Below are 57,486 nucleotides of genomic sequence, written 5' to 3' on the forward strand. Positions count from 1 at the left end.
AGAAAATTAAAAGGACTAAGTCCGGTACAATACCGAATTCAATCCTCCATAGCTGCTTAACTTAATATAATGTCTAACTTTTTGGGGTCAATTCAATTATTGAAATGCGCCCTATAATTGAATAACAATTTGAACAGCTCAAAGAATTACTTACTTTTATTATGCAGTTCAAATGACTCTTCGAAGTCATCCCATTTTACATTTACTTTTATAACTTCATCTTCATCTACTTTTGCGCCACCTTTTGACCTACCTGAAGACGAAAATGTTACTGTTGATGGGGATTCCGTGAACTCTTCAATGCTTTTCCCACCACTACTAATAGTTTTATAAGAGTATTCAATTTTTTGTAATGAAGACAACTCTTCTAAAGAACCTTTGTATTTTAAAACGAACTCATAGCCATCTTCGTTCGAATAAGTTTTTTTCCCGTCTTTTTCTCCCCATATTTCTGTTCCTTTATAGGAGTATTCAGCTTCCCAATGTTCACTTTCTCCACTAAATTTATAATCATTGGTCGTAGTTTCTGAACATGCTGTTAAAAGCATAATTGAAAATAATAAAGTAATTATTTTCTTCAAATTAACTCTCCCCCAAAATAATGTTGAATTAAATCATCCCCTATATTCCTATTTCAACACGCTTCTAATAATACCTCTTCTTCAACAATCTGGCCCTAAAATAGAAATAAGCGCAATCCTTATTCAAGGATTGCGCCCGATTGTTTAAGATCGTTATTCAACTAAAGCACCCGTTTGTTAATAGACACTTAATTTTCAACTACTTCAATCAATTCAGTATAAACATTAACAAAATAAGTTTCTAATAAATCTCCTAATTTTCCATTGAGTTTTTCATATTCATTATCTGCTTTTTCAACAACACTATAAAACTCTTCTTCTTCAATTTCATCATTTTCTATTGCCTTGAATAATCTCCACAATTCGTTACCAAATTCATTTTCGATTTTGGAATAATCATAAGCATCAATTTTTTCAAGAATAGCTGTAAGTTCTTTCAGGTAATTGGTTATTCCTACTTCCTCAATATGCCATGAAAACCAATTGAACAAACTCTCATGACCTCCACTTTCGAGTTCTGAATAGTAATTAAAAACAATAAATACCTCATTAATAATTTCATTTTCTGTCGGAAAGTCATATTCGCCTATTACTTCAATAACTTTGTTCCAAATATCATTGTTAGTCAAAAGTTCTGTTTTTTTTATTTTATGTTTCACAACACATTCCCTCCAACAAAGTATGCTTACATTTCAATATTTCCATCATATCATACTGTTTCTTGAAGTATTCTGCTTCGTTAGTTTAAGTACATTACTAAACAATCTAACCTTAATTTTTATCATATTTTCCCGAATTTCTTTAAAGACGTTCTTCCATTAAATGGCCCTTTAGCTAAAGAAGGCACAATTCTTTTTCAAGAATAGCGCCCGTTTGTGGAATATCGTTATTCAAATCCCCCCTCGTTAGAACTTAATAAGTTTTCCAAACTACATATGACTTCATTATTTTCTTTCTAAAATAATCTCCTCTTCATTATCATTCCAACTAATTGTGAAAACTGGTTTATCCTTTTCGGTTAAAACTCCCTTTATTATTGCAGGATTAGAGCTGGTATAAAGTCCGTTTTCGTCCAACTCAATTATACTTTGACCCCATTTATTAAGTTTCGTTTGTACTGCAAATTGAAATTCTCCAACACTGCTTACATCTGATCCCTGATATTTCAAGTCAATAGAACTTTGTACGTCTTCCTTACCTGCATTATTGAACGTATATTCTACTTTCCAATTATCACTTTCCCCTTTATAAGTGAGATTTTCATCACTCCCACTTTGTCCAAATAGGAAATAAACCCCAATACCTAAAATTCCAACTATAATTATTCCAACTATAATTTTTTTCATTTATTTAACCCCCTCACCCTCATTTAATTAGATTCTACCAAAATAACCCAAATCATAACCAACTTTTCTTAAAACGTTATTCAAGATAATGGCCCTATAGCTAAAGAAGGCACAATTCTTTTTCAAGAATCGCGCCCTTATATCAATACTCCTCTGCACTGTTAAAGTAGGCTCGTTGTACATTAAAAACTATAAACTTGCAATAAAAAACGCCTACTCATAGTATTAAATGGTATGAGTTAGACGTTTGGTATTTTTATTGAACTTTTTGCAAATGACGAACGAGCTGTTCAAAATGCCCTGCAACATGCTGAACAATTAAATGGTCCACTATGAAGGATAATGGTTTGCCATCAAAATTAGGGTTATAGCTTGGTGCCGTTTTGGCTAAATCTTCTTCTTGGACTTTCCCTAAAACTTCTTCTACTCTTGGAACTAGATCCTGTAATACTTTAATTGTATCTTCTTTTTTAAGCCCCGATACAACTTTTTCATCTACTGCCGCTAAGCGACGAACATGTTCATGATTTCGTCCCCACTTTGCACCTGGAACAATTAGTAATGCTTCCAAGTCCACTAACCAATAGTCTATAGCCTCAAGAACGTGGGAGACAATTTGCATACCTGACCACTCTTTCTCAGAAGGCTTAATATATAGTACTGAATCCTCGGTATCCTCAAGCACCTTGATCATATCCAAAATACTTTTCTTAAACACTTCTAATTTTTCGTTTGAAATTGCCATTGTCATAAAAAACCCTCCTTCAATTCTTAATATAGTGAATCTGCTTCACTTTTCCGATAAACTGTAATAGTATATCTTAGTATATAATTAATAATTCTAATAATACAACTCTAAAATACCTCTACAATTATTAAAACTAGAAAGGATACATAAAATGGAAATGAATAAAGCTTCTACCATTGGTTCCCTCGTTCATGGTGTCAATATTATAGATGTGGTCGCACAAAGTGATAACCCATTAAAATTTACCGAAATTCAAGAACTAACTGGAATTTCAAAAAGTAATCTTTATAAATATTTAAATACCTTAACAAATCTAGATCTTCTTTATAGAGATTCAAAGCAGGGACACTACTCGCTAGCCTATAAGTTTCTTGAGTATGGAAATGCGGCAATGAAGAATAATGACATCACTAGTAAACTTTCTTCAAACTTTAAAGAAATTAGTAATCTTACAAATATGACAACTTCCCTATCTGTTTGGTTGAATGATACGCCGGTCATTACAGGAATTTGGAATACTAATTACGGTTTAAATATCGGTGCACAAATTGGCACTAAGCTTCCGCTTCTCTCAGCTGCTGGAAAAATTCATGCTGCATATGCAAACCGTGAAGAGGTTTATAACTGGATTGAACAAGAACAAACGAAACATCTTAAGTTCCCTGTAAATGAATTCCAAAATGAGTTATCAGAAATTCAAAAAACTCACATTGCCTTTGCCAAAGAACCGCTAACAAAGCATGTATCATCGCTAAGCTTGCCAATTCTGGATTATAAAAATGAACTAGTTGCCGCATGCACAATTATAGGTTTCTCAGAGGAAGTTCCAAAGGATACATCCTCTGAAATTGTTCAGCAAGTCATTGAGATTAATACAGAAATGTCCCGTGCTTTCGGTTATAAGGGATAAGATTAAAAAACGTTAGAATTTTCTGCTCTAACGTTTTTTCATTTCCGTACTAACGGCGATCATAAGGCTTAAAAATGCTATATAAACATCTAAAATTAATCTTGGATAAATTTTCCATCTTTATATTTGTTGAAGATACCATATAAGAAATCTATTGGTTGATGTTTTATCAAAATTGCATCACGAAGCATAATCAAACCTTTACCTTACGCATGAATTATTTCTTCCATGTTACATGCACTTGTTTGAACGATTGCAGAACGTGGAATACAGATTTCTTGGTATTTTTTAAATGCTACTTCATAAGATTTATTTGTCTTTAATTGCTCACCTTGGAATATAAGAATCATTCAATGCTTGAACTGCTTCCTGTGCAAGGGATTGTAATTGTAGCATAGGTGTGCTGCATCACCTCCTAAAGTTAACGTTCCCCACTTTCTAGTTATCGATTGTCAGACGGTCAAAAATCGGCCAGCGGAATTGGCGATTAATGTATGAAAGTGCATTTTGAACTTTTGGATGTCCTCCTTCGAAACACTTCGACATTTCATCTGGATTACCCCTCCTTCCTTCGTTTCATAGGATTTAAATACAACTACTTGATTAATTAAAAAAGAGAATGCTAGGAAGTTATTTGTTTCCTCTAAAATCGAGCCATTAGTCAAACATGTCTCGATCTCCAGTGTACCTAATTTAAATTTTAATAAAGAGCTAATAGGTACAATTACTGTTGTTGGTTATAGGAATATCGGCCCAAAAAAGGAAGATTGACCCTTCGGATAATTCGCTTTCTAATTTTACTTAGCTATATTAATAATAAATATAGTTTTATAGATATATGGGGCTGACCACGACTCTATTTATCTGAAAATAAATAACATTGACATTTTTCCGGAAATATACTACCATTTCTATAAATAGTGAACTTTGTTCATTAAAAAAGGATGTAATTATTAGGGGGATTATTATGAAACTTATTAACTTCACATCAGCAGGACATACAAGAGCAGGCGCAATTGTTGGAGATAAAGTAGTCGACTTAAATTATGCTTACCAGGCACAACTAAAGGCAGAAGGTAAGTATCGCTATGAAGAAATTGCTCATGCATTCGTGCCAGCTACAGCAGATGAATTATATCAAGGTGGTAAAGAATCTCTTCAAATAGCTCAAAATGCAATCGATTTTATTCTAACAAACCCAGATAGCTTTGATAAAAAAAGTATCTATACGAAAGATGAAGTTACGATTGAAGCACCCGTTCAAAATCCAGGCAAAATTATTTGTGTCGGTCATAACTATCGTGAACACATTTTAGAAATGGGTCGTGAACTTCCATCTAATCCTGTTATTTTTGCTAAATTTGCAAACACAATTATCGGACCGGAAGATGATATTCCCTTCTATCCAATCTCAGACCAACTTGACTATGAAGCTGAATTTACATTTGTTATCGGAAAAAAAGCACGTAACGTTTCAGAGGAAGATGCGCTTGATTATGTTGCGGGATACACAATTACAAACGACGTAACATACCGAGATATTCAACGCCGCACAATTCAATGGCTGCAAGGTAAAACAATTGATGGAACTGCACCGATGGGACCTTACTTAGTGACATCCGATGAATTGCAGGATCCATCTGGATTAGATGTTGTATTAAAAGTAAATGGTGAAGTGCGTCAAAAAACAAACACTTCAAATCTAGTATTTGATGTTAAAAAACTAGTTTCCTTCTTATCAAATCTGATGACTTTAGAGCCAGGTGATGTTGTATTAACAGGAACTCCTGGTGGTGTCGGGTTTGCGATGGACCCTCAACAATTCTTAAAGGATGGCGACGTCGTGTCGATTGAAATCGATAAAGTCGGCGTACTTGAAAATAAAGTAAAAGCTGCTGAAGTGGCTGCTATAGTTTAAAGCTTAGGCGACGGAGGGATCGAGTAGTGGATTCACTACTCTCCCTCTTACTATAAAATTTTAATTGTAGAGGGGAATGCGAGATGGCAGAAGTAAATCAAGAAGTTAAAGAGTTTATGAAAAGTTCGATTGTAACCGATTATACGAAAGACATTCAACAATATAGCTTAGGGCCTCTTTGGGAAGCGATTCCCGAAATTATGAACAAGACTCCACAGCCACATGCAGAAGCCTATCTTTGGAGTAATGAGCTAATTAAAAAGAAAATGGGGGAAGCGGCACAAATCTTCACACCAGAACGAGGCGGTGAACGCCGTGCCATTTACTTCCAAAATCCTGGTTTGACCTATCGTAAGCCTTGGGGATGGGCTTCTACAACACAAACTATTTATGCAGCTGTTCAAATGTTGCAGCCTGGCGAAAAAGCGCCATCACACCGCCATTCCCAAAGTGCCCTGCGATTTATCTCGGAAGGAACAGGTGCTTATACAATCGTACAAGGTGAACGCATCTTCATGGAAGAAGGCGATTTTTTAATCACTCCTAAAAACCTATGGCATGGTCATGAACATGTAGGTACAGAGCCAATGATTTGGATGGATGCTTTAGATATTCCAACTATCTATTCAATTGGTGGTACATTCTTTGAACCTTACGCAGACGGTCTACAACAACCAAATATTCCAGACAACTTTACTGAAAAACGTTACCGTGGCGGTATGGTACGTCCTGTTGGGGATGATAAATACATCGTTGCCCCACTTGCAAACTATAAGTGGAATCGTACAGTGGATGGAATTAAGGGCTTGATGGAATTTGAACCAGATCCACATCATGGATTTGCAGTAGAATATATCAACCCATCCACAGGTAAATCTGCCAACCCTACTTTAGGAACTAGAATGCAGCATTTACCTAAGGATTTCCATACTAAAGCGTTACGTCATACACACTCTACTGTTTACCATGTTCATAAGGGATCTGGTTACTCAGTGATTAACGGTGTTCGTTTCGATTGGAAAAAAGGCGATTATTTCGTTGTGCCAAACTGGGCTTGGTATGAACACGTCGCTTCTGAGGACTCTTATCTTTTCTCAGTAAACGATATTCCAATCATGGATCGTTTCGAATTAGAACAAGAACAAGCTTATGAATCAAATAATGGTTACCAAACGATCACTGGAGAATTTAAAGCTGCTTTCCGGTAATAATTAAAATTGTTATCTTATATTCCAGCGCTTTTTTATGAATCCCAAGCCTTAAATTACATAAAAATCCCAAAGGTTATTCACTTTTGGGATTTTTATAATAATGGATATAAAAAAAGTCGTCTCAAAAATTCATGAGACCACCCCTTTTTACGCTATATTTGCAAATTTCGGTTGCTCTTACATTTTCTCAATTTACCTCAACAGTTGATACATTTATCTCTTTCATTTCTGTCAATGACTATTTATTAATAACAATCGATAAATTTATAGTTGGCACATGTATTTAGTACTTTCAAAAATTAATTTATTAACTCAGTGGATGGAAATTCACATTTCAGTATACACTAATTCTTGTTACTGATTTTATAACTATTTATATATTCCTCTAGTGTTTTAATGAATGATAGATTAGGTTGATAAAAAATGCTTTCTGTAATTACGGTCATAAAAGTATGGATAAAACGACCTAACTTTACCCATTTAATCTAATCGTCTCCTATTCAACAACTCTTTTATACCATTTTTTCACAATCCTTGTCGAGGTGGCTGGGCAAGTCAAATGGAATTTCTCCCCTTATTCATTGTAATGCGGGACTGTTCTTCGATAATTCATCTAAGATTTGCATGTCCGTAATCTAACATTTATTTACCGTCTTTTTATAATAAAGTCAAACAGACAAATGACTTTATTTAGTCAATGTATCCTTCAATAGCTCATAGTATAAACAAGATATTTTTATATAAATGTTGAATTTGAAAGCTTTTACTCCTCTATTATAGGGTATTGGAAAAGAAACCCCTATTTGAAAGGATGAGATTGTTGACCCACTCTCAGGAAGCTATTCAGGTAGCTGAAGTTATGAAAACAACAAATGATCGAAGAATGTTTGAAAGGTATCAAGTTATTCATCTGCATTTAATGGGCTATTCTCAAAAAGAGATCTGCGATATCGTTTCCTGTTCAAACAAAACGGTTTCCTCCTATATCCAAGCCTAGCGGAAAAACGGGCTTGAGGGACTTAATATGGGCAAATCAACTGGTGCGCCCCGAAAAATGACTGAAATTCAAGAACACTTACTTGTGCAGGTTGTAGCCTTCAAACCGCCTCATGATGTGGATTTGAAAACAACTATAACTGGACGCTTGCTATCATTGCTGTATTCATCGAACGTGAATGGGGTCAACCTTATACTTTGCGTGGCGTTCCAAGGTTACTTGAGGACCTTGGTCTCAGCTACACAAGACCAACCTATGTACTAAAAAAAGCGGACAAGGGTAAGTAAGAAGAATTCAAAGATATAACATTTCCAACTCTAAAAAAAGCTTTTAAACGGAGAAATAGACCATCTCCTCTTCGAAGATGAATCAACGATCAGGGACTATCAGGCTTCCAGCGTTCTTGGTTCCTAAGAGGAAAGCAAAGGTTCATTCCGACCTACGGTCAACACCGTGGAGCCAAGCTCCTCGGAACGCTTAATTATGAAACAGGCGAAATCTTTGTAGCCAAAGCTGAACGCTATTATGCAGAAGTATTCCTTGAATTCCTAAAAATTGGCCTTAAAAACTATCCAACCGGAAAAATCGTTATGTTTCTCGACAATGCAAGAATTCACCCTGCCAAGTTGATTCAGTCATTTCTCGAAGAGAATGAGGATAGGCTTCAATTAGTATTTCTTCCACCGTACAGCCCGGAATTAAACCTCATCGAGGGGCGGTGGAAATGGATGAAGGAAACAATTATTAATAATGTCTTTTATTCCAGAGTTCAGGACATACGCCCGAATGTAAGAAATTTTGTAAAGCAACTCAGTGAGAGAGCAACAGAAATTATAGATAGGCTCTGTGTGAAAATGTAATTCTTTGATTCAACCTATATAGTACGGAGTTTATATATCTTAAATCCGCCAACTTTTACCTCATCTATCTGCTACATTTATTGCTCCGGAGGTGTTTAGGATTTAGATTTGTTTAGTAATCTTGTCCAGACAGACTAACCTCAAATGTCATTTGCATACCCCGAACCAATGTTTTGCCTTCCGCTTCCTTCAGATTCTACGTTGCCATGGATACCCTTGCGCTTGAGTAGTGGTTCACATTTCCCATCGTCCATAGTGAACTTTTATCACCAAGTTGCCGGACATGGCCGAGACGTACTATGAAAAAGGGAACCCACTAGCTTTGGGTTCCCTCTCTTATTAATAAGGTAAGATATTAATTATAAATAGTTGAATGATCAACATCATCATCTTCAACTTCTTGTTGTGCTACGATGTGACCGTATTTCTCTTGAACTAATAATATGGATAATCCGGCAATTAAACATGGAATGGCAAACGCCAAGAAATTGAAATGTACAGGTAAATTTGAAGCTAATAGGAAGCCGCCGATTGCTGGTCCAAGCATCCCGCCGATACGTCCAATTCCTAGTTCCCAACCAACACCTGTTGAGCGGATACCAGACGGATAATATTGTGATACATAAGCATTTGTATTAATTTGAGTACCGGTTGTCGTAGCCCCCGCAATAAAGACCATGATATACAGTAACACTTGATTTGGGCTAAAGCTTAATGCTGTTAGTGATAGGAACCCTAATGTAAAAAATATAAGTAAGATTCGACGAGATCCAAATTTATCGCAAAGCTTCCCTGCAATAATCGCCCCCGTGACGCCACCCAAGTTTAAAACAATTAAGAATATTAAACTAGAACCTATTGGGTAACCTGCATTTTGCATGATTTTTGGCAGCCATGTACTCAAACCGTACATTACCAATAGACACATAAAAGCGGCAATCCAAAACATTACAGTACTGAAACCACGTTTATCTGTAAACAATTTTCTTAAAGAAGAATTTGTATCATCTGACCCATGCATCACCAATTCGTCTGTTTGTTTAAACTGATGCTTCGGATTGATGCGATTTAACGTACGAACTAATTTTTCTTTTTTGTTTACCTTTATGTAATAGCTGTAAGACTCGGGCATCGCTTTATATAAAAACGGCAGTATTACAAGCGGGATACATGAGATAAAGACAACTCCACGCCATCCAAAGTTTGGCATAATAACTAAAGCACTAAGGGAAGCAATTATCCCTCCAAAAGCATGTCCACTAAACATAATCGCTACTAAAGTACTTCGCAATTTTGCTGGTGCATACTCAGTTACAATCGCAATAAGGTTTGGCATTACTCCCCCAAGACCAACCCCAGCAATAAAACGTTGTACCCCAAACGCACCCGGCCCATTAGCAAATCCGGAAGTAAAAGTGAAAAGCGAAAAGATAAGCGTACAAATTAAAATAACATTTTTCCGTCCAAATCGGTCAGCCAGTGGACCAAAAACAAGAGCCCCGATCATCATGCCGAACAAAGCATAACTTCCGAGCTGGCCTCCTGTAACAGCATTCATTCCCCACTCTTCCATCAACGTCGGCAAAATGGCTCCTAGCATAAACATATCGTACCCATCAACAACTATGATAAAGATACATGAAAGAAGCAATGTTAAATGAAAGCGGTTAAATTTTTGACCATCAACAAACTCACTCACATTTATTTTCCCCATGTTTTTCCCCTCCCTTTAAAATGAAACAAATATGTGGTGACTAAAAAATAAATATCACTAATAGTGAACAAAATACACTATTAAGATATAAAATCATTTTATTATATTTTTTATCTCATGACAACAAATTTTTAGAAAATTTTTAACAAATAATCAATTCCCTATTCAAGTATTAAATTCGGCTAATTTGATATTTATTTCAAAAAGATTGATGCAACATAAAAAGCATCTAATAAAATGATAAATACTAAAAATCATTAGATGCTTATTAATTTCCTTAAATTTCCATATATATATATCATTATTTTATTATCTCGATAGTTTGTCAAATTAAGTGCAACAGTTCTTCCTCATATGCAGTTTTCCATCCAAGGCACTTCCTTGGCCGGCTATTAATGAGTTGGAGTGCTTGGTTTACCTGATTGGTTTAACTTCATCAAAATTAGTCTTCTTCGGGAAGAACTCACGAAATAAGCATTCCCCGTTCTCGTTACTACCACGTTGCCAGGAAGAGTAGGCGTCCACGAAGTACACTTGGAGCCACAGACCTTTTTCTAACACCGCGTAACAGCTAAATACTTTTCCATGATCAGTTGTAGCTGTCTTCATTGCTCCATTTGGTAATAGGGCGTAGAGAAGCCTTATAGCTGCCTCCATTGATTTGGCAGAACGATCGGGAATTAAAATAGCTATATACCAAGGTGTTTTACGTTCAATGAACGTGGCTACGCAGCCCTTTGCCTGCCCACGGCCCGATACAACGGTATCGAGTTCCCAATGGCCAAATGTTTCTCGATGTCGAATTTCTTTTGGACGTTTGGCAATGGGTGTGCCAATATTCGATTTCTGCCGCTTTCCCTTCTGACGGAGAACCGTAAGGGGCTTCTTTAATAAGCCGTTATAAAGCCAGCGGTAGATACTTTTAAAACTTAGTTTTCCCTGATATAGGCGTCTGATAATTTGTTCAGGCGACCAGGTCTCCTCTAACTTTTCTTGAACCGCCTCTTTTACTTCTGGTGTTAATTTCAGCTTCGCACCACAATGCATCTTATTTTCTCGATAGCGTGCTTGTGCTTGATCAGCCGAACAGTCAGCATGTCGTGTCAATTCACGAGAAATAGTCGAAGGCTGGCGTTTTAGCTTATGGGTAATCGCTTGTATAGATAAGCCTTCGTAAGATTTCTATTTTTGCGCGTTCATTTATAACGATTTCCTCCGTTCAAATGTTGGTGTGGTCACAACATTTTACACGAGGTCGTTATGGGCTTCTTTTATTTACTCTGGGGGGGTGCACTTAATATTACAATCCGTCTAAACTAAAGCTGCTTCAATAAGCTTTGTATGAACTTGACCGTTTTTAAATTCGCTCCTATTTAGAATTTCTTTTAAAAACGGAATCGTTGTGCTTATACCTTCAACTTGAAATTCATCTAATGCAACTAACATTCGACGAATCGCATGTTCTCTGGTTGTACCATGGACGATTAATTTAGCAATCATTGAATCATAGTAGATTGGAATCTTGTACCCCTGATAGACATGTGAATCTACACGTATTCCTGGTCCTTGTGGAATGTTCCAACTTTGAATTAAACCTGGTGTTGGTTTAAAGTTATCTTTCACACTCTCCGCATTAATCCGACACTCTATCGAATGACCGTTAAATGCTATGTCATGCTGAGAAAATGCTAACGGTTCTTTATTGGCAACTTTGATTTGTTGTTCTACTAAATCAATTCCCGTGACCATTTCTGTTACAGGATGTTCTACCTGTATACGGGTATTCATTTCTAAGAAATAATAAGTTTGATTATCTTGATCTACAATGAATTCAACAGTCCCAGCACTTGCATATTTAATAAATTCAGCTAATTTCACAGCTGATTGTCTGATATTTTCTCTTAATTTCTCTGTTATATTTGGTGCGATAGCTTCCTCAATTAATTTTTGATGACGTCGTTGTGTTGAACAATCGCGTTCACCTAAATGCACAACATTCCCTAATTGATCTCCTAGAACTTGTACCTCAATATGACGAGCGTTCGAAATATACCGTTCAATATACATAGAACCATCACCAAACGCGGCTTTTGCTTCCGCTGTAGCTGATTCAAATGTGGACTCAAGATTATCTAATGAATGAATAATTTTCATTCCTCGACCACCACCGCCAGCTGCCGCTTTAAGCATAACCGGTACACCAATTTCTTCAACGATTTCCCTTGCTTCTTGTACTGAATGTACTTTACTAGACCCTCTTAATATGGGTACACCGCATTGCTCGGCAATTGAACGCGCAATCAGTTTATTTCCCATTTTTTCAATATGCTCTGCACTTGGACCTACGAATGTAATGCCATTTTCCTCACAAGCTTTAGCAAGTTCAGAAACCTCAGATAAAAAGCCATACCCGGGATGGATTGCATCTACTTTTGCTGCTAGTGCTGTTGTGATGATGATAGGAATATTTAAATAACTTTGTGTTGCACTAGCAGGCCCGATACAAATTACTTCATCCGCTATTCTAGCTGGTAAACTTGTTTTGTCTTCTTCTGAAACTGCAAGGACTGTTTGAACCCCCAATACTTTACAAGTGCGAATAATGCGTAATGCAATTTCTCCTCTATTAATAATATAAATTCGTGATATCGTCATTTCTATCCCCCCTTGAAATTAAACACTCAATTAGTTAGTCTTCACAGAGAATAAGAGTTGACCATATTCAATTAGCTGTCCGCTTTCAACATGGATACCAACAACCTCTCCTTTTACCCCCGCAACAATAGCACTATAAACTTTCATAATTTCAACTAATCCAAGCGTTGAATCTTCATTCACCTGGTCTCCTAATTTAATATATGGAGGTGCCCCTGGTTCAGATTGTGCGTAGAAGATACCAGCTGTTAATGCCTTTACTTGGACGATTCCATCTGTTTCAGTCATCTCATCAACAGATGTTTTTTCTATAGTTTCCCCTTGTGTTGAAGCTGCAACTTCCTTTACAATTTGTTTTTGTTCTATACTAGTACTCGTTTTAGGAGGCGCAGCTACAAGTTGTGGTGTTGGTGCTGCAGTAGATACCGAATTCATTACATCGATACCTTCTTTCGCAATTACAATTTGTAAATTTTCATTTTCCACTTTAAAGTAATCAAATGAAGAGTTTTCTAGATTCTTAATCAGTTCTGAGAAATTTTTAACTTCCTCTTCACTTAAAATCTCTTTTAATTTGTTAGTCATCTTAACATCCCCTTTATTTTTTACTCGCTAATGTTAAAGCAAAATCTGTCCCATTAATCTGAACATTTTTTAAGTTTGGTTGCTTACTTATGTTTTGAATAAGTTTTGCAAGAGGCGTTGATGCCGAAATATATTTACGTGGAGAACTATTTCGGCGTAATTCTTCGATTTCTTGAGTTCCCTTCATGATATAACGCAATAAAAACTCTTCATCAGATAAAGTTGGACCTCCGAACTGCTCACGTATTTTTTCAATTGAGATTGTTGTATCAGGTGCAGATGGAATTTGTTTAACCCTTGGTAAAGATAAAATTTTATCTTTTAGGTTTTGATCCATCCATGTATAACCGGAATCCTCACTAAAAGTCCCCATTGCAAATTGAATAATTTCATCAATCACCATTTTATATCGCTTACCTGTAGCTACATTGATAGCTGCTTGGCTCACTACAAATTGTGAATATGGAGTAATCATTACTGGATAACCTAATTCCTCTCGAACTCGCACCGTTTCTTCCAAAACTTCATCTATACGATCTTGTAAATTCAATGCTACTAATTGATGTTTTAGATTGGAAATTACTCCACCTGGAATTTGATAAATATATTGAGAGTGATCATAAGACGTCGCAGAACCTAATGGCATGTCATCTTGTCTTGCCATCTCATATAATCGTTGTGAAGCCCATTCAATTCGTTCAATATCTAGGTCGTGTTCAAAGCCTAAGAATTTAGCATTCCTCACTACATTCAAGACAGATGGTTGTCCACTTCCTTCGGCTAAAGGAGGTACAGAAGTATGCAGTGCCCGTGCTCCTAATTTTAAAGCCTCCAAATAAACAACTTCTGCTAAACCTGTAGTACAATGTGAATGTACTTCAACAGGGATTCCATTTGAATTTTCTAACATAAGCGGCAATAATGTACGGATACGATCAACTGTTAATAATCCTCCCGCATCTTTTAGATAAATTGTATCTGGTTTCATTGCGGCGATTTCTCTTGTCTTCTCGGCATAATATTCATCAGTGTGACGGGGAGAAACCGTATAGGCTATCGCTAAAGCAACTTCTAAGTTTTGACTTCTTAAAAAAGGGATATACCACGGGTATTTTTCATCAATATTTCCAATAATGTTTGCCATGATTTGAACTCGATTTAATACACCTATATCCACTAACTTTTTATAAAATAGTTTTACGACTGACTCTGGTGCCCCAATAATTTCAAAAGGGAAAATAGCGGGTTCACCCATAAATGATTTCGTTGTGTTTGGCATTTTTCTTGCCAGCATTTTCGCCATTTCCCATGGATCTTCTTTTAAATCTCGAACAATCTTTTTAAAGTTTAATGGCATAACAGGAACTTCAATTACTTTAAACCCTGCATTATCTAAATTGTCGGCCATTTCTTCCATCATACCTGGAGGCATACCTGCTGCCCATAAACTTTGTGACCCATCACGAAAAGTTGTATCAATATATTCTACCTTCATGAACTTTCACTCCCATCCCTTTGCTTTTAAGTGATTGTGTCAATTTCATCATTCAATATTTCTTAAAGCAGTCTAGCAATATTTATAGAAAGAGGTTTACAACCATCCGATTGTCGATACAGATGGACGAATTTTTGTGGTGGCTAGGGCCTCTACATTGCATTAATACATTTATTTTACTAACTAGATACAACCAACTAAATTTATACGCTTACTGATTTCAAACGTTGATCGATTATTCGCTTCGCCTTCAACATAAATCGTTCCAAAGAATTAATAGGTACCATTTCCACTGTAACTCTTAACCCAATCTGTTTACGAAGTGATTTCGTCAAATGATCAGCTGTCTCTTTGGAAGCTTCAATTTGGACCTTAATCTGATCCATCTCCTCATGTGTGTAATAAATAATCCTGAATTCTGTGATATCTTCAAATTCTCGAATAATAGATTCGATGGAGGAAGGATAGATGTTCATTCCACGAATCACCACCATATCATCGGAACGGCCAATTATACCCTCAGGTAAAAACTTATAAGGATTCCCACAAGCACAAGTTTCTACAATATTGTTGACGATGTCACCTGTACGATATCGAATTATTGGGTATCCAAAACGCCCCAAGTTTGTTAAGACAAGCTCTCCCTTTTCATTTGGTTTAACTAGTTTACCTGTTTCTGGATTAATGATTTCTGCAATAAATTCCGCTTCGTTTATATGAAGCCCTTTTTGTTCTGTGCAACTATAACCGTAAGCACCCATTTCTGTCATACCAACATGGTCATAAAGTTTTGCACCCCATAACGATTCAATTTTTGAACGAGTTGTTGTTATCGATCCACCTGGTTCCCCTGCTGTAATGATTGTATGGATTGAGGAATTTTTAATATCTGTTCCAATATTATTAGCAACCTCCGCAAGATGTAATGCATAGCTTGGCGTGCAAAGTAGCACAGTTGCATTGTTTTCAATTAGACTATTTAATCGTTCTTCGGAAGTCATAGAGCCACCTGGAATTGCCAGAGCTCCTAGTTTTTGCACTCCTTCATGTGCTGCCCAGAAACCAATAAATGGACCATATGAAAAGGCTAAGTAAGCACGATCCAGAGATGTAACCCCAGCATTTTGAAGAACTTCAACCCAACAATTCGACCACCATTCCCAGCTCTCAGTATTGTCTAATACTTTTAAAGGGCGACCTGTCGTACCCGATGTTTGGTGGTAACGGATATAGCTGCCCTGTGGATAAGTATGATTTTTTCCAAGTGGTGGGTGTAGCTGCTGATCTAATACAAGCTCTTTTTTTGTAGTCATAGGTATGTTTTGCAATTCTGATATGGAGATAATCGGTAAATGAATATTTTTTAATTTTTCTTTATAAAATTCATTGAACCTAGAAACATATACAAGTAATTCATTTAACCTTTGTAACTGGAAAGTCTGTAAATCTACTTCAATACCTCTTATTTTATAACCTTTCATAAACAACTCCCCACTTTCAATTCAAGATATCGTCTACTCTATTTAAAACTAGATTCTTTCCCAAACACTTGCTATACCTTGACCTCCGCCAATACAGACTGCTGACACCCCATATTTGCCTTGACGTCTTTGTAATTCGTAGATCAATGATAATGTGATACGAGTGCCACTCGCTGCCAATGGATGACCAATTGCAACTGCTCCACCATTTACATTACCTATTTCTAAATCAAATCCAAGCTCTTTTTGACAAGCTAAGTATTGTGCAGAAAATGCTTCATTAATTTCTAACAAATCCATATCATTTATCGTTAAACCTACTTTTTTTAATGCATTTTGTATAGCTGGGACAGGACCAATCCCCATATATTGGGGCTGGACACCTACCACATCCCAAGAGACTAATCGCGCTAGTGGTTTTAATCCTTTCTCCTCTGCATATTCACTTGTTGTAAGAATAACTGCTGCTGCTCCGTCAACCATCCCACTTGCACTTCCTGGTGTAACAACACCATCATTTATAAATTTTGCTTTTAATTTTGATAGTTTCTCAAGACTTGTTTCTCGAACATGCTCGTCCTCATCTACGATATGCTCACCTTTTTTTCCTTTCACTGCTATTGGAACAATTTCATTTTTGTAGTATCCTTTTGCTCTTGCTTCTAATGCTCGTTCATGACTAGATAATGCATGTTGATCAATTTCTTCACGAGTAATACCATATTTTTTGGCTATATTTTCTGCGGTAACGCCCATTGAACAGCCACTGTAAGTGTCATATAAACCATCCCATACCCAATCTTCAATTTGTGAACCACCTAGTGGGCTACCCCAACGCATGCCACGAATAACGTGAGGAACTTGGCTCATACTCTCTGTTCCGCCTGCTAATACCACTTTCGCCTCACCTGTTAAAATGTAGCGTGCGCCTGTTAAGATTGCTTCAATACCTGTTCCACATAAACGATTAATTGTTAGAGCTGGTACTGGAATTGGAACTCCAGATTTCAATGCAATATGCCGTGCTAAAAAATGCGCATCCTTGCTTGACTGTTGAACGTTTCCAAACACAACTTGATCAATATCCTCGGATGTTATATTTGCTTTTCGAATTGCTGCTTTAGAAGCCACAACGCCTAAATCTGTAGCAGAAATGTCCCGGAAATAACCAGAAATTTCAGAAAACGCAGTGCGTGCTCCTTCTACTAAAACAATATTTGTCATCTCAACTTCCTCCATATTTAAAACATCTTATTTAGGTATTCCTAATATAGAATCTACATATTCTAGCTGGATCCCTACTTTTTCACTTAGTTCTTTTAATGTCATATCTTCAAGTATTTCCAAAACTTTTACACCTTCATTATCGAATTGAAAGACTGCATAATCTGAGACAAAAAGATCTACATTCCGAACTCCACTTGTTTTATATGAAAGATTTTGGACTAATTTAGATTTTCCATTTTTATCAAATAACGTTGCAGCAATGATAACCTTTTTTGCACCTGCTACCAAATCCATTGCTCCACCAACACCTAAAATCGGTTGATCAGGTACTGCCCAGTTAGCGATTTCCCCTCTTACGTCAACCTCAAGAATTCCTAAGATTGCCACATCTACATGACCACCTCTGATCAATGCGAATGAATCCACACTATTAAAATAAGATGCTCCACTTATTGCAGTAACCGGTTCTTTCCCTGCATTAATCAAATCGATGTCCAATTCTTCTTCTGTTGGCGATGGTCCGATTCCTAACAAACCATTCTCAGATTGAAGAAATACTCGTTTATCTCCAAGAAATTGCGGCACTAATGTAGGAATTCCAATCCCTAAATTAACGATTTGACCTTCCTCTAATTCTTGCGCAACACGTTTGGCAATCTTAAATCGTGTATTTTGTGCCAACGTATTCGCCCCCCTTCTTTATGAAATTTGTTTTGACAATATAATCTACATAGGCATGTGGCGTAACGATATGTTCTGCATCTAATTCTCCTACTTCCACAATTTCATCCACTTCAGCAATGACAATCTTTCCTGCTGTCGCAACCATTGGGTTAAAATTACGAGCGGTTGTATGATAAACTAGATTTCCTAGTTTATCTGCTTTTGCTGCTCTAACAAATGAAACATCTCCTTTGATGGCTTGCTCAAAAATATACCGTTCCCCATCAATCAGTCGTTCCTCTTTTCCAAACGCTAGTTCTGTTCCAACTGCCGTTTTTGTATAAAACCCACCTATACCTGCACCACCAGCACGAATCGCTTCTGCTAAAGTGCCTTGTGGAACTAGCTTAATCTCAATTTCCCCTTGCTGCCATGCATGTACTACTGGTTTATTCGTTGTAAAAAATGACCCAATAATTTTTTTTAGTTTTCCTGCTTCAAACAATTTATGAAGTCCCTGACCATCTTCTCCTAAATTATTACTAACAACCGTCAAATCCTCTACATCACTATTTAATAAATCATAGATTAGCGTTAAAGGACTGCCTGACAAGCCAAAACCGCCAACTAATAATGTATCTCGGTTTTTCACTAAATTTCTTACTTCACTAGCCTCGATTAATTTATTCAAAGAATAACCCTCCCTTTTATCCGAGCTGACATTTGAGTTTAATATTTTGTAGATAATTGAGGATGACCTGTTTTCGGACCAAACGGACCCTCATCCAACCATTTACCAAGCGCTGGAATATGTGGCGCTAAGAAAGCACTCATTTCTCGTTTTAGATGAATTTCTTCGCTCGTTCCTTGAATATGTTCAAGTGCCAGATTTGAACATTCACGATTCCAGCGACCAGCAGCTAGACGTTCATTTGCTGCTACTTCAACTGCTTTTCGTGCGTCCTCTCGCGTCTCTGCCTGTAGAGCTTTTGCAATGCCATTTACTCCGATAATGGCATCCGGAACACCAGAATTTAAACCACGTGCGCCAAATGGAGCGAATAAATGTGCTGCCTCGCCTGCTAAAATGACACGCTTATGTTCGTCTGTATAGTTACTTGCAACTGCTTGATAGAATGTATAACTTGAAATCCAAGTAATATCTTCTGCATATTTTGGATCCATCACTTTCGGTAACCAGTCTTTTACACCTGCTTCTGAAGCATAATAATCCTTATCGTCTTCAGCAAATAGCTGTAAATCGATACGCCAACCTCCTGCAAACGGCACATACATGACGTTACGGCCCCCCACTAATGGGTGATGGTAATGGAAGATTCGCTCAATTGGAGGGGGATTTGCCTCATCCTCTTTCACATCTACAACGATAAATGTATCTGATGTTCGTGGTCCTTCAAATTCGATACCTAAAGCTTGACGAACGGAAGAACGAGAACCATCAGCTGCTAACAGATATTCGGTATGCCAAATTCGTTTTGATGTTACAACTTCCACTCCTTTATCTGAAGTTGTCAGATTCGTTACTGGCTCATCCCAAATAAATTCAACACCCGCTTTTTGACAAGCTTTAAATAACGCTTTTTCAATTTCATGTTGGTGTAAACTTGAAAATGCCGGTAATGTATTCGGTTTTGGAGGTTCATAAACACGTTTGTATACTTCATCTCCACGATAAAAGGTTTTCTTTACTGGCCATACAATGCCGATTTCTGCCAATTGAAAGCCTAATCCAGGTGAAATGCTCTCAAGTAATTTTAATGTTTCTCGATGAATGTAAATTGCTCGACTTCCTGCACGCTCGCGACCCTCTTTCTCCGCTTCAATAATTGTCGCTTTTACACCATGATGATGAAGTGCTAATGCTGCTGTCATTCCAACTGGCCCTGCCCCTATAATTAAAACATTCTTATAATTCATTATTTTCCGCCCCCTAATTTCTGTTCTAATAGTAAATCACGCACTTGATTTGGGATTGAAACTGCCCTCAAGTTCTCTCCTAATGTCGCCCATGCTCGAACACTATAACCTTCAGCTACAAGATTATTTTCAAGAAAAAAACTATAGATTACTTTAAAAATTTTATCTTTGACATAATCTACATGTAGCTGAACTGATAAATCTACATTATATTGAACAGGCTTTTTAAATACACAGTGTGTTTCTAATAATGGGATGATAATTTGCTCTTCTAAAAGTTGTTGTGTTGGATAACCGATTCTCGAAAACAATTCATGTGTCGCTTCATCCATCCATTTATAATAATTTGGATAGAATACAATTCCTGCTGCATCTGTATCGCCCCAGTGAACTTTTACTCTATACTCCATACAGTCCTCCCACTTTTTTATTTATATTTCTCTAAATATTTCAATAACTTATTTGTAAATCATAATAAAAAGGTTTTATGATGAAAAGGTTTGCATTCCGCTATGTGGGATTATAGATTAAAAATTTACGTAAATTGATTATTTTTTCTACTTTAATTAATATTTATCTATACTGTATAAAATGGAGGTTCATTATGACACGTACACCAAACAGTTCGATTACAAACGCGCTACATATCCTGAAATGTTTTTCAATCGATCACCCTGAATTGTCATTAAGTGATATCGCAAACTATACAAACATTTCAAAAAGTACCGCCTGTCGTTTATTACAAACACTTGAAAGTGAAGGATTTATTCACCAAAATGCAATCGATAATAAGTATCTTCTTGGCTCGTCTCTATTATCCTTAGCCCATACCGCTATTAATCAATTTACTTTTTTAAAAGAGACGACCCCTTTTTTAAAAAATTTGACTAATTATACAAAAGAAACCTCATATATTGCCTTATTGGAACACAAAGATGTTATCTATATAAAAAAAGAAGATAGTCCTTTTCGTGTACAAATGCTCTCACATATCGGAAGAAGAAACCCCGCATATTGTACTGGTTCGGGTTTGGCAATGTTAGCATTTATAGATGAACAAACGATTTCCGACATGTTCCCACAACAGTTACCAACCTATACAAAACATACAATTTCTACACTCGAAGAACTACAAGAGGAACTAAAGGTTATCAGGAAACAAGGATATGCCATTTCAAAAGGACAATACACTGAAAATATCATTTCAATTGGGGCCCCAATTTTTAACACTAAACAGAAAGTCATTGCTTCAATTACTGTGACTGGTCCAATCAATCGGATTATGATTAACCTTCATAAATTTATTGAAGCACTTATTCAGGAAAGCGATAAAATTACAAATTTTATCAAGCGGAAAGAAGAGGATGTTTTACTTGAAATATTCACTAAATGAAGCGCACTTTGTTATCTCTGTTAAAAGAGCTATTCAAATATTACGACTATATACACCAAATAGAATTGAACTCGGTATAAAAGAGATAGCAAATTTGCTCGACTTATCTACGAGTACTGTACATCGTTATGTTAAAGAGCTCGAACAAGAGGGATTTCTTATTCAAAATCCTTTTACAAAACAATATAGACTTGGGTTTTCCGTTATTTCCCTCGGAGGAATCATACAATCACATCAGGAGATCTATGAGGAAGCAAATCCTATTTTAGAAAACCTTGCAAATCGGTTTCATTTACCCGCACATATTTGTGTTATGGAATATAATCGAGTAATTTATCTACTAAGAGCAATGGGTGATGCTCCAACGAAGCTTATCACAAAAAGAGGACGCTTCAATGATGTACATTGTACTGCAGAAGGATTGGCGATTTTAGCGTTCAAAAGTAACCCAGTAATTGAAGACATTATTAATCAACCATTAAGAGAGTATACTCCATATACAATAACAGACCCGCAAGAATTAAAAACGCTCATTCATCAAGTTCGATATGATCGTTTCTCTATCACACAAGATATGTTTGCATTAGGTTATATAAGTCTAGCAGTCCCTATACAGAATTATTCAGGTGAGGTTGTCTCATCACTTGCTTTAATTGGAGACTCCAACCAGATTAAGGATATACAATATGAAGAGGTAATATCGGAATTAAAAAATGGGGCAAAGGAAATTTCTATGATGCTAGGATATTATGAAGATTAATTTATACGAGGATTGATAGTGTTCCAAAATCAAGATAAAGGTCGTAGCGGAAGAATCTGTTTTCTAGCAACCCGTTAGTTAAGTGTATACCTTCATATTCTTGCATTTTTTAAATAATCAATCTGTTCATTAAAATAGAAGGCAGTCCTTATAAGGACTGCCTTCTGGTTAATTTTTAGTTGATGACTTCCAAAATTACCATATCAAATTAAAAAGTTAATTTTCCTGAACGGATATCATCGGCCATACCTTCATAAGGAGCTTGGGATATAACTTTTTCATTATTGACACCCTCATTTTTGAAAAACGTGATATCAGCAAACTCAGGAACAACATACTTTGGATAAGTCTCATATTTTAAACGAGACTCTTCCATTAATGGGATGAAATCATTTTGATAACAAACTGTGATTTCCGGATGTTCGTGAACCCATTTCGGGAAGAAGATAACTCCATGCATTCTTTTGTCATTTGGCATAAAATTAAGGGAAACATCGGTACCTGTTGGTTCAGTCCATGAAACTTTACAGACTCCTTCAGTAATTTTAACAACATCAACTTTTTGGTCACGAACCCAGCGACCTCCTACCATCCCACTATGAATACGATAGTCAATAGTATCCTCATTTTTTAATATAAAGTTCATATTCCCAACCATTTTCATAAGTATAAATGTAATGGCTTCCTAAAAATTCGTTAAGTTCTTTCATAAATAGTTCACTCCTTTAATATTACGTAATATACAACATGTAAATAATTACACGTTTAATATTGCATGTTTTAATATACGCTTGTGATATAATGCATTACGGTTCACCGTAACGCATCTAAATGGTTGGAATGAGTCTGGCTCTATCCACTAAAAAGAATCAAACTTATTTTATTTTTTCCCCCATTCTCCAGCATTTCGTAAATATTCAATAGCAAAATCACGAAAGCTATTCACTATAAATGAGCTTTTCCTCTTCTTTAACCATGCAATACCGACAGTTTGAAAACTGGCAGAATCCGAGATTTTTAGCATTCTAGTTTTTTCTAAATATGAACCGAGAAATGAGTATTCTGGAAAAAAGGAAATTCCTGCGCCTTCATTGACAAGCTGCAAGATAATTGACAATTCGTCACCTTCGAAAGAAATTTTCGGTGTAAATCCCGCTCTTTGAAACAGCCTATCCGTTGTTATACGCATACTTTGTCCTTCTTCAAAAATAATAAATCGTTCATCCTTTGCTTCAATTAAAGAAATGCTTTTCCTATTAGCAAAAAGGTGGCCTTTGGGAACAAGCAAATAAACATCTTCGTTGAACAAAGGCATCCACGTAATTTTGTCATTTATGATTGGATTCGGAACAATCATTAAATCAAGTGTTCCATCTAATAATTTTTGAAGGGCAACAGCATCCGGCAACGTATATTGATGAATCTTTATATGTGGACGCTTATTATAAAAGGTGGAAAATAGCGATGGCAATAACTTTGAATTCATCACATTGATGGATAAACTGTCCTCTCGTATATTTGCCAACTCTTGAATTTCCTCTATAGCTTCTCCTAAGCCGAATAAAATCTTTTCTACCTTTTGGTAGAAAATAAGTCCATATTCATTTAAATGGATGGATTTACCCTTCCTATCAAAAAGAGGAACTCCAATTTCATCTTCTAACCGAGCAATCGTCTTACTTAAGAAAGATTGAGAAATCTGTAATTCCAATGCTGCCTTTGACATATGTTCAAGCCGTGCAACAGTTAAAAAATATTGAAGTTGAGTGATTTGCATGAATAACCTCTCCTTATTCCATTTAGGAATAACTTTAGTATTTTATAGATATTGTATCCGTTTGCAAAAGGAATTACAATTTCGATGTAAGATGTCGTCACAAAATAGACAAAAAATTTACGGAAGTATAAACAAATAGGGAGATGGAATTATGCATACAAATAAAGATTTTGAAAATCGTGTTGTATTAATTACAGGTGGTTCTACAGGTATTGGCCGAGCTGCTGCTCTTACATTTGCAAAACGCGGAGCAAATATAGTCATTGGCGATATTGATGACCGAGCAGAAAAAACAGTAGAACTAGTTAAAGCAGAAGGTGTGCAAGCCCTCTTTAAGAAAACCGATGTTGCAGATGCAGAAAGTGTACAAGCATTAGTAGATTTTACAATTGAAAAATTTGGTCGTTTAGACCATGCATTTAATAATGCAGGAGTCCTTCCAAGAACAAAGGAATTTACTGCTATGACGGATGAAGATTTTGATCTTACTATAGGCGTCGATTTAAAAGGCGTATTTTATACAATGCGTTCTGAATTAAAACACTTCGAAAAGGTAGGAAAAGGCACAATTGTTAATACGGCTTCTGTTGCAGGTTTAGTAGCCGACCCAGGTATGGCACCATATGTTGCAGCAAAACATGGTGTTGTTGGTTTAACGAAGGCAGCAGGAATTGAATATATCGGAAAAGGTATTCGTGTTAATGCGATTGCTCCGGGATTAGTAGAAACACCAATGACAAAAGGTTGGTTAGATGATCCTAAAATGCAAGAGATTGTACTTGCGCAAACACCAATTGGTCGCCCTGCAAAACCTGTGGAAATTGCTAATATGGTAGTTTTCTTATCATCAGATGAAGCATCATTCACAGCAGGCCAAGTATTTACAGTAGATGCTGGTCAAACAGCTCATTAATAATACTATACAATTGAAAGAAGGATTTTATCATGTCAAACAAATTGCAAACCAAAGTTTTTATAAGTAGTGATAAACACGGGGGGTTCGGAGTATCTTCCACTATTATTTATGGTCCTACTGAAGCGTTACTGTTTGATGCTCAATTCAGCCGCTCAAATGCACTCCGTTTAGTTGCAGACATTCTTGAAACAGGACGAGAACTTAAACAAATCTTTATCAGTCATTTTCATCCCGACCATTATTTAGGCTTGGGTATTATTAAAGAAGCATTTCCAGAAGCACGTGTAATGGCATACAAAGAAGTTGCCGACGAGGCTAACGAAGCATTCAGCTTCAAAATTGATTATTGGGGTACTGAAGTCTTAGGTAATAATGGATCGAAAATAGTCGTAGATATAGAAAGCATAGACAAACCATATCTTATGGTAGATGGAGAGAAACTTGAAATCCTTGACCTTATGCGAGGCGATGCTGAGCATGTAGCTCCTTTATGGATTCCATCAATAAAAACTCTTGTTGCAAGTGATTTAGTATTTTCTGACGCACATGTTTGGGTAGCAGATGCTCGATTCCCGGAAGATCGACAAGCTTGGCTTGATAATCTTGATAAATTAGAAGCCTTGAATCCAGAGGTGATCATACCTGGACACGCTCCAAACGATAGACCCTACAATCCAAATGGGATTGAATTTACACGCCGTTACTTAAAAGATTTCATGTTTAATCTTAAAGAATCAAATGATTCTGCTGAGTTAATCGAAAGAATGGAAAAACTCTATCCTGAAGCTTCCGTTCATATTTGCTTAGATTTAAGTGCTAAAATTTTGAGAGACAGATACCGCTGGGAAGGAGATTGGCCTCATTCACTCCGTGACACTGACTCCGTATTCTAACTTTAAAAATCTGGTTAAAGGAAAAAGGGATCCGTTTGGATGCCTTTTTTCTTTAGTAATCTTACGCTATTATCTTCAATATATTCTGTATTACTTTTATTAAATTTTGGAACTTAAAATAATCTCTCATAGACACTAAAGCTTATCACGAAAAGCTGCTTTTAGGTCTACTTTTTGCGAAGTCTGTTTTGAACGTCTTTTAAAAACCTCATTTACCAGATTTACCACTATTAATGCTGAACTACATCCTTCACAATCTGGCCCTTTAGTTAAAGAAGGCACAATTCTTTTTCAAGAATAGCGCCCGATTGCTGAATATCGTTTAAAGTCCTTATTAAAATAAAGCCCACTGTTAGCCATCCATTACTTTCTTTAATGATATTTAAATAATAGCCCCTATTAGAAAAGCCATTTAAACAACATAGCTAGAAGGAACAGTGGTACTCCGACAATAATCATCCCAGCAAAAACGTAACTCAAACTTGTTAATATAAACTTAAAGAAATCATAGATTGCCCCAGCTAAATCTTCAACAAATCTTATCAAAATAATCCCCTCCGATTCTTGCTAAGGTTAAGCGCTCTATAATGGAATAAATAAAATATGATCTCAATCATAAAATCACATAATTCTTCACTAAAGCCCCCTTTAGTAAAAAAAGACTTAGCTTTTTCTGTCTAATACCTTTATTGATCTAACTAGCCAATACAGAGCTACCCAAGGTAAAACAAATTTGGTAGCCCATTCGATTAATCTAAAAATTATAGATATTTGATATCCTAAAAAATTTAGAACAGTAAGAAAAACTAATATAATTGCAAAATATTAATAAAATATTTAACTGTTGAATTCAAAGATTTTCTTCTAATAAGTACTGTGATTAAAACTATTAGCCATATGACAATAAGATGAACTAATATGTCATCCCAATAAATTCCACCTAACATTAGTACGCCCCCTCTTTAACGGTTTCGGGTGTATCTATTAACAGGTAGCGCACGGTCGTGATTTTACCATTAATTTTGAACTTACTCGTATCACCATCAACGTGTTTGACGAAAGTAAATTCCGATTTTGCAGCAGCACTATCACTAGTTAATTCATCAAAAATATATGTAATTTGTGATAGTTGTTAATGTTTAATACCTAATGTTGTTCCGATAATCACTATTAGCGCTAAAATAACTTTTTTAGTATTATTACTCATTTATTATCTTTCTCTTAATATTCAATTTGAGATATTTTTTATTAAATAATGGTACTAAGTTAAAAGTAACTTTTAGAGAAGCAGGTGTGCTTTTATCTGATTAAAAGTGAAATGAAGTTCTTATTGTTCCTTCTTAAGAATGAATAACCTCATCGTTATGATCGAAACTTCAAGAAACTCACATTTAACTATAGTAGTAGTAAAAAATATCTACTTCACCATTAAGTTATTAACTAATATCCACTCTAAAAAGCATTTCTACGATGTTATCGTTGTCTACCCCTTTGTTAAAATCTAATTCAACACGAACTACTGGAGAAAGATTAGATTCTGATTCATACATATCCAGATACATAGCCTCTAATTCATTCTCAGTTTGTTCTATTAACTCATTAACACTAAGAGAACTTCTTTCTTTTCTCACCAGAACCATTCTAGATGTTTTAGAATTAGTACCTTTATTCTCATCTAATAAAGCTAGTGCAGAAATAACAGTTTCCCTATCCAATGTCCCATCAGGAAATGACGGACTTAAACGCCCTGCTACCCGAAGTAGCGTTAATCGCACTTTCCTTTCCAATATAATACAATAAAAAACGTTTAAACCTTTTCGTATCAAAGAATTTAACCTATATTTATAATATGATTTACCATGGTTAATTACTCTTTTGCAACAAAATTAGGGCGATATGAAAGGGTTATATCGACTTTTTCCATATCATGTATAATAAGTGTATGGAATTTTAGGTTATCGCATGTTTCATAAACGTGCAGTATGGAGGAAAAATGAAGATAATAGAGCTACCAATTGAATTTGAATTTAACGGGCAAAAAAATTACATTTATCCTAGCTTAATTATATTGAATAATGAACTAACTTTGGTCGATACAGGGTATACAAATTTCTTACCTTTAATTGAAAATGAAATTTTAAAAAATGGATATGAAGTGAAGAATTTAAAGAATATAATCATAACTCACTATGATGATGATCATATAGGTTCCCTATATGATTTCAAAGAAAAGTATCCTTGGATTAACATTATTGCTAGTGAATGTGAATCAAAATACATTAGTGGTGAAATGAAGTCAGAGAGATTGGCTCAAGCCGAGGAAATGCTAGAAAACATGACAAATAAAGATATCGAATTTGGTAAATGGTTTATACAACAATTAAAGAATTTGAAGCATGTTTCAATTGATAAAAAGGTAAATGATGGTGATTTGATTCTAGATGACAAATGTAGAGTAGTAGCAACACCAGGTCATACTTCAGGTCATATTTCATTGTATTTTCCAAGTTTAAAAAGTGTAATTACAGGTGATGCAGCTGTTAATGAGGATCATGAATTGATCATTGCTAATCCGCACTTTTGTTTAAATACTAAGAAAGCACAACAGTCTTTGATAAAGATTAAAAATCTTAAAGCTGAAACTTACTATTGTTATCATGGGGGAAAAGTTAATTTATAATTTTTGGGCTAAACGTAGGTATTCAGCTTTCAAATTAAACAACTTTATTTTTCTGTTTTAGAATAATAATCGTGAATATAATTAACTTTTATACCCTTCCAAATCATTTCATCGTTAGAAAGGGATTGGCTTTATAATGATAAAATTAAATGCCGTTATTATCTCTACACAAAAATTCTAATTGAACCTTGCTCAACTAAAGCCACCGTTACTTTAAGTACATTCTTTCACAAATAAGCGAAAATAGATTATACTGTAGTTAATATCAGACTCAAAAGGAGGAATTTCCTATGACAGAGAATAATCAATCTCAAGCACCAAAAAAGAAAATCAGCCTGCGAGAAGCAGTGAAGCAACAGCTTGAAAACAAAAAGAACCAGTCCTCCGCTAATAAAGGGAAACCGAATGCAGACCTTTCAACAAAAAAAATGAAAAGCCAGCAAGCGAAAAAAGCAACCAGTACCCGCAGAAAAATAGGTGGCTAATCAATGAACGGTCAAAATCGGAAAGACGTATTACCAAATATAACAGTTGATATTGTTTTAAAAAAAGATCAAAAAACGGGAAAGCTTACAAGAGGTATCGTGAAAGATATTCTTACCAAATCAGGCACCCATCCACACGGTATTAAAGTCAGACTAACAGATGGACAAATTGGACGTGTACAGGTAATTCACTCTAATTAAAAGTAGCGAAAAAGCATTCAAGGGTCAGTTCTCTGAATGTTTTTTTTATTATTTTCTTCTTTTCACTTTATTACTTATTCTCTCAGATAGGTAATGGTTTTGTTAAAAGTTGTCTTTAATGTAAATTATCTAGACCTAAATCGTAAAAAAAATAAGGGATGACACATATTATACATGACTAATATGTATCACCCTCTTTACTTGTTTCACAATCGTTGCTTTTTTCTGGAACAACAACATTTTCATTTAATGATTTTTCGTCCACTCTGATTTATTCAATATATAGTGATTATATATTTCGTTTTCTATCGTCTGTTGACTTAGATAAGTAAATCCGCATTTTTTAATAACTTTATTTGATGAAACGTTGTTAATTAAAGCTACTGCGTTAATGACATCTAAATTTATATTTGTAAACAAATAGTCTATCAATCCTTTAGAAGCTTTAGTTGCGTAGCCTTTCTTTTGAAACTCACTTGAAATGGCATACATAATTTCTCTATTCGGTATAGGAAGCTCGTCTTTAATACCTGTACAGCACCAACCAATAAATTCATCCGTTTCCTTGATAAATACCCCTAGTCTTAAAAAATGATCATCTATATTTGATGTATTTACAACGGCATCAAGAAATGCTTTATTTGCTGGTATATCCTCATAGGTAAGCCAATTAACCCGTTGTTCTTTTGTTGATTTCCAGTCTGGTAAAAAATTAAATATTTCTGGTTGATTTGAAATTCTGTATATACTATCAGCATCTTCAATTGAAAACTCTTGAAGATAAATATCTCCACAATCTATCCTAAATAATTTTTCTGATATTTTATGCTTCATAACGCTTCCCCTTGTAAGTCATATTTTCATTACTTCTTTTAGTGAGCAATCGTATTGCATTTAAACTCTTTTTTCTTAATAATAATTATCTCAAAATTCAATTATTTACTCAATCGGTTATATTTACTTCCATTCCAATTTAAAACAACAAAAAAACGCCTCATCCCTTTTAATTCAAAGGTTTTGGCGTTCAGTCAATGAAAATAATCATTGTTAAATTTTATTTTGCATTTACATCTGGTTGATGTATTCCAATTATATTTCCTTCTGTATCAATATAGTAACCTTGCCACGCCATTCCTGGTAATGCGTATTTTGGCAATGCGACTTTGCCTCCGTGGCTCAGAATTTTCTGTTCTGTTAAATCATAATCTTCCACGCCCATTGTACAAACAAATCCATTTACACTTTGATTTGCTTCTGGTGAAGCACCTTGTCGTTGCATTAAAGCACCATTGATTCCCATTTCACCCTCATCACCAGTGACTGCGCCAAAGTAAGGCATACCTGCATAAGCAGTCCAATCTTCAAACTTCCAATCGAAAACCTCTCCATAAAACTTCTTTGCACGATCCATATCATCTACATGAATTTCAAAATGGACTAATCTTCCCATTGTTACCTCCGATTTAATCAACAGATTTATTATTTTCATAAATTATCTAGCAACAAACAACGCATATTTCTATGCAAAATTGCTCGCTTGTTCTTCATTATTATAGCAGTTTGATGGTAAAATATTCAATTATTTGCAATGAGCATATTTTTTATCAATACAGTTTATCTTTACCAACCAAGGTGAAATTACCGCAAGACAAGATACAACAAATACTACTTTTCCTTTCTATAAAAACGCTCCCCTGTTTTTGGATTATAATATACTCTTGTTTTCTCACCCGTAACAGGATCCAGATTCACCTCATTTGTTAACTCAAAACCTGCAGGGGCTTTAGTCTCATTATTGTTTTTATAGCGTTTGTCATATACAAAATATCCAAGTAAAATACATACTAAAACAGCTATAATTTCAAATATGACATAAATACCTATGCCAAAAATCGTTGTCATTATAGCTCTTCCACCACTACTGCTGTTCCATATGCCACAATTTCACTCATGTTATTACCGATTTCACCAGAATCATATCGCATCATGATAATGGCATTTGCACCCATTTGGTTAGCATTTTTAATCATTCGGTCCATAGCTTCTTTTCTGGAATCTTCAAGCATGGCAGTATATTGCTTGATTTCTCCTCCTACTAAACCTTTTAGACCTGCCATAATGTCTCCGCCTAGTCCTCTACTTCTTACAATCAAACCAAAAGTTGGCCCTTTTACTTCAACGACTTTATACCCTTCAATTCGTTCTGTTGTCACTACTAACATATTCATCATCTCCAATTTTTAATTTGTTTAGTTACAAATAACATCTTATGTATTTACTAAGAAGAAATTCCTAGTGTAATTTAATCATAATATAGGTATTCAATAATAGCCAATTATTAATTAATAGAACCATTAAATACTCGTACCATACACCAACACCAAACACGGAGGATATCGCTAATTTCATACATTTACCTCTCCAAACTTCTGTATATAGCGAGCTTTCAAACTAATAATTGTAAAAAGACAATAAAGTTATTTAATAATAAAACCTAAAACAAGCATAACCCCGTTCTAAATTTAGGACGGGGTTAAAATATCGTGTTTAATTTTCGATATTAGATACTCTAATTCCAGATCTATGCAAGAGTTCTTTCTAAATGTTTAAGAAACTTCCTCAAACTGACTGTTGTAAAGATCTGCATAGAAGCCACCTTTTGCTAATAGCTCCTCATTATTACCTGTTTCAATAATATCGCCATCTTTCATCACGAGTATTAAATCAGCATTCTTAATGGTCGATAAACGATGGGCAATCACAAAGGATGTTTTGCCAACGGTCAATTTATCCATTGCTTGTTGAATCAATAATTCCGTACGAGTATCAACGGAGCTAGTTGCTTCGTCCAAAATCAACAACGGAGCATTATCAATCATTGCACGGGCAATGGTAATTAATTGCTTTTGACCTGCTGAAAGATTTGCTTTGTCATTTAACACGGTATCATATCCATGCGGTAATGTTTGAATAAAGTGGTGCAGTCCCACTGCTTTACAAGCAGTCTCCACTTCATCATCAGTAACGTTTTCTTTTGAGAAAACAATATTTTCACGAATCGTCCCTTCGAACAGCCATGTATCCTGCAGCACCATACAGAACAAATCATGGACATTGTCACGTGTTAACTGATTAATTGGTGTGCCATCAATATAGATTTCTCCACTGTTTAGTTCGTAGAATCTCATCAGTAAATTTACGATTGTGGTTTTACCCGCACCTGTTGGACCGACAATTGCAACTTTCTGGCCCTGCTTTGCTTTTGCATTGAAGTTTTTAATAATTAATTGATCTTCATTATAGCCAAATTGGACATTTTTAAATTCCACATCGCCTTTTACATCTTGAAGCTTCACTGATTTTTCACTTTCATCTTCTAATTCTTCTTCTGCTAAAAATTCAAATACCCGTTCACTTGCAGCAGCAGTAGATTGCAAATTGTTTGCTGCCTGCGCTAATTGTGAAAGTGGCTGAGTGAACAGACGAATGTAGACCATGAAGGCAACAATGGTACCGATAGTAATCATATCGTTTGTCACAAGTACAGCACCAACTACACAGATGGCAACATAGCCAAAATTCCCAATAAACTGCATCACAGGCATCATCAAACCTGACATAAATTGAGATTTCCATGCGTTTTCGTAAAGTCTTTTATTAATGCCATGGAAAACTTCCTTGGCTTCTTTTTCACCGTTATAAACCTTCACCACATTATGACCAGCATAAACTTCTTCAATATGTCCGTTGATAAGACCCAGTTCTTTTTGCTGAGCTCCGAAATATTTTTGCGAATGTTTCATAATCAATGTCATTAATAAAAAACCAATCATTGTTGAAATTATCCCTGTTATGGCCATAATCCAATTCGTATAAAACATCATAATAATCGCTCCAATAAATGTCGCAACAGAGCTAACTAACATTCCGAGGCTATTATTTAATGTTTGGCCTATGGTATCGACGTCGTTTGTTACACGGCTTAAGACATTCCCGTAGCTCGTAGAATCAAAATACTTTAAAGGAACTTTGTTAATTTTCGAGGAAATATCTGTACGCATTTTTTTGGTAATTCGTTGTGTGACCGTAGCCATCATAAAGCCTTGGATGTAGTTAAATAAAAGGCCTGATCCATATAGTATCGCTAATAGCATTCCAACCTTTTTAACAGCATCCAGATCAATTTCCGTCATCATGCCTTTTTGAATGATGTCTGTGATTTCACTTAACTGATCAGGACCAATGACATTTAAGGCTGCGCCGGCAAAGGCTAGCACTAAGGCAATAATGATCATTGGTATATAATTGCTGCAGTAAGCCACAAGCTTTTTCATCGTTTGACTAAAATTATTCGCTTTTTCACCGGTCCCCATCCCATGCCGTCCAGGTCCACGTGCATGCTGAGACTTTTTATTATGGTCCCCAATGGTATATTCTTGTTTAGCCATGTGATAGTTCCTCCTTCGAAAGCTGTGAATACGCGATTTCCTGATAGGTCTTACAGCTTTCTAGTAATTCCTCATGGGTACCGTTTCCGACCACTTTCCCCTCTTCCAGTACGATAATTCGATCCGCATTTTTAATGGTGCCGATTCTCTGCGCCACAATTAGGGTAGTGGCATCTTTTGTTCCTTTTTTGAGTGCAGTGCGTAAGATGCGATCCGTTTTATAGTCAAGAGCTGAAAAAGAGTCATCGAAAATATAGATTTCCGGTTCTCGATAAATGGCACGGGCAATCGACAATCTTTGCTTTTGTCCACCAGATATATTCCCACCGCCTTGCGAAATATGTCCTTCATATTGTCCTTCCATTTTTTCGACAAATTCCTTACCTTGTGCAATCTCTACCGCCTGTTTAATCATATCCTCTGATGATTTCGCTTTCCCATTATCTCCATATACTACGTTGGATGCTACCGTTCCGTTGAATAAAACGGCACGTTGCGGTACATAACCGATTTTGTTATGAAGAGCTTCTTGTGTAAAGTTTTTTACGTTGACACCATCGACCAACACTTCCCCATCGGTAGCATCATAGAATCGTGGAATTAAATTGATCACACTTGTTTTTCCGCTTCCAGTTGAACCGATGAAAGCAACCGTTTCCCCTTTTCGGACTTTAAAAGTAATATTTTGCAAGATTGGTGCCTCTGCATCAGGATATTTAAAGCTTACATTTCGAAATTCTACTTCTCCGACAATGCCACTTTGGCCTTCGGTTACATTTCCGTCAATAACTTTTGACTCTGTTTCTAATACTTCCATAACCCGCTTAGCAGAGACGGCGGCTCGAGGCAACATAATGAAGATCATACTGACCATCATAAACGCCATGACCACTTGTACAGCGTAAGATGAGAAGACTACCATATTCGAAAAAACCCCAATGCGATCAGAAATATCTGCCGCATTAATTAAGTAAGCACCAATCCAATAGATGGCTACACTTAAACCCGACATAATAAAAGTCATTCCTGGACTGAAAATGGCTAATAGTCGATTGGCAAAAAGATTCGTTTTAGTTAAGTCATCGTTGGCTTTTTCAAATTTTCTTTCTTGATATCTTTCAGAATTATAGGCACGAACAACACGTAGCCCGGTTAAATTTTCACGAGTGACACGATTCAAATTATCGGTCAGACGCTGGATGCTTTGAAATTTTGGCATGACGAAAATAATAATAGTAACAAGCATGATAATCAAGGCACCAACAGCCCCGCCTGTTGCAGCCGTCCACTCCCAGCTTTTCCCTGAAATTTTGATAACGGCCCAAACGGCTAAAATGGGGGCCTTGATGATTAACTGCAGTCCCATCGCTACAATGAGTTGAATTTGGGTAATATCGTTTGTTGAACGCGTAATTAAACTGGATATTGAAAATCCATTAATTTCTTCCATGGAAAATGATAATGTTTTATTAAATACCATTCCACGAAGGCGCATTGACAATCCAGCTGCAACTTTTGCCGCAAAAAAACCAACGATAACGGCGGCCATCATACTCCCAATTGCACATAGCAGCATATATAAACCTGGAACCATAAGTTCCGAAGTCCTTGTTCCTTCTGTTTGAATCAATGTCGTAATTTCAGCCATATAATCTGGCAGCTTTAAATCAAGCCATACTTGGGTGACGATAAAGACAATACTAACTAGTACGAGTAGCCATTCATTCCTTGTTAAATATTTGAAGATTTTTAACATAATTTCTCCCCTTGTAATTGAGTTATTTGTAGCCCGAATTTTATTTTAAAGGCTGTTGATACCCAACCTATACTGAAAATATCAAAAACTCATTCTTCCATTTTGTTTATCTTATAGTGTAAGGAACTTGAGCAAAATAGATGGAGTTCCCCTGGAGCTCCATTTTCATTAATATTTAGTCGATGATCTTTTTCACAAGGCGCACAAATTCTATTGCCTCTTCCTCATCTAGCTTCTGAAGAGCCTTCACCATTCTTTCAATTCCAAGTTGATGTTTTTCAAGCACAAGCTTTCTACCTGCTTCCGTTATCAATACATTCACCCTCCGTTTATCGGAGAGATCTGTTCGGCGAATAATGAATCCTTTTTTTTCAAGACCTTTTAGGGCTGTTGCCACCCGGCCAGTACTAACAGATAAACTTTCGCTTAAATCTCCAGAGGTTACACCGTCACTTTTAAATTGTAAATAAACAAGAATCCCCATTTCCCCGCGAGTAAATTCCTGAGGTTCTTGCATCGGTATTTTAGGACATCTTGCCATGTATTCAAATAAATCCTCTGCTAACTTTTTATAATCTATGATGATTACCTCCTAATTTACCTTACACTATAAGATAATAATGTATGAATAGGTAAATGTCAAAAAATATAGGCAATCAACAATGACGGGTAAAGGTGTGTTTATGGGGATTTTTATGAGAAGAGAAATAGATATATTTATGTTAGGGTAGAAAGGAATTTTGAAAAAATGCACTTACTAACGAACAGTTATATAGTATGATTTTTGACCGTAATCATCATAAATAACGAAACAAAAATAGCCTCTTTTCTATCTTTGTTTACTTATTAACTTCAGTAAGTAAATATAGTTTTCAACGTAAACAACGATAGGACTTTACTTGGAGAGGTGGTAAGACGGGGGTTTTTGCCTCCCCCCTCGAAAAGGTGGATTAAGGGATTTTCCGAAAACAAATCCACATTTAAAAGATAATTGCCCGATTGTTGAATAACATGACTGGCGTTTTTTAAACAACTTTATTATCTCTGTACAATAAAGCTCATATAAAGTTACCACCTTAATTTTGCTTATGTTCAGTATAATTCAACAGTTAAAGATGACTCCTAAATAAAAACAAGATAGGGGTAAACAATTTGTTTACCTCTATCTTGTTTATTTTTATGAGATTGTTGAATATCGGACACTTACTTGGAAAAGTTCGGGTTTATCGCCCTATCTTTTTAGTCCTGATCAAACCACAATGGATCTTTGTCATCGACATCGCCATTATAATTGATTAGAATCTCATCTCCTGCTTTTATATCTGTGAAAGCATAAAAGTCAAATGTATGATTTCTAAAATTAATCTCATAATTTGCATTCGGTTCATAAGAATGGTTAAATAACATTCCATAACCAAGAAGGATAGCAGATCGACCTATCCCATACTCAAAAGCGTAATCTGCGAGTAGGGTTTGTTCAATGTATTGATGCTCTTCGTTTGGATAAGCAATGACAGGTGCTTCATGGAAAAGCTCCCCTTTTTTGATATCACATGTAGCAAATACCCCTCTATTAAATTCTCCATCACTTATTGGAGATGTTTTTACCTCAATCATGTTGTTCGCCTTCTCACTTTTTAAAATAGTCTTTCTAACTGTAACATTAATTTGAACATTATGCTCTCTTTATTTAGAAAAGAGACTAATTTCTCCTCCAATAGGACATTGTAGATTCAGTTTTCCATGAAAATGCTATGTCAAATAACACGATTGAAGGCGTCATATAATCGTGTAAATTTTAATCCACTGATTCAAATTAAAATCTCAAGTTCTTCGAAGATATTCCTAATTCAAGTAGTTATGTAAACCCCTTGGAATATTCTTTGACTTATTTCAGACCATTTTTTGTAAACGCTCCAAATTGACAGATTTTGATGTATAGAAATTTTGATTTGGTATTTTATATTCCCCCTTAATTTTGCAGCATTAGTTTAAAATACTTTGTTTATTTTATTCATTGGATTAATTTCATATTTCAATGATTTGATAAAAAACACGAACATTAAAAGGGCCATTATTATATACCATATCTATTAGAACGGTGTCTATTAAGCGGAAGATGGCGACTCCTGCGGGAAAGCGAGACAGGTGAGACCCCGCAGTGAAGCACGGTACGGGCTTCCGAGGAGGCTCAACGCTCGCCCGCGGAAAGCGCCATCTGGAGCGGCATACTAAGTAAACACTGAAGATGAAATATTATCCGAATTATTGAATTGTTTATTTAGAAAATATTCGTATTTTTCAACTAGAAAAGCACTTATAAAATTGACTACAGTATGTAACAGAGCATAAATTCCAATGATTTGAGCACCTTATTCTTTGGGAGGTGAACATCCATGCCAAAACAAAATGGTTATAAAGCTAAAAACAAAAAGAATCATAACAGCAATTTTAAAAGCGTAAAAGATACGAGATCTACGAATAACCCTTATAATAACCCAGATAACTTTAGAGCAGAGTTTGCTGCTGAATGGCGAGAAAATGCCATCGAAAATATCAATAAACAATCAAAGGATAAAGTTGATAAATAATTTTTTATTGAAAGCCTTAATGACAGTATGCATTAAGGCTTTTCATTTTTCTATTTTAATTGTAAATTATAGTCTCTAATTAAGTAGCATTATTTTATGAACGATTTGCAAAAGCTAAGCTGTGATGTTCATCACAGTCACAGCTACTTTTTCGATCCTCCTGTAAAACTATTTTTCCAAGCTACATTTGCAGCTTTATCTGCTATTTCCTTTTCTTTCATCATAATTTCTCTTTTACGACGTTGATTTTTTTCTTGGAGATGTTCGAGTTCTTCCTCACCTGCAAATTCCATACTGATTTCGGCTTCCCGAATATTCTTTTTTGTATTTTCAATCATACTTTGAACTCTTAACCCACTAGTTGATCTATCGTTAGAATCTGGACTATGTTGACCACGAAATTTATCTTTCATTCATTACCCTCCAAAATTTTATTTTTTCTTACCTTATTAGTTTGTTTTTCTTTGTTCACTTTATACTGTAATCAACAATGAAAAAGCTGCAACAAAAGGTATAAAGTACACTTTTATTACAACCTAATCACCATTATTTTTATTTTAGCCCTTTTTTACGAGCTTCTGCTTCGTCTTTCATTTCTGCTATGAAAGCATCGAGTGCTTTATTTCGTCGGTCATTTTTTTCTTTAATTTTTTGGGCTGCTTCTGGACCTGCAAACTCCATGCTTATTTCTGCCTCTTTAATATTCTTTTTCGTATTTTGAGCCATTTCTTGCAAACGCTCGACATTGTCTGATCTGTCATCAGGTTTTGGTGTATTTTGATTTGACATTACATAGCCTCCAAAGTCATGTATTTTAAATCACTGTTATAGTTTGTTTTTCTTTGTTTGCTTTATACGTTATTTTCATATCTTTTTTAACGGAATTAATTTTAAGGGATTTATGAAATTGATTCACTAAATGTTATAAGAATAAATGATTCTAATTTGAACAATTATTCTCTAGAAAAGCATGGTTATACCAGTGCAAAAAATAGGCTCGGTTCTAATGAACCAAGCCTATTTTTAATTGACATAAATTTGAGGAGATCTTTTAATACTTAAATTTAGAAATTAAATGTTTTAATGTTTCTGCCATAGTTGAAAGAGATTGTGCTGATGCAGAAATTTCTTCCATTGATGCTAATTGCTCCTGTGTTGATGCTGCTACTTCTTCTGAAGTTGCGGCATTTGTTTCTGCAATACTAGATAATTCTTGTGCCGTACCACTAATCTCTTGAATAGAAGCAGACATTTGTTGTGCGATTGCAGAAACGTCTTCCATTTGCGGAGTCATTTCTTTTGTACTTTGGAGTATTTGATCAAATTTCTCTATCGCTTCAGTTGATACTTGTACTCCAGTCTGAACATCCTCTGTAACTCTAGCCATGATTTGAACAGAACTCGCTGTATCTTTTTGGATTTTTTGAACGATTTCATGAATTTCTTTCGCAGATTGTTGCGATTGTTCAGCTAATTTTCGAACTTCATCAGCAACAACCGCAAATCCTTTACCCTGTTCACCAGCTCTTGCTGCTTCAATTGCCGCATTTAAAGCAAGAAGATTTGTTTGATCTGCTATTCCAGTAATTACATCTAAAATTGAACTTACTTCTTTAGACCGTTCATTTAAAGATTCAACCATTGCATTTGACTCTAATACGGATTTATGGATTGAATTCATTTGGTTAACGGTATTCGTAACAGCTATACCGCCTTCTTCTGCCTGCGTAGTTGTACGATAAGCAAGCTCTGAAACTTTCATAGAATTCTCTGCAATTCTGGTCACACCTTGAGAAACTTCGTGTAAGGATTCAGAATTCTTATTGATCCCATCTGTTTGTTTTTCTGCACTACTTGCTACTTCTTGGATAGCAGTAGCAACTTGTTCAGTCGCAGCACTTGTCTGCTCAGCACTTGCAGTTAACTCTTCTGAAGAAGCAGCGACCTGTTCGGCATTCTGATCAACTTCTTTCACTAAACCGATAAGACTTTTTTGCATTTCATGAAATGCTTGTCCTAATTGTCCAATTTCATCATTGGATTGTACATTAATTTCCTCCGTTAAATCTCCTTTACTAATGGTATTGGCATTTTCCTTTAGTTTTCTTAGAGGACTTAAAATGGATTTTATGATAAAGAAAATAACTATAGCTCCGATAATCAGAGCGATTAAGATAACTAAAAACGTTTTTAGAAAAATAGGTGCAGCTGCATCACTAATTTCTGATGAAGGTACACTTCCTGCTATTTTCCAACCCGTTAGTTTATTTGTGGTAAAATCCATTACTTTTTCTTTACCCATAAATACGTAATCAAAATTTCCTTGTTCTTTTTTATACATCTGATCATAAAAGGACTCTTTTGGTACACTTCCTGCTTTTAAAGTAGGATGTGCTATGTATTTTTTATTTTGATCCAACAGAAATGCATATCCTGTATTACCTAACTTCACTTTACCGATTAGTTCTTGTATATAACTTAAATAGATATCTACACCTACCACGCCTGATCCGTCTTTATTGATTTGAGAAATAGTGATACACCATTCTTTTGTATCGGCATCTTGATAGGGCTCTGATATTGCTAGTTCCCCTTGTTTATCCATCGTAACTTTATACCAATCATCTTCTCTTGGATCATAGTTAGCAGATATTGTTCTATCTGGTTTTTGAATTAAAGCACCCGTCTTACTACCAACATAAATATTTAGTACTTCAGGATGTAATTTTACATACTCATCAAATTGTTGGCTTAACTTATGACTATTATCTCCCTTGAACTGCTTTAAGGTAATATTATTGGCAAAATACTCTACATCATGTATTTTAGGTTTTATCAAGTTATCAATCGATTGATTTAATACATTTGTCGTTTTTGCAAATCCGTCTAACATTTCATCTTTAACTGCTTTTTTTGCAGTTGAATAGGATTGGACTCCAATGAAAATAGAAGGAATAATTAATATACATAAAAATGAAATGATTAATTTTGTTTTTAAATTTCCGATACTGCTAAAGAATTTTCGCACTAAACATCCTCTTCTCTAATTCTTCTCTTTTGATATAGAAATTTACAAATATCGAAGTAAATAATCTTGGAGTATATAATTTAAAAAGTGTAAATTTTTACTTCATAAACAAATATATAACCTATCACTTCATCATTTTTCCTCCCTAGCTCTTTATACCTAAAATATCACCTGATACTTTTTTATCATACAAAAAATTTTTCTGATGTTCAACAACATCCAACAAAGTTCTACAAAATTCAGCAAAATTTACAAAGTTTACAAATGAGAAATAAATGTCTTCAAATTGAATTTTTATTGACAAAATTTCACTGATTGAATAATTAATCTTATCAAAACAAACATTTGGCATCAGATAATTATGAACAGCAAGACCTTTTCTTTTTTGTTTACTTATACGCCACTATTCTTATCTTTTTTGCTTAAAACTAAATAGTTATTAGAATAAACCATCCGAAATTGAACACATTAATCTTTGGGAGGTGAATATCCATGACAAAAAAAACTGGTAATGATAGACATAATAATAATTTTCCAAATTCAAAAGGTAAAACCAAAGTGGACAACCCAAACAATAACAATAACTCAAAAACTGAGTTTGCTTCTGAATGGGATGCGAAAGCAGAAAAAAATCAAGCAAGTCATAACAACAATCAGTCTTGTTAAATCCTATGCCTTAATGCTATCGTGCATTAAGGCTTTTTCATTTTTAGTTATCTCGAATGTTCAAATTTCCTCTGAATAACTCCTCCTCAGAACTAGTGGCATTCAATACATATGATTTAGTTCTTCACTCTAATGTATCCCCTTCTAATTCATACAACATATATTATTGTTGAGGACCTATTAAAAGGAGTGAAATTAAATGGTTTATTACCCACCTCAAGGGCCATCTGGACAACAACCACAATCCCCTCCTCCTACATTTATTCCATCTAAACCTTCTGTATCCTATATAGTTGATTGTGTATATCAAAACACTTATGTTTGGCTCATTAATGGAGAAAGTTTCTGGTTTTATCCTACTCGTGTTGAGTATGGTGAAGTGTCTGGATATAGATGGAGTGGTGCTTTCTGGTATTATTATGGAATTGATCCAAGGTTTATTGATGCCGTTTCCTGTTATCCTACTCCAACTCTTTACTAATTGAAAAAATCCTTGTGAAATTAAATCATCACAAGGACTTCTTCTGGCTATGAAAAATGTGTTAAAAACTTTTAATTACAGCCTTATTTTTAATTATTTATAACCATTCTCACGATCTTGAGCTTCGTCATTTCTTTCCTCAACCAAGGCATTAATCGTTTGCTCACGACGTTTATTTTTTTCTTGCATTTTTTGCACTTCTTCTGGACTTGAAAATTCCATACTAATTTCTGCCTTATGGATATTTTCTTTCGTATTTTTGATCGTTTGATCGATACGTTCTACATTATTTGACCGGTCATCTGGTTTTGGAGAATTTTGTTTTTGATTTGCCATTCTCGTACCTCCTAGTTCAATTTTAAAGCACAGTTCTAGTTTGTTTTTCTTCATGCACTTTATACGTAATTGAATATCGAATTCAAAAAGTCATTAAGAATAAACATTCCATTACTGAGCACATTAAAGTCTAGGAGGTGAACATCCATGGGTAATAAAAATAGCAAAAAGACAATGAATGTACGAACTCATAACCCTTACGATCTTTACAGAAGTGTAAGCAATGACGACACCAATAGTAATAACAACAACCCTAAAAATAACCTATATGAAGAATTTTCTGCAGAATGGGATTCAAAAGCCAAAAACAAAAATAATTCAACCAACCATGACAAGACGCAACATTCTAATAAGAATACAAATAAATAATAGTCAGACTTCGATATTAAAAATTCCGTGCCTTAATGCCAATGTGCATTAAGGCTCTTTTTAAAGAAGAAGGAATTTTTCTTTGAAAGATTGACTTAATTCGCTCCATACATCAAATTTATTTCCATCTAAATCGTAGAAAACAAAATTTCTTCCAGCATGTCCTCTGTTTTCTATCTCCCCTACTTTTATTTCTCTTTCTATAAAATCCTTATGAATAGCAATTAAAGCATTTAACCCATCTACTTCAAAAGTTAATGAAAAATGTTCTTCACCGTAAATATCATAGAAATTGGCACTTTGATTTTTTTTAGATTTAACAAGAAAAATGCTTTGATTTGCAAAATTAAGAATAGCTTTATCTTCGTCTTTATAACTTAACTCTGCCCCCAATTTATTTACATACCATTCGGAGGAAAGTTCAACATTTGATACTGGAATACACGAAATTCCCACCCTTAATAATTATCCGCTCATTCTACCACCGTCCCCGTTTTAATGAATGTAACTTATCCGATTGAAGCCAATTTTCTCGATCATACTCACAAAAAATGATAGTGACCCATTCCGCTTTTAAATTAAGTTGTTCAATCCACTCCAATTACTCTTTAAACAATATTCGTTTTTTTATAGACGTATCCTTCCTTTTCTTTTCAGAACTCCGGATTGTTATTTGTTATAGGGTGTAAAGTTTACTTAGGCGATTGGGACAATGTTCAATGTTTTTGTCGTAATCATAAAATATACAAGCTGAATCTATCTTTTTGTAATTAAAATTTAAGAAATCAGATTAATAGAATTTTCAGCATCTTAAAAAACAGTTCAAATTGTTATTACATGAATGATTAAAAGAGGGAGGAGATATGAAATGTTGTTCACTGTCCATTTTATTGAAAAGAAAACCGTCGTCTTAAGTCAATTATTAAGAAGCATTCCCCTAATCGATGATCCAATAAAAATAAAAGGCCGGAAAGGAAAAGTTGTCGATGTAGAATTCGTTGATCAAAACAAAATCAATGTCTATGTGATTTTTGAAATAGTGAAGAAAAAACAGCCTTTAGCATTTGATCCTAAAAAAAGAAGAAGATAAAATAGTAGACACATTCAATTTTGGATTGCTTTTTAGAATGCATTCATACTTGAGCGTAAGGCGACTCCTGCTAGAAATCTAGGCAGATGTGCCGCCGCAATTGAACGTACGCGAAAACTGTGGAAAATCAATCGTCAGTATCTTCTCGTATAGGCAAAACTGTGGAATATTTTACTTCCCTTAGAGCTAAACTAGTTTGAATATGTGATACACCTAGCAAATTTAACTTTCTAATGAAGCTCTCTAATTCTTTGCGTCCTTTATTTGCTACCTTTAGCAGATAATCATATTCACCTGTTATACAATGACATTCTAATATTTCTGGCAAAGAAGCCAGTTCTTTCTCCAACGATTTTAGCTGCTCAGCTTGATGGATATTCGTACTGATGAAGATAAAGGTCAATAATTCATATCCAAGTTTCTCTTGGTTTAAAATAGCAACTTGCTGATCAATATAGCCTTCATTTTCTAGTCGTTTAATCCGTGCATGAATTGCTGGAGGTGACAAATTAACTCGCTTAGCGATTTCAGAATTACTTACTTGTACATCTCTTTGCAAAATATCTAATATTTGAATATCCAGATCATCCAGTATTTTACTAACTACAGATTCCATTGATTCTTACCCCCTTACAAATATTCAGAAAATTCTACGAAAAAATTTACGAAACAAAATAAAATTTAGTAAATATCATTATACACTTACTATTATTTCAAATTCATTATATCAAGCGAAATTTAATTCAAAAAATTTAAGAGAAGCATTAAAATTGTTAACAAGAAATAAACAACTTATCATAAAATTTATTTAGTGAGGGGTAATTTAAATGGACGGAAGAATAACATTTAGAGACTCAAAAATAGAAGACTTATCAAAAATCGTTGAAATCTATAATTCGACCATTGCAAGTCGAATGGTAACTGCAGATACTGAACCCGTATCCATTGAAGATCGTTTACCTTGGTTTAACGAACACAATCCTTCGAAACGACCATTATGGGTTGTAGAATATGAGGGTACTATATGCGGATGGATTAGTTTTCAATCATTCTACGGAAGACCCGCATATGACTCAACTGCTGAATTAAGTATTTATTTCAGTGAAGATTCTAGAGGAAAAGGCCTTGGTAAAATCACTTTACAACACGCGATCGAAGCTTGTCCTAAACTGAAGATCAAAAATTTATTAGGATTTATATTTGCACATAACGAACCTAGCATACGACTATTCTCAAGTTTTCAATTTGAAAAATGGGCTCATTTACCAGAAGTGGCTGAATTGGATGGTGTTAAAAGAGATTTGGTTATTCTCGGTAAAAAAGTTTGATGATTTGATAATATAGGTGTAATTCTCTAAGTAGTTCAGTTTTGAAGTAGAAAACAAAAGGTATTGGATTTTAATCCAATACCTTTATAGCTTTAATGACGTTTCTTTTTGTCTCTTCTAATTTATTTTTTTCTTCAATGTGTGTTTCTCCATCTTCTGTATAGAATTCTGCAAAGTTTTGTCCTTCATATCTTGGAACAACGTGCATATGAAAATGTGTTAATTCATCAAAAACTCCACCGTTTTGACATATAGTTATTCCATCAGGATTAAACAATTTTTTTATAGCTTTTGATATAATCTTTGATGCCTGAATTACCGAGTTTGCAATATTTTCGTCAAGTTCATCAAAGTATCGAATATGTTTTTTAGGCAAAATTAGAACGTGACCTTCGTTATAAGGTTCGTGGTCTAAGATGCAACAAACATAATCGTCTTCAAATACTACATAAACATTTTCTTTTTTATTTGCTAAATTACAACCTAAACAGTTCATTTAGGCTTCCTCCCTTTTACATGACATTAAATACAAATCACACATTTACTTTCCAAATTAAAGAAAAACTATCGTAAGTTCATTGATTTTACATTCCATTTTTTCACCTTCTCTATTTATGAATTTACGAAATTAGTAATTACATACTATTAAATTTTATCATAAATCAAAATTATCAAAAAAAGAGATTGGAAATATCCAATCTCAAGTTTCGACTATAAATTTATCTTTATTAGTAGTAGCTTCCCAACTTTTCAAAAATTGAGTCGTTCGACTTCTTCCAATTTCAATTAAATGATCTTTCGTTTCATCATCTAGATCAAATTTGGTCGCACTATAGTTTTCAACAGGAATGAAAATTATATTCTTTTCATGTATACGTGAAATATAACGTTCATCATGTGCGTTTTTCATCGTACTAAAAAGTGCTTCAAATAAATTGAGTCCATTATTAATTTTATGCGGCTCCATATTCTCTCTTGGACTACTTAACTTTAATCCGAGAACAGGACGTTCCTTATTACCACTTTCATCTTCGAATAGCCACATTGGGAAATTACTTAATACACCGCCATCGACTACAATTGATTCTCCTTGTGAGACCCTCAATTTCACAGGTTGAAAGAAAAAAGGAACACCACAGCTCATTCGAAGAGCTTGAGCAACTGAAAATGTTCCTGGATTCACCCCATACTTAATTAAATCATCTGGGAGAACCATCATTGTACCATTAGTTAAATCAGATGCAATTAGTTTCAAAGATCCAGTAGGTAAATCATCAAATGTATAAATGTTTCTATCCGAAAGCTTTTCATAAAACCATTTTTCGAGTGCTTTTCCTTGATATAGTCCCATTCTAAAATACAGATTAATCCATTTCATAAATGGAAATGGTAATACAGTTTTTGGCGGATCAAGAAATGTAGAAACATCGAGTTCATCTAACATCGTCTCAATTTCATCAACTGAATAACCTGCAGCGAGAAAAGCCGCCAATATGGCTCCTGCACTCGTGCCTGCAACACGTTCAAAGTGAATGTCGTTTTCCTCCAACACTTGAAGAGCCCCGACAAATGCAAAACCTTTAATACCTCCACCTGAAAATACACCGTCGACGAGCAAAGTATCCCCTCCTCATCTGTCTTCTTTATACTGTAAGAAATATAAGATCAAATTAGAACTTATGCAGGAATTTTTTGAAAATAACCCTTTAAATAAATTTATTTAGCAAATATAATGTTAAAACAAAGAAAGTATTATATAATTAATTCTTTTTTAGTAGAGAAATTCCTTCTTACATATTAATTTTGTGAAAAGCCTTGCATAATATAAATTACATGTTAAGCTGAATATGGAAACTAAATAACACTAGGGGTGTCCATTAACGGACTGAGACTGAACAATTGTTCTAAACCCTTTGAACCTGATCTAGTTCAAACTAGCGGAGGGAAGTGAGTCGTGTTTAATGAAATTTGTTATGCATCCCCACTCTACCTCGAGTGGGTTTTTTTATTTACAAGGCAAAAGTATTTTAATTACTAGAATAAAATTAAATAGCTTACATCTACTAGGGGCGCCTATTGGCTGAGATTGTACCCTTTGAACCTGATCTAGATCATTCTAGCGTAGGAAAGTAGTTTAGCATCGCTTGTTTGATGTTATTTACAAAACTGCTTTCTATTCTTAGAGAGCAGTTTTTTTATTTAATTGAATCAATTCCATAATGCAAAATCCCAAGAAATTATACGAACATTTATTAATATCCAATTTTGTGGAGCGAAAGACGGCACCCCCTACGAAAAAGCTTGAGCTGAAAGCCCCACAGGAATTTAGTAATTGCAATGAAAAAGTAAAAGTAGATGAAAAATCTATAATAAAAATCTTGTATTGCTAAATTTGTTGATGTGGAATTAGCGAAGACTCCTGCGGGAATGCGAGCCAGACGAGACCCCACAGCGTAGCGAGGAGGCTCGTCAGTTCGCCCGCGGAAAGCGAAGCTAATTCCACATCATGCTGCTATCAGCTTTAAACGCACCTTTAACATAGTGACGAGGAGATTGAAGCCAAGCCCGCGGAAAGCGCCGTCTGTAGCGTAACACCCAAATTTTAATATTAATAAGTAATGAATTTATGAAATTGATTCAATTTAGAAAGGAAACGAAAAATGGCACTTATTTTAAAAAATGTATCCTATAGCTTTACAAACGAAGACAAACAAAAAAAGAATGTCATCTCCAATTTGAACTTGGAAGTGCAGCAAGGTGAATTTGTTTCAATCATCGGTCAAAGCGGTACAGGAAAAAGTACAATTTTAAGACTTATTACCGGGCTTCTTCAACAAGATGAAGGGGAAATTCAGATTAATCAAAAAGACATTTCCCTAGGAGATGTCGGCTACATGCCTCAGAAAGACCTACTACTTCCTTGGCGAACCATTCTTGAAAATATAATGCTTGCTTCCGAAATTCAAAAAGACTTATATATTTCAAAAGAAGAAGCAAGAATGTGGTTGCAGCGGGTCGGATTAAGTGACTATGAAAATGCTCTCCCAAAACAATTATCTGGAGGAATGAGACAACGTGTTGCTTTTTTACGAGCACTATTAACTGGAAAAGATGTGCTACTACTCGATGAACCGTTTGGCGCTCTTGATGCGTTAACGAAAAAAGAAATGCAAGCATGGCTATTATCCATTTGGCAAGATTTAAACAAAACGATTGTATTTATTACCCATGATTTAGAAGAAGCCATTTACTTAAGCGATCACATTCTGTTATTACATCGAAATCAGGAAATAGAAGAAATACCGGTTGAATTACCAAGGCCTCGCCAACCTGAGATGATTCATTCTCAAAAGATAGTAACATTACGACAAGAATTGGAGAAGAAAATTTCAAATGAAACAGATTAAATACTTTCTGCAAACCTATAGCTTATTTTTGATTGTTTCAATTATTTTTCTTGGTATTGTCGAATGGCTTGTTCGAACTGATATCATACCAAGCTTTATCATACCCGCCCCTACTAACGTCGTGCGAATGATAATCGATAATTGGCGACCTTTACTCGTTGAACATTTAAGTGCCACCATGCTTGAATTTTCCATCGGCTTTGTCATTGCCGTTATCGGCGGTGTTATTTTAGCAGTCAGTATGTTTTTTTCAAAAACAATCGAGAAAATTGTTTATCCTGCAGTCGTCATATCTCAAATGGTTCCGATTATTGCCTTATCCCCTATTTTTGTTCTGTGGTTTGGCTATACCATTTGGAGTAAGGTTGCCGTGACAATCCTTATTTGTTTCTTCCCAATTGTCGTAGGAACTTACGATGGATTAAAGTCTTGTGATAAGGAATATATCGAATTATTACGTTCAATGGGGGCATCACGTTTTCAAATTTTTCAAAAGCTACATATTCCAATGGCTCTCCCCTCTTTTTTCTCCGGATTTAAGATGGCAATTGTTTTTGCGCTCGTTGGGGCAACCATTGGCGAATGGCTCGGAGCTAGTGAAGGCTTAGGATACTATAGTCGTAGGATGTCTGGAAACTTAAATGCAGAAGGTGTTTTTGCAGCGATCACCGTGTTAACAATCGTAGGCATTCTGTTATTTGCAATAGCTTCTTGGATTGAAAAGAAAGTAACGAATAAATGGAGTAACGCAAAATAAAGATTACTAATAGGAGATGTTAAATAATGAAAAAATGGATAAGTATTATTTTGCTAGTATCACTAGCTGTACTAATTACAGGATGTAATGGGAAAGAACAAACTACGGATGAAAATGGTAAGAAATTAGATAATCTTAGTATCATGCTAGATTGGTATCCTAACGCAGTGCATTCTGCTATTTACGTGGCACAAGAAAAAGGATATTTCAAAGATGAAGGTTTAAATGTAAAAATTGAAATGCCCGCTGATACAAATGATCCTTTAAAACTTGCTGCTACTGGAAAAGTGGATTTAGCGATTAGTTATCAAAAACAAGCCATTCTATCAAAATCAGAAGGGATACCAATCGTTTCAGTTGCAGCACTTGTTAGACATTCATTAGATACTCTAATGGTCAAAAAATCATCTGGCATTAAAACGCCTAAAGATTTAGAAGGAAAAAATGTAGGTTATTCATCAAGTGAAATAAGCGAAGAGACTGTAAAAGAAATGGTTGAAGCTGATGGAGGAGATTTTAGTAAAGTTAAAATGACGGATGTAGCCTGGGATTTAATTCCTGCAATTGCTACAGATCGTGTAGATGCTATTACAGGTGGCTATATCAATCACGAATATGTTCTGTTAAACAAAGAAGGCTACGATATGCGTGCAATCAAAAATAGTGATTATGGTGTACCAGACAATTACGAATTAGTACTCGTTACAGGACAAAAAACGTTAGATCAAAAAGAAGATGCAATCAAAAGATTTTGGAAAGCAGTCACAAAAGGCCAAGAGACAGTTAAGCAAAATCCAAAAGAAGGACTTCAAATTTTACTAGATCATGAAAACGATAGTTTCCCATTGAAAAAAGATGTAGAAACTAAAAGCCTAGAAATACTACTACCTTTAATGGAGGAAAAAGGAGTACCATTCGGCTATCAAGAAAAAGCTAGCTGGGAAAAGGCTTCAAATTGGCTATATAAAAATGGAGTTATTAAGAAACAAGTTAAACCAGATGAAGTGATGGAAAATATTGTTTCTAAATAGAAAAAGGAGGGTTTATTAAGATGCGTGAAATGAATAAAACAAAAAAGCTTACCTATACAGCGATTATCGCAGCAATTACAACGATTTCGAGTAGTTTAATTTATATTCCTTTAGGCTTCGTAAAGATATTCCCCATCCAACATTTCGCCAATATTTTATCAGCAGTACTGCTCGGACCATGGTACGCTGTATTGCAGGCATTTATTTCCTCTACACTAAGAATTATGATGGGCACAGGAACAGTATTTGCCTATCCTGGAAGTATGATAGGCGCACTACTCGCGTCCATCCTATATGCAAAAACAAAGAGAATAGAGATTGCAGGATTAGGAGAAGTCTTCGGCACTGGGGTCTTAGGTGCCATGGCCACTTACCCAATAGCTGTTTTGTTTTTAGGTCAAGAAGCAACACTATTTGGCTTAGTCCCTGCATTTGCAATTAGTTCATTTACAGGTGCACTTATGGGATATGGATTATTGAAAGTATTAAGTAAAAATCATACACTTAGTAATATTTTCAACTAATTATATAAGTCTTTCAGATTTGTTCTATATTACGAATCTATTCATAAAATGAACGTAAACAAGGTGATTCTACCTTTTAAATTTTAGAAAAAGGAGATAAGAGTTTATGTTTACTGTTCAATTTTTGGATAATAAAGAAATTGTTTTAAGTCAGCTTCTTAGAAAAGTTCCATCAGTTAACGAGGAATTAAAAATTAAAGGTCGTAAAGGCAAAATTTTTAATGTGGTTCAAGTGGATGATAATAAATTTCAAATTCATTTGATCTTTGAAAAAAAGAAAAAGCCAATAGTCTTTAATGATGTTGATAAGAAAAGAAAATAGTTTTCACTCAAAAAGTGCCGAGAAGGATTTTCTCAGCACTTCATACTGTAGACAAACTTTAGTAATCTCAAGTTTGCCTACAGTTTTTTCTATTTTCACTAGAACTAAAAAAGTAAATTACGCAATAATGAAATTACAATAAACCCTGTAATCAAACCACATATAAAAATTATCAAATTTGATCTTTTTATTTTTGAAATCATATTTGGTCACCTTTCATTAAATTATATATTTTACTTCTCTACTTCTTTTTTTATATTACATTCACATTTTTAAGGTACACTAATACTACTACAATTGTAAATTATTAACTTAATTACAACTTATATATATAAGCGGATATATTTTTTCGATAGTAATTATGATATTAAACTGAATTAATTGTTATTCAGATTTATGTAATTACGATTATGCTAACAGGAACATATTGGAGACCACTGAAATATCAAAATGCAAATTCGTTTAATACAAATCTTAATAAAAAATACAACAGGGGGTACATATGGAAGACACCATTCAGCTTCTTCAGGATAGGATAAAGTTTCTTCACAGTGTTACGAATATAGAAAAACTTACAAAAGGTTATTCTCCAGATAAGAAATATCTGATTGTAGATCAGCATCAACAAAAATATATATTAAGAATTAGTGATATCAAAAATTACGAAAGAAAAAAAACAGAATTTCAAATCTTGAAAGATATTCAAAAGTATATGGTCAAATCTCCTTTACCAATTGACATTGGTTTTTATGTAGATTTAGGTATTTGTTATACTATTCATTCTTATATTGAAGGAGAAGATGCGAAAGAGGCCATGCCTACCCTATCAGCTCAAGATCAATATACTATTGGGATTTCAGCAGGTAGAGAATTATCAAGAATGCATTTACACCCTGCTCCTACTAATATAAAACATTGGTATGAAAGAGCCATGCAAAAACACTATCGATATTTAGATGAATATAAAAAATGTGGTATTAAAATCGATGGTGCTGACAAAGTGATGAGTTTTATTGTTAATAATGCAAATATACTAAGAACTCGACCAAATCGTTTTCAGCATGATGACTTTCATCTAGAAAATATAATATTAAAAGATAAAGAATATGTAGGAGTAATTGATTTTAATAATTTTGATTGGGGAGATCCAATTCATGATTTTGTAAAAGTAGCTATGTTTACTAGAGAAGAAAGTGTTCCCTATTCTATAGGGCAAATTCAGGGGTACTTCAATCATAGTCTTCCAGAAGATTTTTGGAGACTATATGCAGTTTATGTTGCAATGGTTATCTTTTCTAGTGTCGTCTGGTCAATAAAAAATTCCCCAAAACAACTTGATCAAATGATTGAACGTATAAATGTTGTTTTGGATGATCATAAAAACTTCGAGTTAATAAGACCAATTTGGTATAAATAAGATAGTGTGATTAGTAAGTGGCTTTGAAATAAAATTTGATTATTAAAAATAAAGATTAATAATTTGAATCAATTTCATAATTCAAAGATTTGATAAAAAACACGAGCATTAAATGATCCATTGTTATATGCCATATCTATTAGAACATTGTCTATGAAGCGGAAGATGGCGACTCCTGCGGGAAAGCGAGACAGGTGAGACCCCGCAGTGAAGCACGGTACGGGCTTCCGAGGAGGCTCAACGCTCGCCCGCGGAAAGCGCCATCTGGAGCGGCATATTAAGTAAATACTGGAAATGAAATATTATCTGAATGAGCCTCTCGAATAATTAACAATTGAAGCAGGAGAATATTTTTTATATACAAGCAGAAATAGGACCCTTCAAAAGTTAAAAATATACTTCAGAAGAGCCCTATTATTTCTTATTTGGCATGTAAGTCTGTTACTACAATTTCAGGACGATTAAAAATTCGTATAGTCGATCCACTATTACCTAGACCACGGCTAATGATTTGCGTCATATTACCAATTTGCTCGACGCCATCAATATGCGACGGGAATAAATGGAGTCGATGATCAACCAATCCACCAAGCCCTGGAATTCGAATTTGTCCACCATGTGCATGACCATTAAACGTTAAATCTATCCCATGTTGCTCATAATTTTCATAATACTCTGGTCTATGTGCAAGTAAAATTTGGAATTTTGTTTTATCTACTCCATTCAAAGCCAAATTAAGCATCTCATCCGTTGTTTTACCACTGAGAGGATCATCAATACCAACAATTTGAATGGTTGCACCGTTCATTGAGAAATTTTCAGCACTATTTGATAATACATGTACACCAAGCTCTGTTAGCTTCTCTTTGATATGATTTACATCATTTGTTGATACTTCATGGTTACCAACTACATAATAAACAGGAGCAATTTTCACAAAGCCTCTTACTGCATCTAAACTACGATCCAAATCATAATTATAGCGATCGACTAAATCACCTGTAATAACAATAAGATCCGGCTTCTGCTTCTTCACCTGTTGGATGAGCTGGCTTTGCTTTTCACCAAATCGAGCGTGGTGTAAATCTGATATTTGGACAATACGTAAACCATCCATTTTTTTAGGTAGCTTCTTTGCTACAATGGCATATTTCGTGAGCTGTAGCCATTGCTGATTGATATATACAAAACCAACAAGAGCACCTAATGCGACCACAATTTTAATGAGTTTTTTCATAAATATCATCCTAACCTATTTCACTCATTAAGAATTATAGACGATTTCCACTGTAAAATGTTGCTTCAGATTAATATCAAAATTACTAAGTTATCTTCTAATTAAGTCCACTTTTTGTAGCAATAAGTAAATACAACCCCATACAATTACGGATGCAACCAACAACCAGCTAAAAGAACCTAATGATTGGTGCATAAAAACATCTTTGCCTACTTCAAATAAGTGGCTACGAATTGAAGGTAAAGTGACAGTTATAAGAAGAATCACTGCAAGACTTAACGGTCCGAATAGTCCCCATTTATACTGAAGTGCACCGCTCAGCATAGCCATACTACTAACGAAAGTACCGATACAAAGATCTATCCAAATATTCGATCCAATTAAAGTATGACTTGTAAATACATCGCTCCAGCTAAATATAGAAAAGTAACTTATATTCAATGCAGTAGTGAACCCATTTACAGCTAAAAGCAAGATTATATTAATTAGTACCATTACGATTGTTCTTTGAAAACTACTTACAAAACTTGCCTTGATAAACTCACTTCGTGTTACGCCAAAATGGATACTATAATGAAAATTATTTTTAATCAATATATGATTCGATATGAATAAGAAAATATAAACTGCTAAACTAGTCGTAAACGTCGTAACAGAGTAATTGAAAGAAGTGGCAAGAGTAAAATTTAGAATTAAAAAGAAAATTAAGAATCCCCAAAAAGTCATCATTGATTGTAAGTTTTTTATTTCAATAATCTTTTTTGCCGAAAGAACTCGATTCATCGTATGTGTTCCCCTTTCTCTGTTACATGAACGATAATGTCTTGCATGTTTAATGCATTTTTCTTGCAGCCTAAAGGTAATTCTTGATTGTTTCGTTGTTCTTGATCAAAAACGATGATTTCACCATTCCCCATAAAACGTTTCTCTTCTAGAACAAAGAAATTACTTTTTATTTTCTCAATTTCTTCGATTGGCCCTGAAATGGCGTAAACAATCTCTTTTAATTCATCTGTTGGAATTTCTAATAGTAATTTGCCCTTATTAATTACATACACTTTTTGGAATAAAGAGCTAACCTCATCAATTAAATGTGTTGAAAAAATGATGGTTCTTGGCACTTCCATATAATCATTCAGTAGAAATTGATAAAATTTCTGTCTAGCATTAGCATCCATCCCGATGTAAGGCTCATCAAAAATTGTGATTTCGCTGCGACTAGCAATGCCTACTAGTACACCTACTGCAGATTCCATCCCTTTTGATAGTTCTCTTATTCTTTTTGTACTATCTAAGTCAAAAAGAGTAAGAAGAGATTCAGCAATTTCATGATTCCAATTTGGATAGAAATTTTTACATAACTTCAGTAAATCTGAGATTTTCATAAGACCAGGAAAATTATTCCCTTCTTGAATAAAGCAAATTTCCCCTAACACATCTTGATTGTTAAAAGGTTTTTGATCATTTACAAAGACATCACCAGAAGTTGTGCTCCATTCACCTGCAATGATTTTCATGAGCGATGTTTTTCCAGATCCATTTTTCCCAAGAAATCCAATGATCTGATTTTCTTCAAAATTAAAGTTTAGATTATCTAATATGACACGGCTTTTTATCTTTTTTGTAACATTCTGCATTTGAATCACAGTCATTCTTATTCCCCCTGTTTGTCAATTAGTTGCTTTACTTCTTCAAGCGATATCCCAAGACGGTTTGCTTCTTCTAACAAAGGCTTTAAAAAACCTTGATAAAATTCATTTTTTCGTTGCATAAGGATTTTTTGACTTGCACCTTCTTTTACAAACATTCCAATTCCCCTTTTTTTAATTAAAATTTCGTCTTCTACCAATAAATTCAAGCCCTTTCTTGCAGTGGCCGGATTGATCTGATAAAAATCAGCAATTTCATTTGTAGAGGGTACTTGCTCTCCTTCATTAATATGTTTATTCAATATTTCATTTGAAATGATTTCTGCTACTTGTTGAAAAATAGGTACTTCACTATTTACATCTAACTTCAAGATATCCCCCCTCACATTTGGTTAGTTACTTAGTTGGTTAGTTACTTGTGTAACTAACTATATAACGTTCTACTTATAATGTCAATAAATAATTACAAATACATAAAATTACATTAACAAAGTAAAAAAGAGAAGTTAAAAGTGTAGTAATCACTTTTAACTTCTCCTTTGATAACAATTATTGTAGTTACTTTATAAATTTCCTTTAGTGACTGTGATGATGCATTTTCATATCTACTTGCTTAGGTTCAGAATTATTCTCATAGTCGACTAAAACGGAGACACCAAGCATTATCACTGATAGTGCAAGGAACACTAAAATTCTTTTAGGAATTGCTTTAGAGAATGTTGGATATTCCTCTTTATTCCATAAAACGATTGCCACCACTGTACTCAATAAATATAAAACCATAAAGAAGAGAATACAAATCATCATATATTGATTGATCATAACGCCAAGCATGGCACCCATCATTCCCCCCATAAAAGCAGAAGATAGCGCTTCTGTAACTATGCGTACTGGAAGAGAATAAGTAAGAATGATTATTAAAAGTATACTAATTATAATTGATAAAATAGTAGATAAAACCAAATCATGTATCCAGGTTGTCATAAGGATGCCTATCAAAGTACTTTTTGTCATAGCAATTGCCATTGAAAGACAGCTAATAGAAGTATTCTTTTTATACTGTTTACGTAATACATTTCCTGTTACAAATGTCAGTAATATAATTATTAAAAAACATGCCGCTTCAAGCATAATCTACTCCCCTTTCCACATAGCTTTCGAGTATTTCAAATTGTTTTAATACTCCTTCGATAATGTTTTCAAGCATTTGAACTTCTGAATGATACATTGGAATTCCTTGTGCCATAGGAGGCAAAATGAGTGAAGTATAACTACCTGGCAAAAGATTCATCTCAAAAATATATTTACCTTGTAGCTGCCGTATACACAACATTTCAATATCTAGCAGTTTCCAATAATTACTTTGGAAAAGTTGATTACACATCCTCCCAAATTCAGAATCCATTTTTTCATTCCAACAACCTTTCCGAAAGTTATATATAGCTTCTTTCGTTTCGGGATTACATACGGTAGTATGCTTTTCTACTTTTAACGTAAAATGATAAACACTTGATAATAGCTTTTTCTTTTTTACATATTGAATCGTGATATAATTTCCATTATTCTCATGAATATAGTGATACGGATTTTCCCTTTTAAAATCATATTTAAACTG

Annotated in this window: 62 protein-coding genes, 3 pseudogenes and 2 riboswitches (1 of these 67 only partly in view); of the genes and pseudogenes, 23 read left to right on the plus strand and 42 right to left on the minus strand. The window is 34.7% G+C overall.

Annotated features, from left to right (window positions below; all coding sequences use genetic code 11):
* Window positions 1–146: 146 nt before the first annotated feature.
* From ACIQ4I_RS08335 to ACIQ4I_RS08350, 4 genes are all read right to left on the minus strand, one after another.
* Window positions 147–581, minus strand: coding sequence for a hypothetical protein (locus ACIQ4I_RS08335; RefSeq protein WP_403095128.1), 435 nt, complete (start codon window positions 579–581; stop codon window positions 147–149).
* Window positions 582–769: 188 nt separating this feature from the next.
* Window positions 770–1,240: a DMP19 family protein gene (locus ACIQ4I_RS08340; RefSeq protein WP_403095131.1), complete on the minus strand. Its 471-nt coding sequence runs from the start codon at window positions 1,238–1,240 to the stop codon at window positions 770–772.
* 285 nt (window positions 1,241–1,525) lie between these two features.
* Window positions 1,526–1,927 (minus strand): hypothetical protein, encoded by a 402-nt coding sequence (locus ACIQ4I_RS08345; protein ID WP_403095133.1) that lies wholly within the window; start codon window positions 1,925–1,927, stop codon window positions 1,526–1,528.
* Between the two features lie 256 nt (window positions 1,928–2,183).
* The gene (locus tag ACIQ4I_RS08350) at window positions 2,184–2,678 is read right to left on the minus strand and encodes a DinB family protein (RefSeq protein WP_403095135.1); all 495 of its coding nucleotides are present in this window, start codon (window positions 2,676–2,678) and stop codon (window positions 2,184–2,186) included.
* A gap of 148 nt (window positions 2,679–2,826) precedes the next feature.
* On the opposite strand from ACIQ4I_RS08350, the gene ACIQ4I_RS08355 reads away from it, so the two are divergent.
* The gene (locus tag ACIQ4I_RS08355; RefSeq protein WP_403095138.1) at window positions 2,827–3,585 is read left to right on the plus strand and encodes an IclR family transcriptional regulator; all 759 of its coding nucleotides are present in this window, start codon (window positions 2,827–2,829) and stop codon (window positions 3,583–3,585) included.
* Window positions 3,586–3,791: 206 nt separating this feature from the next.
* Here the strand turns inward: ACIQ4I_RS08355 and ACIQ4I_RS08360 are convergent, their stop codons facing one another.
* The gene (locus ACIQ4I_RS08360; protein WP_403095140.1) at window positions 3,792–3,935 is read right to left on the minus strand and encodes a hypothetical protein; all 144 of its coding nucleotides are present in this window, start codon (window positions 3,933–3,935) and stop codon (window positions 3,792–3,794) included.
* Window positions 3,936–4,552: 617 nt separating this feature from the next.
* On the opposite strand from ACIQ4I_RS08360, the gene ACIQ4I_RS08365 reads away from it, so the two are divergent.
* The 3 genes and pseudogenes from ACIQ4I_RS08365 to ACIQ4I_RS08375 all read left to right on the plus strand — a co-directional run bounded on the left by ACIQ4I_RS08365 (window position 4,553) and on the right by ACIQ4I_RS08375 (window position 8,571).
* Complete coding sequence (locus ACIQ4I_RS08365) at window positions 4,553–5,503, plus strand: fumarylacetoacetate hydrolase family protein (protein WP_403095142.1); 951 nt, start codon at window positions 4,553–4,555, stop codon at window positions 5,501–5,503.
* 83 nt (window positions 5,504–5,586) lie between these two features.
* Window positions 5,587–6,711 (plus strand): cupin domain-containing protein, encoded by a 1,125-nt coding sequence (locus ACIQ4I_RS08370; protein ID WP_403095145.1) that lies wholly within the window; start codon window positions 5,587–5,589, stop codon window positions 6,709–6,711.
* Window positions 6,712–7,525: 814 nt separating this feature from the next.
* Window positions 7,526–8,571, plus strand: a pseudogene (locus tag ACIQ4I_RS08375) (IS630 family transposase).
* 355 nt (window positions 8,572–8,926) lie between these two features.
* Here ACIQ4I_RS08375 and ACIQ4I_RS08380 read toward each other — a convergent pair.
* From ACIQ4I_RS08380 to ACIQ4I_RS08430, 11 genes and pseudogenes are all read right to left on the minus strand, one after another.
* Window positions 8,927–10,285, minus strand: a complete 1,359-nt coding sequence (locus ACIQ4I_RS08380) for an MFS transporter (protein ID WP_403095148.1) — start codon at window positions 10,283–10,285, stop codon at window positions 8,927–8,929.
* A 325-nt stretch (window positions 10,286–10,610) separates the two neighbouring features.
* Window positions 10,611–11,495: pseudogene (locus ACIQ4I_RS08385) on the minus strand (IS30 family transposase).
* A gap of 101 nt (window positions 11,496–11,596) precedes the next feature.
* Complete coding sequence (locus ACIQ4I_RS08390) at window positions 11,597–12,940, minus strand: acetyl-CoA carboxylase biotin carboxylase subunit (protein WP_403095151.1); 1,344 nt, start codon at window positions 12,938–12,940, stop codon at window positions 11,597–11,599.
* 30 nt (window positions 12,941–12,970) lie between these two features.
* Entirely contained in the window at window positions 12,971–13,525 is a 555-nt protein-coding gene (locus ACIQ4I_RS08395) for an acetyl-CoA carboxylase biotin carboxyl carrier protein (RefSeq protein WP_403095153.1), read from the minus strand.
* 13 nt (window positions 13,526–13,538) lie between these two features.
* Complete coding sequence (locus ACIQ4I_RS08400; RefSeq protein ID WP_403095155.1) at window positions 13,539–15,020, minus strand: hypothetical protein; 1,482 nt, start codon at window positions 15,018–15,020, stop codon at window positions 13,539–13,541.
* 203 nt (window positions 15,021–15,223) lie between these two features.
* Entirely contained in the window at window positions 15,224–16,501 is a 1,278-nt protein-coding gene (locus ACIQ4I_RS08405; RefSeq protein ID WP_403095158.1) for a phenylacetate--CoA ligase family protein, read from the minus strand.
* 48 nt (window positions 16,502–16,549) lie between these two features.
* The gene (locus ACIQ4I_RS08410) at window positions 16,550–17,725 is read right to left on the minus strand and encodes an acetyl-CoA C-acetyltransferase (RefSeq protein WP_403095160.1); all 1,176 of its coding nucleotides are present in this window, start codon (window positions 17,723–17,725) and stop codon (window positions 16,550–16,552) included.
* A 27-nt stretch (window positions 17,726–17,752) separates the two neighbouring features.
* A complete protein-coding gene (locus tag ACIQ4I_RS08415; RefSeq protein WP_403095163.1) occupies window positions 17,753–18,409 on the minus strand; it encodes a 3-oxoacid CoA-transferase subunit B in 657 nt (218 codons plus the stop codon).
* Window positions 18,387–19,082, minus strand: a complete 696-nt coding sequence (locus ACIQ4I_RS08420) for a CoA transferase subunit A (protein WP_403095165.1) — start codon at window positions 19,080–19,082, stop codon at window positions 18,387–18,389. The genes ACIQ4I_RS08415 and ACIQ4I_RS08420 overlap by 23 nt, the downstream gene beginning before the upstream one ends.
* 38 nt (window positions 19,083–19,120) lie before the next feature.
* A complete protein-coding gene (locus ACIQ4I_RS08425; protein WP_403095168.1) occupies window positions 19,121–20,329 on the minus strand; it encodes an FAD-dependent monooxygenase in 1,209 nt (402 codons plus the stop codon).
* Window positions 20,329–20,739 (minus strand): acyl-CoA thioesterase, encoded by a 411-nt coding sequence (locus tag ACIQ4I_RS08430; RefSeq protein ID WP_403095170.1) that lies wholly within the window; start codon window positions 20,737–20,739, stop codon window positions 20,329–20,331. Before ACIQ4I_RS08430 ends, ACIQ4I_RS08425 begins: the two co-directional genes overlap by 1 nt.
* A gap of 194 nt (window positions 20,740–20,933) precedes the next feature.
* On the opposite strand from ACIQ4I_RS08430, the gene ACIQ4I_RS08435 reads away from it, so the two are divergent.
* Together ACIQ4I_RS08435 and ACIQ4I_RS08440 are read left to right on the plus strand one after the other, a co-directional pair.
* On the plus strand, window positions 20,934–21,722 hold the full coding sequence (locus ACIQ4I_RS08435) for an IclR family transcriptional regulator (protein WP_403095173.1): 789 nt from the start codon (window positions 20,934–20,936) through the stop codon (window positions 21,720–21,722).
* Window positions 21,703–22,482 carry an IclR family transcriptional regulator gene (locus tag ACIQ4I_RS08440; protein WP_403095176.1) on the plus strand — a complete coding sequence of 260 codons (780 nt, stop codon included), beginning with the start codon at window positions 21,703–21,705 and terminating at the stop codon, window positions 22,480–22,482. The genes ACIQ4I_RS08435 and ACIQ4I_RS08440 overlap by 20 nt, the downstream gene beginning before the upstream one ends.
* A gap of 208 nt (window positions 22,483–22,690) precedes the next feature.
* Here the strand turns inward: ACIQ4I_RS08440 and ACIQ4I_RS08445 are convergent.
* Together ACIQ4I_RS08445 and ACIQ4I_RS08450 are read right to left on the minus strand one after the other, a co-directional pair.
* A pseudogene (locus tag ACIQ4I_RS08445) lies at window positions 22,691–23,192 on the minus strand (phenolic acid decarboxylase).
* 170 nt (window positions 23,193–23,362) lie between these two features.
* Entirely contained in the window at window positions 23,363–24,259 is an 897-nt protein-coding gene (locus ACIQ4I_RS08450) for a LysR family transcriptional regulator (protein ID WP_403095179.1), read from the minus strand.
* A gap of 151 nt (window positions 24,260–24,410) precedes the next feature.
* On the opposite strand from ACIQ4I_RS08450, the gene ACIQ4I_RS08455 reads away from it, so the two are divergent.
* Complete coding sequence (locus ACIQ4I_RS08455; RefSeq protein ID WP_403095182.1) at window positions 24,411–25,172, plus strand: SDR family NAD(P)-dependent oxidoreductase; 762 nt, start codon at window positions 24,411–24,413, stop codon at window positions 25,170–25,172.
* A gap of 32 nt (window positions 25,173–25,204) precedes the next feature.
* Window positions 25,205–26,068, plus strand: a complete 864-nt coding sequence (locus ACIQ4I_RS08460) for an MBL fold metallo-hydrolase (protein ID WP_403095185.1) — start codon at window positions 25,205–25,207, stop codon at window positions 26,066–26,068.
* 399 nt (window positions 26,069–26,467) lie between these two features.
* On the opposite strand, the gene ACIQ4I_RS08465 is transcribed toward ACIQ4I_RS08460, so the two are convergent.
* Window positions 26,468–26,614: a hypothetical protein gene (locus ACIQ4I_RS08465; RefSeq protein ID WP_403095188.1), complete on the minus strand. Its 147-nt coding sequence runs from the start codon at window positions 26,612–26,614 to the stop codon at window positions 26,468–26,470.
* An 890-nt stretch (window positions 26,615–27,504) separates the two neighbouring features.
* Window positions 27,505–27,843: a hypothetical protein gene (locus ACIQ4I_RS08470; protein ID WP_403095191.1), complete on the minus strand. Its 339-nt coding sequence runs from the start codon at window positions 27,841–27,843 to the stop codon at window positions 27,505–27,507.
* Between the two features lie 218 nt (window positions 27,844–28,061).
* Here ACIQ4I_RS08470 and ACIQ4I_RS08475 point away from each other — a divergent pair, with 218 nt between their 5' ends.
* From ACIQ4I_RS08475 to ACIQ4I_RS08485, 3 genes are all read left to right on the plus strand, one after another.
* Entirely contained in the window at window positions 28,062–28,748 is a 687-nt protein-coding gene (locus ACIQ4I_RS08475) for an MBL fold metallo-hydrolase (RefSeq protein ID WP_403095193.1), read from the plus strand.
* 290 nt (window positions 28,749–29,038) lie between these two features.
* Window positions 29,039–29,233 carry a hypothetical protein gene (locus ACIQ4I_RS08480; RefSeq protein ID WP_403095196.1) on the plus strand — a complete coding sequence of 65 codons (195 nt, stop codon included), beginning with the start codon at window positions 29,039–29,041 and terminating at the stop codon, window positions 29,231–29,233.
* Between the two features lie 3 nt (window positions 29,234–29,236).
* The gene (locus ACIQ4I_RS08485; protein WP_403095199.1) at window positions 29,237–29,434 is read left to right on the plus strand and encodes a YwbE family protein; all 198 of its coding nucleotides are present in this window, start codon (window positions 29,237–29,239) and stop codon (window positions 29,432–29,434) included.
* A 246-nt stretch (window positions 29,435–29,680) separates the two neighbouring features.
* On the opposite strand, the gene ACIQ4I_RS08490 is transcribed toward ACIQ4I_RS08485, so the two are convergent.
* From ACIQ4I_RS08490 to ACIQ4I_RS08525, 8 genes are all read right to left on the minus strand, one after another.
* Window positions 29,681–30,268, minus strand: coding sequence for a GNAT family N-acetyltransferase (locus ACIQ4I_RS08490; protein WP_403095202.1), 588 nt, complete (start codon window positions 30,266–30,268; stop codon window positions 29,681–29,683).
* Window positions 30,269–30,488: 220 nt separating this feature from the next.
* Window positions 30,489–30,884 carry a VOC family protein gene (locus ACIQ4I_RS08495; RefSeq protein ID WP_403095205.1) on the minus strand — a complete coding sequence of 132 codons (396 nt, stop codon included), beginning with the start codon at window positions 30,882–30,884 and terminating at the stop codon, window positions 30,489–30,491.
* A 215-nt stretch (window positions 30,885–31,099) separates the two neighbouring features.
* The gene (locus ACIQ4I_RS08500; RefSeq protein ID WP_403095208.1) at window positions 31,100–31,336 is read right to left on the minus strand and encodes a hypothetical protein; all 237 of its coding nucleotides are present in this window, start codon (window positions 31,334–31,336) and stop codon (window positions 31,100–31,102) included.
* Entirely contained in the window at window positions 31,336–31,656 is a 321-nt protein-coding gene (locus ACIQ4I_RS08505) for a YbjQ family protein (RefSeq protein WP_403095211.1), read from the minus strand. The genes ACIQ4I_RS08500 and ACIQ4I_RS08505 overlap by 1 nt, the downstream gene beginning before the upstream one ends.
* Before the next feature lie 384 nt (window positions 31,657–32,040).
* Window positions 32,041–33,882, minus strand: coding sequence for an ABC transporter ATP-binding protein (locus ACIQ4I_RS08510; protein ID WP_403095214.1), 1,842 nt, complete (start codon window positions 33,880–33,882; stop codon window positions 32,041–32,043).
* A complete protein-coding gene (locus tag ACIQ4I_RS08515) occupies window positions 33,875–35,638 on the minus strand; it encodes an ABC transporter ATP-binding protein (protein ID WP_403095217.1) in 1,764 nt (587 codons plus the stop codon). Before ACIQ4I_RS08515 ends, ACIQ4I_RS08510 begins: the two co-directional genes overlap by 8 nt.
* Before the next feature lie 175 nt (window positions 35,639–35,813).
* The gene (locus tag ACIQ4I_RS08520) at window positions 35,814–36,179 is read right to left on the minus strand and encodes a MarR family winged helix-turn-helix transcriptional regulator (protein ID WP_403095220.1); all 366 of its coding nucleotides are present in this window, start codon (window positions 36,177–36,179) and stop codon (window positions 35,814–35,816) included.
* A gap of 698 nt (window positions 36,180–36,877) precedes the next feature.
* Window positions 36,878–37,255 carry an SET domain-containing protein gene (locus ACIQ4I_RS08525; protein ID WP_397539120.1) on the minus strand — a complete coding sequence of 126 codons (378 nt, stop codon included), beginning with the start codon at window positions 37,253–37,255 and terminating at the stop codon, window positions 36,878–36,880.
* Between the two features lie 779 nt (window positions 37,256–38,034).
* On the opposite strand from ACIQ4I_RS08525, the gene ACIQ4I_RS08530 reads away from it, so the two are divergent.
* A complete protein-coding gene (locus ACIQ4I_RS08530; protein WP_397539122.1) occupies window positions 38,035–38,229 on the plus strand; it encodes a hypothetical protein in 195 nt (64 codons plus the stop codon).
* A gap of 143 nt (window positions 38,230–38,372) precedes the next feature.
* On the opposite strand, the gene ACIQ4I_RS08535 is transcribed toward ACIQ4I_RS08530, so the two are convergent.
* The 3 genes from ACIQ4I_RS08535 to ACIQ4I_RS08545 form a co-directional block, all read right to left on the minus strand.
* Window positions 38,373–38,642 (minus strand): small acid-soluble spore protein Tlp, encoded by a 270-nt coding sequence (locus ACIQ4I_RS08535; protein WP_397539123.1) that lies wholly within the window; start codon window positions 38,640–38,642, stop codon window positions 38,373–38,375.
* Between the two features lie 139 nt (window positions 38,643–38,781).
* Window positions 38,782–39,018 (minus strand): small acid-soluble spore protein Tlp, encoded by a 237-nt coding sequence (gene tlp, locus ACIQ4I_RS08540; protein ID WP_403095224.1) that lies wholly within the window; start codon window positions 39,016–39,018, stop codon window positions 38,782–38,784.
* A gap of 262 nt (window positions 39,019–39,280) precedes the next feature.
* On the minus strand, window positions 39,281–41,257 hold the full coding sequence (locus ACIQ4I_RS08545) for a methyl-accepting chemotaxis protein (protein ID WP_403095227.1): 1,977 nt from the start codon (window positions 41,255–41,257) through the stop codon (window positions 39,281–39,283).
* A gap of 492 nt (window positions 41,258–41,749) precedes the next feature.
* Between ACIQ4I_RS08545 and ACIQ4I_RS08550 the strand changes: the two genes are divergently transcribed.
* Both ACIQ4I_RS08550 and ACIQ4I_RS08555 read left to right on the plus strand, forming a co-directional pair.
* A complete protein-coding gene (locus ACIQ4I_RS08550) occupies window positions 41,750–41,923 on the plus strand; it encodes a hypothetical protein (protein WP_403095229.1) in 174 nt (57 codons plus the stop codon).
* Window positions 41,924–42,122: 199 nt separating this feature from the next.
* Window positions 42,123–42,404, plus strand: coding sequence for a transporter (locus ACIQ4I_RS08555; RefSeq protein ID WP_403095232.1), 282 nt, complete (start codon window positions 42,123–42,125; stop codon window positions 42,402–42,404).
* A gap of 93 nt (window positions 42,405–42,497) precedes the next feature.
* On the opposite strand, the gene ACIQ4I_RS08560 is transcribed toward ACIQ4I_RS08555, so the two are convergent.
* A complete protein-coding gene (locus tag ACIQ4I_RS08560) occupies window positions 42,498–42,740 on the minus strand; it encodes a small acid-soluble spore protein Tlp (protein ID WP_403095234.1) in 243 nt (80 codons plus the stop codon).
* 147 nt (window positions 42,741–42,887) lie between these two features.
* Here ACIQ4I_RS08560 and ACIQ4I_RS08565 point away from each other — a divergent pair, with 147 nt between their 5' ends.
* Window positions 42,888–43,109, plus strand: a complete 222-nt coding sequence (locus tag ACIQ4I_RS08565; protein ID WP_403095237.1) for a hypothetical protein — start codon at window positions 42,888–42,890, stop codon at window positions 43,107–43,109.
* Window positions 43,110–43,169: 60 nt separating this feature from the next.
* Here the strand turns inward: ACIQ4I_RS08565 and ACIQ4I_RS08570 are convergent, their stop codons facing one another.
* Window positions 43,170–43,565 (minus strand): VOC family protein, encoded by a 396-nt coding sequence (locus ACIQ4I_RS08570; protein ID WP_403095239.1) that lies wholly within the window; start codon window positions 43,563–43,565, stop codon window positions 43,170–43,172.
* A gap of 412 nt (window positions 43,566–43,977) precedes the next feature.
* Here ACIQ4I_RS08570 and ACIQ4I_RS08575 point away from each other — a divergent pair, with 412 nt between their 5' ends.
* Window positions 43,978–44,199, plus strand: a complete 222-nt coding sequence (locus ACIQ4I_RS08575) for a hypothetical protein (protein ID WP_403095241.1) — start codon at window positions 43,978–43,980, stop codon at window positions 44,197–44,199.
* A gap of 127 nt (window positions 44,200–44,326) precedes the next feature.
* On the opposite strand, the gene ACIQ4I_RS08580 is transcribed toward ACIQ4I_RS08575, so the two are convergent.
* Entirely contained in the window at window positions 44,327–44,815 is a 489-nt protein-coding gene (locus tag ACIQ4I_RS08580) for an Lrp/AsnC family transcriptional regulator (protein ID WP_403095244.1), read from the minus strand.
* A 211-nt stretch (window positions 44,816–45,026) separates the two neighbouring features.
* On the opposite strand from ACIQ4I_RS08580, the gene ACIQ4I_RS08585 reads away from it, so the two are divergent.
* On the plus strand, window positions 45,027–45,527 hold the full coding sequence (locus tag ACIQ4I_RS08585) for a GNAT family N-acetyltransferase (protein ID WP_403095246.1): 501 nt from the start codon (window positions 45,027–45,029) through the stop codon (window positions 45,525–45,527).
* 70 nt (window positions 45,528–45,597) lie between these two features.
* Here ACIQ4I_RS08585 and ACIQ4I_RS08590 read toward each other — a convergent pair whose 3' ends face one another.
* Complete coding sequence (locus ACIQ4I_RS08590; RefSeq protein ID WP_403095249.1) at window positions 45,598–46,023, minus strand: HIT family protein; 426 nt, start codon at window positions 46,021–46,023, stop codon at window positions 45,598–45,600.
* Between the two features lie 204 nt (window positions 46,024–46,227).
* Complete coding sequence (locus ACIQ4I_RS08595) at window positions 46,228–47,145, minus strand: patatin-like phospholipase family protein (RefSeq protein ID WP_403095252.1); 918 nt, start codon at window positions 47,143–47,145, stop codon at window positions 46,228–46,230.
* Between the two features lie 238 nt (window positions 47,146–47,383).
* A riboswitch (TPP riboswitch) is annotated at window positions 47,384–47,490 on the plus strand.
* Between the two features lie 92 nt (window positions 47,491–47,582).
* Window positions 47,583–47,672, plus strand: a riboswitch (TPP riboswitch).
* A gap of 515 nt (window positions 47,673–48,187) precedes the next feature.
* Between ACIQ4I_RS08595 and ACIQ4I_RS08600 the strand changes: the two genes are divergently transcribed.
* The 6 genes from ACIQ4I_RS08600 (at window position 48,188) to ACIQ4I_RS08625 (ending at window position 52,985) form a co-directional block, all read left to right on the plus strand.
* A complete protein-coding gene (locus tag ACIQ4I_RS08600) occupies window positions 48,188–48,934 on the plus strand; it encodes an ABC transporter ATP-binding protein (protein ID WP_403095253.1) in 747 nt (248 codons plus the stop codon).
* Window positions 48,921–49,691 carry an ABC transporter permease gene (locus ACIQ4I_RS08605; RefSeq protein WP_403095256.1) on the plus strand — a complete coding sequence of 257 codons (771 nt, stop codon included), beginning with the start codon at window positions 48,921–48,923 and terminating at the stop codon, window positions 49,689–49,691. Before ACIQ4I_RS08600 ends, ACIQ4I_RS08605 begins: the two co-directional genes overlap by 14 nt.
* A gap of 26 nt (window positions 49,692–49,717) precedes the next feature.
* Window positions 49,718–50,722 (plus strand): ABC transporter substrate-binding protein, encoded by a 1,005-nt coding sequence (locus ACIQ4I_RS08610; RefSeq protein WP_403095258.1) that lies wholly within the window; start codon window positions 49,718–49,720, stop codon window positions 50,720–50,722.
* A gap of 29 nt (window positions 50,723–50,751) precedes the next feature.
* Window positions 50,752–51,246 carry an energy coupling factor transporter S component ThiW gene (thiW, locus tag ACIQ4I_RS08615; protein ID WP_403096116.1) on the plus strand — a complete coding sequence of 165 codons (495 nt, stop codon included), beginning with the start codon at window positions 50,752–50,754 and terminating at the stop codon, window positions 51,244–51,246.
* Window positions 51,247–51,352: 106 nt separating this feature from the next.
* On the plus strand, window positions 51,353–51,568 hold the full coding sequence (locus ACIQ4I_RS08620) for a hypothetical protein (protein WP_403095259.1): 216 nt from the start codon (window positions 51,353–51,355) through the stop codon (window positions 51,566–51,568).
* Between the two features lie 502 nt (window positions 51,569–52,070).
* Window positions 52,071–52,985 (plus strand): aminoglycoside phosphotransferase family protein, encoded by a 915-nt coding sequence (locus tag ACIQ4I_RS08625; RefSeq protein WP_403095261.1) that lies wholly within the window; start codon window positions 52,071–52,073, stop codon window positions 52,983–52,985.
* Between the two features lie 421 nt (window positions 52,986–53,406).
* On the opposite strand, the gene ACIQ4I_RS08630 is transcribed toward ACIQ4I_RS08625, so the two are convergent.
* The 6 genes from ACIQ4I_RS08630 to ACIQ4I_RS08655 all read right to left on the minus strand — a co-directional run.
* Window positions 53,407–54,222 (minus strand): metallophosphoesterase, encoded by an 816-nt coding sequence (locus ACIQ4I_RS08630; protein ID WP_403095262.1) that lies wholly within the window; start codon window positions 54,220–54,222, stop codon window positions 53,407–53,409.
* Window positions 54,223–54,312: 90 nt separating this feature from the next.
* Window positions 54,313–55,005: a hypothetical protein gene (locus ACIQ4I_RS08635; protein WP_403095265.1), complete on the minus strand. Its 693-nt coding sequence runs from the start codon at window positions 55,003–55,005 to the stop codon at window positions 54,313–54,315.
* A complete protein-coding gene (locus ACIQ4I_RS08640) occupies window positions 55,002–55,874 on the minus strand; it encodes an ATP-binding cassette domain-containing protein (RefSeq protein WP_403095266.1) in 873 nt (290 codons plus the stop codon). Before ACIQ4I_RS08640 ends, ACIQ4I_RS08635 begins: the two co-directional genes overlap by 4 nt.
* A 2-nt stretch (window positions 55,875–55,876) precedes the next feature.
* Entirely contained in the window at window positions 55,877–56,242 is a 366-nt protein-coding gene (locus tag ACIQ4I_RS08645; RefSeq protein WP_403095269.1) for a GntR family transcriptional regulator, read from the minus strand.
* A 205-nt stretch (window positions 56,243–56,447) separates the two neighbouring features.
* Window positions 56,448–57,002, minus strand: coding sequence for a hypothetical protein (locus ACIQ4I_RS08650; protein ID WP_403095272.1), 555 nt, complete (start codon window positions 57,000–57,002; stop codon window positions 56,448–56,450).
* Window positions 56,995–57,486: the 3' portion of a DUF3156 family protein gene (locus ACIQ4I_RS08655; RefSeq protein WP_403095274.1), read on the minus strand. The gene runs 57 nt beyond the window's last position; 492 of the gene's 549 nt are visible here — the last part of the coding sequence; its start codon lies off the right edge, out of view — the gene reads right to left on this strand; its stop codon occupies window positions 56,995–56,997. The genes ACIQ4I_RS08650 and ACIQ4I_RS08655 overlap by 8 nt, the downstream gene beginning before the upstream one ends.

Source organism: Rummeliibacillus sp. NPDC094406 (genome assembly GCF_044763875.1).
GTDB lineage: Bacteria > Bacillota > Bacilli > Bacillales_A > Planococcaceae > Rummeliibacillus.

Excerpts from the sequence above, each read along its gene's own strand:
- ACIQ4I_RS08555 (WP_403095232.1), top strand. The coding sequence starts at position 42,123 with ATGGTTTATTACCCACCTCAAGGGCCATCTGGACAACAACCACAATCC.
- ACIQ4I_RS08625 (WP_403095261.1), top strand. The coding sequence starts at position 52,071 with ATGGAAGACACCATTCAGCTTCTTCAGGATAGGATAAAGTTTCTTCAC.
- ACIQ4I_RS08580 (WP_403095244.1), bottom strand. The coding sequence starts at position 44,815 with ATGGAATCTGTAGTTAGTAAAATACTGGATGATCTGGATATTCAAATA.
- ACIQ4I_RS08365 (WP_403095142.1), top strand. The coding sequence starts at position 4,553 with ATGAAACTTATTAACTTCACATCAGCAGGACATACAAGAGCAGGCGCA.
- thiW (WP_403096116.1), top strand. The coding sequence starts at position 50,752 with ATGAATAAAACAAAAAAGCTTACCTATACAGCGATTATCGCAGCAATT.
- ACIQ4I_RS08535 (WP_397539123.1), bottom strand. The coding sequence starts at position 38,642 with ATGAAAGATAAATTTCGTGGTCAACATAGTCCAGATTCTAACGATAGA.
- ACIQ4I_RS08650 (WP_403095272.1), bottom strand. The coding sequence starts at position 57,002 with ATGCTTGAAGCGGCATGTTTTTTAATAATTATATTACTGACATTTGTA.
- ACIQ4I_RS08605 (WP_403095256.1), top strand. The coding sequence starts at position 48,921 with ATGAAACAGATTAAATACTTTCTGCAAACCTATAGCTTATTTTTGATT.
- ACIQ4I_RS08395 (WP_403095153.1), bottom strand. The coding sequence starts at position 13,525 with ATGACTAACAAATTAAAAGAGATTTTAAGTGAAGAGGAAGTTAAAAAT.
- ACIQ4I_RS08550 (WP_403095229.1), top strand. The coding sequence starts at position 41,750 with ATGACAAAAAAAACTGGTAATGATAGACATAATAATAATTTTCCAAAT.
- tlp (WP_403095224.1), bottom strand. The coding sequence starts at position 39,018 with ATGTCAAATCAAAATACACCAAAACCTGATGACAGATCAGACAATGTC.
- ACIQ4I_RS08560 (WP_403095234.1), bottom strand. The coding sequence starts at position 42,740 with ATGGCAAATCAAAAACAAAATTCTCCAAAACCAGATGACCGGTCAAAT.
- ACIQ4I_RS08480 (WP_403095196.1), top strand. The coding sequence starts at position 29,039 with ATGACAGAGAATAATCAATCTCAAGCACCAAAAAAGAAAATCAGCCTG.
- ACIQ4I_RS08600 (WP_403095253.1), top strand. The coding sequence starts at position 48,188 with ATGGCACTTATTTTAAAAAATGTATCCTATAGCTTTACAAACGAAGAC.
- ACIQ4I_RS08370 (WP_403095145.1), top strand. The coding sequence starts at position 5,587 with ATGGCAGAAGTAAATCAAGAAGTTAAAGAGTTTATGAAAAGTTCGATT.
- ACIQ4I_RS08430 (WP_403095170.1), bottom strand. The coding sequence starts at position 20,739 with ATGGAGTATAGAGTAAAAGTTCACTGGGGCGATACAGATGCAGCAGGA.
- ACIQ4I_RS08510 (WP_403095214.1), bottom strand. The coding sequence starts at position 33,882 with ATGGCTAAACAAGAATATACCATTGGGGACCATAATAAAAAGTCTCAG.
- ACIQ4I_RS08350 (WP_403095135.1), bottom strand. The coding sequence starts at position 2,678 with ATGACAATGGCAATTTCAAACGAAAAATTAGAAGTGTTTAAGAAAAGT.
- ACIQ4I_RS08360 (WP_403095140.1), bottom strand. The coding sequence starts at position 3,935 with ATGATTCTTATATTCCAAGGTGAGCAATTAAAGACAAATAAATCTTAT.
- ACIQ4I_RS08610 (WP_403095258.1), top strand. The coding sequence starts at position 49,718 with ATGAAAAAATGGATAAGTATTATTTTGCTAGTATCACTAGCTGTACTA.
- ACIQ4I_RS08345 (WP_403095133.1), bottom strand. The coding sequence starts at position 1,927 with ATGAAAAAAATTATAGTTGGAATAATTATAGTTGGAATTTTAGGTATT.
- ACIQ4I_RS08530 (WP_397539122.1), top strand. The coding sequence starts at position 38,035 with ATGCCAAAACAAAATGGTTATAAAGCTAAAAACAAAAAGAATCATAAC.
- ACIQ4I_RS08380 (WP_403095148.1), bottom strand. The coding sequence starts at position 10,285 with ATGGGGAAAATAAATGTGAGTGAGTTTGTTGATGGTCAAAAATTTAAC.
- ACIQ4I_RS08590 (WP_403095249.1), bottom strand. The coding sequence starts at position 46,023 with ATGAACTGTTTAGGTTGTAATTTAGCAAATAAAAAAGAAAATGTTTAT.
- ACIQ4I_RS08635 (WP_403095265.1), bottom strand. The coding sequence starts at position 55,005 with ATGAATCGAGTTCTTTCGGCAAAAAAGATTATTGAAATAAAAAACTTA.
- ACIQ4I_RS08575 (WP_403095241.1), top strand. The coding sequence starts at position 43,978 with ATGTTGTTCACTGTCCATTTTATTGAAAAGAAAACCGTCGTCTTAAGT.
- ACIQ4I_RS08475 (WP_403095193.1), top strand. The coding sequence starts at position 28,062 with ATGAAGATAATAGAGCTACCAATTGAATTTGAATTTAACGGGCAAAAA.
- ACIQ4I_RS08525 (WP_397539120.1), bottom strand. The coding sequence starts at position 37,255 with ATGATTGAGGTAAAAACATCTCCAATAAGTGATGGAGAATTTAATAGA.
- ACIQ4I_RS08565 (WP_403095237.1), top strand. The coding sequence starts at position 42,888 with ATGGGTAATAAAAATAGCAAAAAGACAATGAATGTACGAACTCATAAC.
- ACIQ4I_RS08505 (WP_403095211.1), bottom strand. The coding sequence starts at position 31,656 with ATGTTAGTAGTGACAACAGAACGAATTGAAGGGTATAAAGTCGTTGAA.
- ACIQ4I_RS08490 (WP_403095202.1), bottom strand. The coding sequence starts at position 30,268 with ATGAAGCATAAAATATCAGAAAAATTATTTAGGATAGATTGTGGAGAT.
- ACIQ4I_RS08425 (WP_403095168.1), bottom strand. The coding sequence starts at position 20,329 with ATGAATTATAAGAATGTTTTAATTATAGGGGCAGGGCCAGTTGGAATG.
- ACIQ4I_RS08410 (WP_403095160.1), bottom strand. The coding sequence starts at position 17,725 with ATGACAAATATTGTTTTAGTAGAAGGAGCACGCACTGCGTTTTCTGAA.
- ACIQ4I_RS08500 (WP_403095208.1), bottom strand. The coding sequence starts at position 31,336 with ATGACAACGATTTTTGGCATAGGTATTTATGTCATATTTGAAATTATA.
- ACIQ4I_RS08390 (WP_403095151.1), bottom strand. The coding sequence starts at position 12,940 with ATGACGATATCACGAATTTATATTATTAATAGAGGAGAAATTGCATTA.
- ACIQ4I_RS08460 (WP_403095185.1), top strand. The coding sequence starts at position 25,205 with ATGTCAAACAAATTGCAAACCAAAGTTTTTATAAGTAGTGATAAACAC.
- ACIQ4I_RS08495 (WP_403095205.1), bottom strand. The coding sequence starts at position 30,884 with ATGGGAAGATTAGTCCATTTTGAAATTCATGTAGATGATATGGATCGT.
- ACIQ4I_RS08400 (WP_403095155.1), bottom strand. The coding sequence starts at position 15,020 with ATGAAGGTAGAATATATTGATACAACTTTTCGTGATGGGTCACAAAGT.
- ACIQ4I_RS08630 (WP_403095262.1), bottom strand. The coding sequence starts at position 54,222 with ATGAAAAAACTCATTAAAATTGTGGTCGCATTAGGTGCTCTTGTTGGT.
- ACIQ4I_RS08455 (WP_403095182.1), top strand. The coding sequence starts at position 24,411 with ATGCATACAAATAAAGATTTTGAAAATCGTGTTGTATTAATTACAGGT.
- ACIQ4I_RS08585 (WP_403095246.1), top strand. The coding sequence starts at position 45,027 with ATGGACGGAAGAATAACATTTAGAGACTCAAAAATAGAAGACTTATCA.
- ACIQ4I_RS08435 (WP_403095173.1), top strand. The coding sequence starts at position 20,934 with ATGACACGTACACCAAACAGTTCGATTACAAACGCGCTACATATCCTG.
- ACIQ4I_RS08485 (WP_403095199.1), top strand. The coding sequence starts at position 29,237 with ATGAACGGTCAAAATCGGAAAGACGTATTACCAAATATAACAGTTGAT.
- ACIQ4I_RS08640 (WP_403095266.1), bottom strand. The coding sequence starts at position 55,874 with ATGACTGTGATTCAAATGCAGAATGTTACAAAAAAGATAAAAAGCCGT.
- ACIQ4I_RS08520 (WP_403095220.1), bottom strand. The coding sequence starts at position 36,179 with ATGGCAAGATGTCCTAAAATACCGATGCAAGAACCTCAGGAATTTACT.
- ACIQ4I_RS08620 (WP_403095259.1), top strand. The coding sequence starts at position 51,353 with ATGTTTACTGTTCAATTTTTGGATAATAAAGAAATTGTTTTAAGTCAG.
- ACIQ4I_RS08450 (WP_403095179.1), bottom strand. The coding sequence starts at position 24,259 with ATGCAAATCACTCAACTTCAATATTTTTTAACTGTTGCACGGCTTGAA.
- ACIQ4I_RS08355 (WP_403095138.1), top strand. The coding sequence starts at position 2,827 with ATGGAAATGAATAAAGCTTCTACCATTGGTTCCCTCGTTCATGGTGTC.
- ACIQ4I_RS08405 (WP_403095158.1), bottom strand. The coding sequence starts at position 16,501 with ATGAAAGGTTATAAAATAAGAGGTATTGAAGTAGATTTACAGACTTTC.
- ACIQ4I_RS08515 (WP_403095217.1), bottom strand. The coding sequence starts at position 35,638 with ATGTTAAAAATCTTCAAATATTTAACAAGGAATGAATGGCTACTCGTA.